This window comes from Providencia sp., from assembly GCF_052096715.1.
Taxonomy (GTDB): Bacteria; Pseudomonadota; Gammaproteobacteria; order Enterobacterales; family Enterobacteriaceae; genus Providencia.
On record NZ_JBQDNB010000015.1, the window covers coordinates 57,672 to 102,060 of the forward strand.

At 40.6% G+C, this 44,389-nt stretch carries 36 protein-coding genes and 1 pseudogene (1 of these 37 running past the window's edge); 31 read left to right on the forward strand and 6 right to left on the reverse strand.

All coding sequences use genetic code 11. From position 1 onward, the window contains the following. Positions 1-392, forward strand: partial view of a cytochrome c gene (locus ACTH6U_RS12805; RefSeq protein ID WP_441832340.1) — the final stretch only. The gene continues 949 nt to the left of window position 1, outside the view; the window shows 392 of its 1,341 coding nt (coding positions 950-1,341); the start codon falls outside the window, past its left edge; the stop codon is at positions 390-392. A gap of 134 nt (positions 393-526) precedes the next feature. On the opposite strand, the gene ACTH6U_RS12810 is transcribed toward ACTH6U_RS12805, so the two are convergent. After that, positions 527-919, reverse strand: a complete 393-nt coding sequence (locus tag ACTH6U_RS12810; RefSeq protein WP_441832341.1) for a nuclear transport factor 2 family protein — start codon at positions 917-919, stop codon at positions 527-529. Positions 920-963: 44 nt separating this feature from the next. On the opposite strand from ACTH6U_RS12810, the gene ACTH6U_RS12815 reads away from it, so the two are divergent. From ACTH6U_RS12815 to ACTH6U_RS12830, 4 genes are all read left to right on the forward strand, one after another. Then, positions 964-1,734 (forward strand): AraC family transcriptional regulator, encoded by a 771-nt coding sequence (locus ACTH6U_RS12815; protein WP_441832342.1) that lies wholly within the window; start codon positions 964-966, stop codon positions 1,732-1,734. 228 nt (positions 1,735-1,962) lie between these two features. Then, positions 1,963-2,754 (forward strand): inositol monophosphatase family protein, encoded by a 792-nt coding sequence (locus tag ACTH6U_RS12820; RefSeq protein ID WP_294109879.1) that lies wholly within the window; start codon positions 1,963-1,965, stop codon positions 2,752-2,754. A 558-nt stretch (positions 2,755-3,312) separates the two neighbouring features. Next, on the forward strand, positions 3,313-4,665 hold the full coding sequence (locus ACTH6U_RS12825) for an MFS transporter (protein ID WP_441832343.1): 1,353 nt from the start codon (positions 3,313-3,315) through the stop codon (positions 4,663-4,665). 80 nt (positions 4,666-4,745) lie between these two features. Then, positions 4,746-5,603, forward strand: coding sequence for a phosphatidylinositol-specific phospholipase C domain-containing protein (locus ACTH6U_RS12830; protein WP_294350975.1), 858 nt, complete (start codon positions 4,746-4,748; stop codon positions 5,601-5,603). A gap of 132 nt (positions 5,604-5,735) precedes the next feature. Here ACTH6U_RS12830 and ACTH6U_RS12835 read toward each other — a convergent pair whose 3' ends face one another. Further along, positions 5,736-6,635 (reverse strand): LysR family transcriptional regulator, encoded by a 900-nt coding sequence (locus tag ACTH6U_RS12835; protein ID WP_441832344.1) that lies wholly within the window; start codon positions 6,633-6,635, stop codon positions 5,736-5,738. 128 nt (positions 6,636-6,763) lie between these two features. On the opposite strand from ACTH6U_RS12835, the gene ACTH6U_RS12840 reads away from it, so the two are divergent. From ACTH6U_RS12840 to ACTH6U_RS12960, 25 genes are all read left to right on the forward strand, one after another. Beyond that, positions 6,764-7,627, forward strand: coding sequence for an SDR family NAD(P)-dependent oxidoreductase (locus ACTH6U_RS12840; RefSeq protein WP_441832345.1), 864 nt, complete (start codon positions 6,764-6,766; stop codon positions 7,625-7,627). Next, the gene (locus ACTH6U_RS12845; RefSeq protein ID WP_441832346.1) at positions 7,627-8,478 is read left to right on the forward strand and encodes an SMP-30/gluconolactonase/LRE family protein; all 852 of its coding nucleotides are present in this window, start codon (positions 7,627-7,629) and stop codon (positions 8,476-8,478) included. The genes ACTH6U_RS12840 and ACTH6U_RS12845 overlap by 1 nt, the downstream gene beginning before the upstream one ends. Before the next feature lie 666 nt (positions 8,479-9,144). Continuing rightward, positions 9,145-9,642 carry a type VI secretion system contractile sheath small subunit gene (gene tssB / locus ACTH6U_RS12850; RefSeq protein ID WP_441832347.1) on the forward strand — a complete coding sequence of 166 codons (498 nt, stop codon included), beginning with the start codon at positions 9,145-9,147 and terminating at the stop codon, positions 9,640-9,642. Between the two features lie 21 nt (positions 9,643-9,663). Continuing rightward, positions 9,664-11,211, forward strand: coding sequence for a type VI secretion system contractile sheath large subunit (gene tssC / locus ACTH6U_RS12855; RefSeq protein ID WP_441832348.1), 1,548 nt, complete (start codon positions 9,664-9,666; stop codon positions 11,209-11,211). A 12-nt stretch (positions 11,212-11,223) separates the two neighbouring features. Continuing rightward, complete coding sequence (gene tssK / locus ACTH6U_RS12860; protein WP_441832349.1) at positions 11,224-12,561, forward strand: type VI secretion system baseplate subunit TssK; 1,338 nt, start codon at positions 11,224-11,226, stop codon at positions 12,559-12,561. Then, the gene (gene tssL / locus ACTH6U_RS12865; protein WP_441832350.1) at positions 12,558-13,220 is read left to right on the forward strand and encodes a type VI secretion system protein TssL, short form; all 663 of its coding nucleotides are present in this window, start codon (positions 12,558-12,560) and stop codon (positions 13,218-13,220) included. Before tssK ends, tssL begins: the two co-directional genes overlap by 4 nt. After that, complete coding sequence (locus ACTH6U_RS12870; RefSeq protein ID WP_441832351.1) at positions 13,220-14,995, forward strand: OmpA family protein; 1,776 nt, start codon at positions 13,220-13,222, stop codon at positions 14,993-14,995. Before tssL ends, ACTH6U_RS12870 begins: the two co-directional genes overlap by 1 nt. A 2-nt stretch (positions 14,996-14,997) precedes the next feature. Then, positions 14,998-15,489 (forward strand): Hcp family type VI secretion system effector, encoded by a 492-nt coding sequence (locus ACTH6U_RS12875; protein ID WP_441832352.1) that lies wholly within the window; start codon positions 14,998-15,000, stop codon positions 15,487-15,489. 281 nt (positions 15,490-15,770) lie between these two features. After that, a complete protein-coding gene (gene tssH / locus ACTH6U_RS12880; protein ID WP_441832353.1) occupies positions 15,771-18,479 on the forward strand; it encodes a type VI secretion system ATPase TssH in 2,709 nt (902 codons plus the stop codon). Then, positions 18,476-21,001: a type VI secretion system Vgr family protein gene (locus ACTH6U_RS12885; RefSeq protein ID WP_441832354.1), complete on the forward strand. Its 2,526-nt coding sequence runs from the start codon at positions 18,476-18,478 to the stop codon at positions 20,999-21,001. Before tssH ends, ACTH6U_RS12885 begins: the two co-directional genes overlap by 4 nt. Before the next feature lie 35 nt (positions 21,002-21,036). After that, entirely contained in the window at positions 21,037-22,740 is a 1,704-nt protein-coding gene (locus tag ACTH6U_RS12890; RefSeq protein ID WP_441832355.1) for a lipase family alpha/beta hydrolase, read from the forward strand. 86 nt (positions 22,741-22,826) lie between these two features. After that, on the forward strand, positions 22,827-23,807 hold the full coding sequence (locus tag ACTH6U_RS12895; protein ID WP_441832356.1) for a T6SS immunity protein Tli4 family protein: 981 nt from the start codon (positions 22,827-22,829) through the stop codon (positions 23,805-23,807). Between the two features lie 101 nt (positions 23,808-23,908). Then, the gene (locus ACTH6U_RS12900; RefSeq protein WP_441832357.1) at positions 23,909-24,208 is read left to right on the forward strand and encodes a hypothetical protein; all 300 of its coding nucleotides are present in this window, start codon (positions 23,909-23,911) and stop codon (positions 24,206-24,208) included. Between the two features lie 45 nt (positions 24,209-24,253). After that, complete coding sequence (locus tag ACTH6U_RS12905; protein ID WP_441832358.1) at positions 24,254-24,511, forward strand: PAAR domain-containing protein; 258 nt, start codon at positions 24,254-24,256, stop codon at positions 24,509-24,511. Between the two features lie 23 nt (positions 24,512-24,534). Next, entirely contained in the window at positions 24,535-25,617 is a 1,083-nt protein-coding gene (locus ACTH6U_RS12910; RefSeq protein WP_441832359.1) for a hypothetical protein, read from the forward strand. Between the two features lies 1 nt (position 25,618). After that, positions 25,619-28,972 (forward strand): ImcF-related family protein, encoded by a 3,354-nt coding sequence (locus tag ACTH6U_RS12915; protein WP_441832360.1) that lies wholly within the window; start codon positions 25,619-25,621, stop codon positions 28,970-28,972. A gap of 21 nt (positions 28,973-28,993) precedes the next feature. Next, positions 28,994-30,610 carry a type VI secretion system protein TssA gene (gene tssA / locus ACTH6U_RS12920; protein ID WP_441832361.1) on the forward strand — a complete coding sequence of 539 codons (1,617 nt, stop codon included), beginning with the start codon at positions 28,994-28,996 and terminating at the stop codon, positions 30,608-30,610. A 23-nt stretch (positions 30,611-30,633) separates the two neighbouring features. Then, positions 30,634-32,397 carry a type VI secretion system baseplate subunit TssF gene (gene tssF / locus ACTH6U_RS12925; RefSeq protein ID WP_441832362.1) on the forward strand — a complete coding sequence of 588 codons (1,764 nt, stop codon included), beginning with the start codon at positions 30,634-30,636 and terminating at the stop codon, positions 32,395-32,397. Beyond that, a complete protein-coding gene (gene tssG, locus ACTH6U_RS12930; protein ID WP_441832363.1) occupies positions 32,361-33,464 on the forward strand; it encodes a type VI secretion system baseplate subunit TssG in 1,104 nt (367 codons plus the stop codon). The genes tssF and tssG overlap by 37 nt, the downstream gene beginning before the upstream one ends. Positions 33,465-33,480: 16 nt before the next feature. Further along, positions 33,481-34,023 carry a type VI secretion system lipoprotein TssJ gene (gene tssJ / locus ACTH6U_RS12935; protein ID WP_441832364.1) on the forward strand — a complete coding sequence of 181 codons (543 nt, stop codon included), beginning with the start codon at positions 33,481-33,483 and terminating at the stop codon, positions 34,021-34,023. Further along, positions 34,020-34,442 (forward strand): type VI secretion system baseplate subunit TssE, encoded by a 423-nt coding sequence (tssE, locus tag ACTH6U_RS12940; protein WP_441832365.1) that lies wholly within the window; start codon positions 34,020-34,022, stop codon positions 34,440-34,442. The genes tssJ and tssE overlap by 4 nt, the downstream gene beginning before the upstream one ends. A 32-nt stretch (positions 34,443-34,474) precedes the next feature. Continuing rightward, on the forward strand, positions 34,475-35,848 hold the full coding sequence (locus ACTH6U_RS12945; RefSeq protein WP_441832366.1) for a VasL domain-containing protein: 1,374 nt from the start codon (positions 34,475-34,477) through the stop codon (positions 35,846-35,848). 1,077 nt (positions 35,849-36,925) lie between these two features. Continuing rightward, a complete protein-coding gene (locus ACTH6U_RS12950) occupies positions 36,926-37,957 on the forward strand; it encodes a methyltransferase (RefSeq protein WP_441832367.1) in 1,032 nt (343 codons plus the stop codon). Positions 37,958-38,127: 170 nt separating this feature from the next. After that, the gene (locus ACTH6U_RS12955) at positions 38,128-38,868 is read left to right on the forward strand and encodes an SDR family oxidoreductase (RefSeq protein ID WP_441832368.1); all 741 of its coding nucleotides are present in this window, start codon (positions 38,128-38,130) and stop codon (positions 38,866-38,868) included. Positions 38,869-39,070: 202 nt separating this feature from the next. Next, a complete protein-coding gene (locus tag ACTH6U_RS12960) occupies positions 39,071-40,729 on the forward strand; it encodes an alpha-keto acid decarboxylase family protein (protein WP_441832369.1) in 1,659 nt (552 codons plus the stop codon). Positions 40,730-40,819: 90 nt separating this feature from the next. Here the strand turns inward: ACTH6U_RS12960 and ACTH6U_RS12965 are convergent, their stop codons facing one another. Then, on the reverse strand, positions 40,820-41,797 hold the full coding sequence (locus tag ACTH6U_RS12965; RefSeq protein WP_441832370.1) for a Gfo/Idh/MocA family protein: 978 nt from the start codon (positions 41,795-41,797) through the stop codon (positions 40,820-40,822). 112 nt (positions 41,798-41,909) lie between these two features. On the opposite strand from ACTH6U_RS12965, the pseudogene ACTH6U_RS12970 reads away from it, so the two are divergent. After that, a pseudogene (locus ACTH6U_RS12970) lies at positions 41,910-42,080 on the forward strand (cell filamentation protein Fic); the annotation flags it as partial. Here ACTH6U_RS12970 and ACTH6U_RS12975 read toward each other — a convergent pair. From ACTH6U_RS12975 to rlmF, 3 genes are all read right to left on the reverse strand, one after another. Beyond that, positions 42,077-42,241 carry a hypothetical protein gene (locus ACTH6U_RS12975; RefSeq protein ID WP_434720168.1) on the reverse strand — a complete coding sequence of 55 codons (165 nt, stop codon included), beginning with the start codon at positions 42,239-42,241 and terminating at the stop codon, positions 42,077-42,079. The pseudogene ACTH6U_RS12970 and the gene ACTH6U_RS12975 overlap by 4 nt on opposite strands. A 315-nt stretch (positions 42,242-42,556) precedes the next feature. Beyond that, positions 42,557-43,474: an arginase family protein gene (locus ACTH6U_RS12980; protein ID WP_441832371.1), complete on the reverse strand. Its 918-nt coding sequence runs from the start codon at positions 43,472-43,474 to the stop codon at positions 42,557-42,559. A 90-nt stretch (positions 43,475-43,564) separates the two neighbouring features. After that, positions 43,565-44,389 (reverse strand): 23S rRNA (adenine(1618)-N(6))-methyltransferase RlmF (gene rlmF / locus ACTH6U_RS12985; protein ID WP_441832372.1); only part of this gene is annotated, 825 nt, incomplete at its 5' end.

Genomic DNA, 44,389 nt, shown 5'->3' on the forward strand with positions numbered 1-44,389 from the left:
CAGAAGCGCAAACTCAACAATCAACGAGTACAATCGAACCTACTAGTACAATTGAAAATACTATGGAAACAGGTCGGATGATGTATATGTCAACTTGTGCAGGTTGTCATGGCATTACAGGTGAAGGTGTACCTAACGGCATCCCTGCGCTAAAAGGCAATGCAATATTAGCAATAGATAACCCTGAAACCTTTATTAACGTAGTGTTAACGGGTATTCCGACAACAACGTTTCCAAATGGCCAACGTATGTATGCTATGCCAAGTTTTGCCGATGATTTAAACTCACAAGAAATAGCAGATTTAATCACATGGGCACGTGCTCAATGGGGAGGACAAGCGACTCCTGTCACCGCAGATCAAGTTGATAAACTAAAAAAAGCATCACAATAAAAATATAGCGCCTCTTTAAGATAATTAAAGAGGCGTTGTTTTAGCTAGCTCAACGTTGAACAAATCGCCCAATAATTGAGTGAATAAGCGGATAAGCATTAGGGAACTTTTAAATAATCATAGATTGGAATAAATTATCGTCTACTCCCAAAATCTCTATCTCCAACCTCTCCACTAATCATCCGAGTTAATTCCTCACAGCGAATAATTCGCCCTAATGATAAAGTGAAACAAGCAAATACTTCAAACTCACTCTGTTCACCTCCACATTTCTCAACAGCCACACAGTGGTGCGTAAAAACGGTATTATTTTCAGCAACAATTGACTTAATTTCCACATTCATACGCTTTGTTTGTGATTTAAGTACAGCCATATGCATTAAAAAACCATCATAGTTCAATGAGTTACCATCAACTACTTGTTGGTAATCAGGCGAAAAATATTGAGAGATTTTATTTTCGTCATGCTCAGGACTACTGACAATAATGTTTAATGCATCAATAACTATCTGATTTAAACTTTTCATTTATTTCTCCGTTCTTAAAACATAAATTATAAATGAAAGCCTAGATGGTATATTATCCGTATCAAGACAATATATACGGTCAATCAGCCATTATGATGCAAACAAAAGCATTTGAGTATGAAAGTCAGCATTCAACCCCTTGGCATAAACATGAGCTAGGCCAACTATATTGGCTCAGTCAGGGCATTTTTGTCATTGAAACCGAATGTGCACAATGGACAGTGACACCAGGATCGATAGGTTGGTTTCCTGCTGGCTTGGATCACAGGGCATGGGTTCCTCGGAAAGTCAAAGGTAATAGCCTTTACATTAAGCCATCCGACTGTATTCAATATCCTTCTCAAGCCGGTATTTATGGCGGAAATTCTTTTATTTTAGCTATGTTAGAGCGAGTGTTGCGAAATAATCATGTATCTTCAAAAGATTACCAAAACAGTCTTTTAAAACTGTTAGGTTATGAAATTTCTCAATGTGCTGAATTACCACTTCAATTAACACTTCCCTTAGATCGCCGAGCACGCAATGTAGCCAATGAATTACTGAGAAATCCCGCATGTATACTCGATCAAAGCCAATTAGCCAACCAATGGGGAATTAGCGTCCGTAATCTTAGTCGCTTGTTTAGCCAACAAACAGGCCTTAGTTTTAGTCAGTGGCGACAACAAGCCAAAGTAGTCGCATCTCTTCAGTGGGTACTTGCAGGATTACCAATCAGTGAAGTTGCATCACTCAGCGGTTATAGTAACGTCAGCGCTTATATTGAAGTATTTCGGCAACGCTTTGGAAAGACACCAGGTCAATTCAAAGAGGATTAATATTTTAATAGCTTAATTGTTCATTTTTTGGATAAATAATTTAGCAGTTTGTATGCGGTGGGATAATTGATAAATAAAACCAAACGTTCCAAAAAAATTTAAAACGGCAACCCAATTACGTAATAAAAAATTAACATTAAAACACTATGCCATGGAACTGATCACAGAATAGACTAATCAATTAGTGTATTTTTTGAAATATTAATTTCATAAATTGAGGTTTTAAAAATGGACCAATTGGCAGAACGATACCGTTTAAGTAAAGCTATTGCGAAAGAAGCAGGAAAGTTAGCTGTTGATTTCTATCATAATAGAAAAAAGCTTAACATCGAAAAGAAAAAAGGAGATGGACAAGACCTTGTTACTATTGCAGATAAAACAACAGAAGAGTTTATCCGTAAACAAATTAATCACTATTACCCTCAAGATACAATTTTTGGTGAAGAATCAGGACTCACCGTAGGTCAGTCTAAATCAACATGGGTTATTGACCCAATAGATGGTACAAGCGCATTTATTTTTGGGCTACCTTCTTGGTGCATATCTATCGCATTGATAGATGAGCAACAAAATACTCAAATTGCCGTTATCTACGATCCCATTCATGATGAATTGTTTCATGCCCTTCGAGGCCATGGTGCTTATCTCAATGAAGACAAAATTTTTGTGAATCAAGTGAATTCACTCAATGAAGGATTGCTCGGTGTTGGCATTTCAACCCGACTTTCTCCAGATAAAATTATCCCATTTTTAGATAATTTATTACATGCGGGTGGAATGTTTGTTCGCAATGGCTCTGCCGCCTTAATGCTAGCCTACGTGGCTGCGGGAAAATTAATCGGTTATTACGAGCCACATTTAAATTCGTGGGATTGCCTTGCCGGGCTACTACTGATCCAAGAAGCAGGTGGTGTCACCAACAACTTTAAAAGTGATCCTAATTTTCTGCTAAATGGAAACTATGTACTTACTTCAAGCAGCGAGATTTACGATACATTAGCCTCTTTTCTTATGAAATAACCCCAACCTAATCTACCGCTATTAGGCGGTAGATTAACTCCCCTTTTAAGCATCACAAACTAAGTTTTCTTAGCACTCATTTCTAATTTTGAGAGCTAGAGCTCACTCTTATTAATAAGAATTTATTTTCTATATCTAATTGATATACACCATCAATAAAACCCGTGTAAGTAGTATTACTACGATAGAAAACCCACCAATAAAATCGATAAAAAAATCATAATTCAATGATATATAATAAATTATTGAAAATTCACGTTGTAATTTTTCCTTGTAATCATCAATGTTAACAATATGTGAAAACGCTCACGGAATATATTTTTTACAATGTGTATTTTTAGAATGTATAGTTCAATGTGAGAGTGAGAAATTTTGACCTCTAAAATAAATTAATAGTAACTCTTTTTGCTTTCAAGATGAGCTTATGACATTTAAAAACTAACAGCATAATTGAATAACCTAACCATAAATAATTTTTAAAATACTTTAATTTTAATCACCAAAAAGCTCTGACTTATAACCACGTATTATCTATATAATTATAACGGAAGATAGAATATGACTAATTTAATGCGTAAATTTGGGTTCTCAACCCATACTGTAATTCAACTCTTATTTATTACTGCCAATGCACAACTATTATATGCATTTTGGGATCTCAGAAATTCACTTCCCCTCGGGTTTCCTGTTGCAATGGGGATCTCCGATGCACAAGCGGGACAATTATATTCAATGCAAGGCCTAGTGATTCTACTTGGTACTGTCGGATTAGGATGGATAGGAGACCGTTTTAAAGTACGTAACATTATGTTTTTTACTACCTTAGGCGTCGGATTTATTTCTTTATTTATTGCACTAAACTCGCCAGGTCTAAGTATGGGTACCTTATTGCTGTGCTTCTTCTTCATGTTACTGTTAAGTGAAGTATTATTTAAACCTGCAAACTTTAAAGCCGTCAGTCTTTCGACAACTAAAGAACACCAAGGTGTTGCATTTGGTATGTTTGAGTTTGGTCGAGGCTTACTTGCATTTTTATTGAGTTTAGTATGGGCCGCGATGGTTTATTACGAAGCGGATAGCCGAACGATGATGGTAACAGCTTCCATTATTGTATTGGCTACAGCAATCTTAATTTTTCTTGCTGTTTCTAAAGATGCCAAAGTAGGTGATGACTCAGAAAGCGCGGCTTCTGTAAAAGAAGCGGTATCTGGTATTTTTAAAGTGATTAAACTTCCCGTTGTCTGGATCACTGGCTTAAACGTTTTTTGTATCTATGGCACATTCGTGGCGGCTGGCACCTACTTTGGTCGATTCCTTCAAGCCGGTTACGGTACTTCAGCAACCGTTGCCGCCATGTTCGCCTCTGTAGTTATCGCATTACGCATGCTTCCATTGCTATCAACACTATTAGTCACCTTAGCATTTAAATCAACTGCTCATTTCATGCGTTTTATGTCCTTTTTGCTTGCTATCTTGTTATTAACAATAAGTATTCTGTTCTATATGAACCCAACTGCTGTTTCTGACTTCCTGCCAGGACAAGTTCCTGAAGATGTCGTCACACCGACAGTCCGTAATACAATCATGATACTGATGCTATGTGCATCTGCATGTTGCTTTATGATCCGCGGTGTTTATTACGCACCTATTGGCGAGTCAAATATCGACAAAAAAAATGCCTCTGCGGCAATGTCACTCGCTATCACTATTGGCTACCTTCCCGCGCTTTTAGCACCGCTAATTCTAGGTAAAATCATTTATAGCCCACAACTAAATGAACAAGGTAAAATTATTCGAGAAATATTAACACCAACTGATATTATTGGTAGTGTATTCATAGGATTATCAATACTAACTATGATTGCCGCACTATTATCTTGGAAGTTAATTAAAATGAAAAAAGAAATATAATCAACTTGATACATCATCAATTCCCTAAAAGTATTACTTTTGGGGAATTCATTATAAAAATTAGATTTAGAGCGTATCTTATGGTGAATAATAAATTATCTTGTTGGCTAAAATATATTAGCAATAGCACCTCAATCACTGAGCTTAGTATTCCTGGTAGTCACGATGCAATGACAGCGTTGTGTGACAGCCCTCACTACAAAACACAATATTTATCACTTGATGAGCAACTCAATATTGGCGTTCGTTTCTTTGATTTACGAATAACACGTAACTTAGTTGCAGCACATCGAAAATGGATTAGTGATATTGAAGCAAAGACGATTTTTGACCAATTACGTCAATTTTTAATTCAATTTCCCTCGGAATTTATTATTGTTCGCCTACAAAATGCGAATGAAAAAAAAGATGATTTTGAACAATATAAACTCGCCATCCAAACATTTATTACTGGCTATCTCGACGATATTTATACCCCAAAATTAAATCCTGATAAAAATATGCCTAGCTATGATTGGCCAACTATTGGCGAAGTAAGAGGTAAAATTATCGTGATCGAATGTGCTCCTACCTCTTTAAAAGTTTCCTCACTAAATAACCAAAACTGGGCATATAATTGGCATGAAAATGAAAATATTGTGCTGCAAGATAATTGGAACGGCCCTGATATAGATGAAAAACTTAAAGATATTAAAACATTACTAAACCCATTACTAAATTACGATAATAAGTTAATACTCAATCATATTAGTGCGACAAATGGTAACTTAGCAGATCCAATTGCTTATGCTGAAATTATCAATCCAATTATTGCCAATAAACTCAAAAAAATGGAAAGAAGTTCAGGAAAAGGTGTTCTTATTTATGATTTTATTGATGATGAATTAGCTATTAATACGATTAAAGTTAATGTGTTTAACAATGTGTATATAGCTTAATTTTTCACCAAAAATATTTAATACCACAACCCAATTGATACATCAAATATTGAAAATAGTACTATTTTCTCTCTCCCTAAAAGAATTTGATAATGACTCTTAGGGAGAGCTTATTTTTAATAGCCACCATATTTAGTTAATACCATTTTCAGCCACACGTACAAAAGCTTGCCCCGATGGTGATAGCTGACAAAATCCTATAATTAATTCAAACTCAGCCGCAGAGCCGTTTATTTTACGATAACTTATTTTTTCTTCACAAAAACGACTCATACTTTGTGGCACAATTGAAATACCGACCCCCACCGCGACCAATGAAAGGACTGCATGCATGTTATGTGCTTCTTGTACCACTTTAGGAATAAAACCGGCTTGGGTACAGAGCTGAAAAACTTGCATATAAAAGCTGCGCCCCTCATCAATAGGCCAAAATACAAAAGGTAAATCAGCAAGTTGGCTCAACTCAAGAGTTGAATATTCATTTAACGGATGTGCCTTTGGTAATGCTATACACAGCCTATCAAAATCAAATGATTGTTGTTGGATATCATCTGTATTCATTAGTGGTGGAATAACAATACCAATATCTAACTCTTCATTTCTTAATGCGGTAATTTGTGCCGCTGTTGTCGCCTCACGTAATTCCAAATGAATATTGGGATGCAGTAATCTGAATTGATGAATAACATCAGGTAACCTGCCATAAAGTGCACTTCCCACATACCCCAAGCGTATGAATCCTGTACGTCCATTGGCAATATCTTGTGTTGTTGTTACCGCCAGCTTAGCTTGCTTTAATACTATACGAGCTTGGTCTAAAAAATGTTTTCCCGCCGCGGTTAACCCTATTATCCGACTATCACGTTCAATCAGAATCACATTAATATCTTCTTCTAATTTACGAATAGCACTGGTTAATGGAGGCTGCGACATATTTAATTTTTGTGCTGCACGGTGAAAATGCAGTTCCTCTGCAACTGCAACAAACTGTTCCATGACTCTCAGACTTACATTGTTACTATTATAATTCATTACCTTTCCACCTACTTAAAAACACAGTTGATATATTAAATATATCAAAACAAAATAAAATAAATATTATTTATATTAACAATTAGATGGCATGATTCCCTTTATGATATTAAACAAAAGGATATCCAATGATAAATTTTACAGATCAAGTCGTGTTGATAACTGGAGCGGCTCGCGGACTAGGATTATCCTATGCCGAATGCATTGGGCAATTAGGCGCAAAAGTCTATATTCAAGACATTGGTGCTGACACCAATGGCCAAGGTGAAGATATCAATATCGCAGAACAAGCTGCGCAATCATTACAGGCAAAAGGATTAGATATACATGCTATTTCTGGCTCTCTCAGTTCGAGGCAAGGTTGCCACCAACTCATTACTTCCATATTCAATGAATGTGGTCGTATAGATGCCGTCATTCACAATGCAGGCTGGGTAGCTTATCAACCTATTATGGAATTAAGTGAAGATGAATTTGACCGAATGTTATCTATCACGACAAAAGCACCTCTTTGGCTAGCCCAAGCCACTTGGCCATTCATGCAAGCAGCAAATTATGGTCGCATTATCATGACAACTTCATGTCGCGCATTATTTCCTGAATATGCCCAACTAGGTTTAACATCCTACGCCGCAGCAAAAATGGCGGTTGTGGGGATAGTCAATACACTCGCTTTAGAAGGTGAAATGAGTGGAATTTTAATCAACACCGTTTCCCCTGTTGCCAAAACCCGTATGTGGGGAGTGACAGATGAACCTGATGAACTACATCCCGCAGATGTCGCCTTTGGCGTGGCATTTCTTGCCTCTTCAGCTTGTACTGCAACGGGCTGGATTTTAAGAGCCGCTAATGGCCAATTTCATGCTACTAAAGCAAAGGAAGCAGATAATGTTAAATACCCTAGAGATATTCGTGCTGTACAAGCATCTAGCGTACAAGAGGTTTCAGATAACTGGCAAAAAATTGCCATTTTAAATCGAGAACCTCGCTAATGAACCCAATAATAATTGCATCTAATACGCAGGATATTCTTGGAGAGTCGCCAATTTGGAGTTCAACCCGCCAATCACTTGTTTGGGTCGATACCTTAACGGCATGTTTGCATTGTTATGATCCTAAAAATAAGACAACAATCCATCACCCTATGCCTGCTCCACTAAGCTTTATAGCTGAGGAACCGACAGGCGAGCTACTTTTAGGTATCGGCTGTAACCTTGCGCGTTGGCATGAACATTCACCAATACAACAAATTACAACAGCACCCCATAAACAAATGTCTTTTCGTTTAAATGATGGTAAAAAAGATGCAAAGGGCCGATTGTGGTGCGGAATAATTCATGAAAATCTAAATCAAGATTCGGGTTTTCTTTACTGCATAGAAACAGACGGCAGATGGAGAATAGCTGATAAAAATTTCACATTAATTAATGGAATAGCTTGGAGTTTAGATAACAAAACCCTGTTTGTAACCGATTCAATAAAAAGGGTAATTTATGCTTATGACTACATTCTGTCTAGCGGAGAAATTAGTCATAAACGCATTTTTAGCCATTTTCACCCCATTCAAGGTAAACCGGATGGATTAACGATTGGCTCTGATGACTACCTATTAAGCGTACTCTTTGATGGTAGTGCCATTGCTCGCATATCTCCAGATGGAAAACACTGCCAATTAATAAAATTACCGATCCCGCGCCCAACAAGCTGTTGTTTTGATGAAAATGAACAATATTTATACATCACATCTGCACGCTTAGGACTCACACCACAAATGCTACAACAGTTTCCTTTGTCAGGAGCATTATTGAGTATTGATTTAAGCGAATTTCCAATCAAGAGCTAATAAAGGCTATCTTATTAATATATTGATAATTATTATTACTTAGCATCAGAATTTATTTTTTATATAGATAGATATTATTTTTTATTATTCAATTCCTTCTACAACCTCTCCAATACACACACAAACAAATAATTTCGAATACTTATTCATATTTTCCGTTATATAACACTATCTTTATTGTAATAAAATTTAATACTCCCCCATTCACACTGCATTTATATATGAAATAATTATCCATTTAAGAATATTTATTCTTTTAAAGGCATACTTTTCTATTTTTTTCATCATTTTTATAACATAAATATTGTTACAATTCTTGTCACACCTACAACAAATATGAGTAGAAAAACTTATGTATTATATTTTTTTCAAGTAAAAAACTAACAAATCAAATTCCCTTAACAGAATTTTTATCTAAAACAAAACTAAATAACCAACCAAATATATTCAAATTACTCATTATTTATTAATTTTAAATACATTAAACTCTAAAACCCTATTTTTAGTAAGTTTTTCTCATTGATAAGATAAGTTGATTTATTCCCGCCATAGTTATATAAGTAAAATAGATCTCTAAGTTAAATATCACCAATTTTATAATAACTATTTACCAATACAACGATTCAATATCTATGAATATTTATGAATAGCCAAAGGACCCCTAACATGTCAGATAGCTTTCAAAACGAAGTGCCAAAAGCACGCGTTAATATCAAATTAGATTTGCACACAGGTGGTGCACAAAAAAAAGTGGAATTACCACTCAAATTATTATCTGTCGGTGACTACAGTAATGGACAAGATAATCGAGCGCTTTCCGAGCGTGAAAAAATCAACATTAACAAAAACAATTTTGACAGCGTATTAGCTGAATTTACCCCATCAATTAATCTCACGGTTAAAAATACACTTGCCGCCGATGGCACTGAAGAAAGTGTTGCCTTATCTTTCAAAGAGATGAAGGACTTTGAACCTGAGCAAGTTGCTCGCCAAATTCCTCAACTGCGCGCCATGCTCTCTATGCGTAATCTGCTGCGTGACCTTAAGTCAAATTTACTTGATAACGTTACATTTCGCCGTGAACTTGAAAACATCCTCAAAGATCCGGCGCTTAGCGATGAATTACGTGAAGAGTTAGCTCAGCTTGCTCCCAAAAAAGACTAATATTGGATACAACACAGGATTATGCTGATGTCTGTTAATAGTGAAAATACAAATAGTACGACAACAACAGTTCTTGATGACACAATCAATCAAGGCGTTTACGCATCTTTATTCGAAAAAATTAATCTAACACCTGTCGCTGAAATCAGCGATATCAATGCTTTTCAAGATAATGCAGCATTAGCTGATGCAACTACAGATGAACGTGTAACTGTTGCAGTTCAAGTGTTTCTTGACCGTCTAAAATCATCTGGACAAAAAGTTGAACGTTTAGATAGAAACCTACTTGACCATCATATTGCTGAATTAGATAAACAAATTAGTCAGCAACTCGACGAAGTTATGCACCATGCAGACTTCCAAAAAGTAGAATCTACTTGGCGTGGCCTGCGATTCTTAGTTGACCGAACTGATTTTCGTCAAAATGTCAAAATTGAACTGCTTGATATTGCAAAAGATGATTTGCGCCAAGATTTTGAAGATAGCCCTGAAATTATTCAAAGTGGCCTCTATCACCACACTTATATTGCGGAATATGACACCCCAGGTGGTGAACCAATTGCCTCAATGATTTCAAACTATGAGTTTGACCGTAGCCCTCAAGATATTGCTTTACTTAGAAATATTGCGAAAGTATCGGCTTCTGCACACATGCCATTTATTGGTTCTGTGGGACCAAAATTCTTCGGTAAAGATACCATGGAAGAAGTTGCTGCCATTAAAGACATTGGCAACTATTTTGATCGCGCAGAGTACATCAAATGGAAAGCCTTCAGAGATTCCGATGATGCACGCTACATTGGTTTAACCATGCCTCGCGTATTAGGTCGCCTACCTTATGGCCCTGATACCGTTCCTGTTCGCAGTTTTAATTATATCGAAGAAGTGAAAGGCCCTGACCACGAAAAATACCTGTGGACCAATGCGACCTTTGCTTTTGCTGCAAATATGGTAAAAAGTTTTATCAATAATGGTTGGTGCGTCCAAATTCGTGGACCACAGGCAGGCGGAGCAGTAAAAGATTTGCCTATCCATCTGTTTGACTTAGGTACAGGTAGTCAGGTCAAGATCCCATCTGAAGTGATGATCCCTGAAACACGTGAGTTTGAATTCGCAAACCTTGGTTTCATTCCACTGTCTTACTATAAAAATCGTGATTACTCATGCTTTTTCTCCGCTAACTCAGCTCAGAAACCTGCCCTGTACGACACGGCAGATGCAACGGCAAATAGCCGTATTAACTCACGTCTTCCTTACATTTTCTTGCTATCGCGCATCGCTCACTACTTGAAACTAATTCAACGTGAGAATATTGGTACAACCAAAGATAGACGTCTACTTGAGCTAGAATTAAATAATTGGGTTCGTGGCTTAGTAACAGAAATGACCGATCCAGGCGATGATTTACAAGCTTCTCATCCACTGCGTGATGCAAAAGTTGTCGTTGAAGATATCGAAGATAATCCAGGCTTTTTCCGCGTGAAGCTGTATGCCGTACCGCATTTCCAAGTTGAAGGTATGGATGTTGATTTATCCTTAGTTTCACAAATGCCGAAAGCTAAAGCATAAGGATATTCAGGGATGAAGATCTATCGTCCACTGTGGACTGACGGGGCCTTTTTGGCCCCACAACAGTTCCAGCAACAAGCCCGTTGGGATAGCCACGTTGCCGATGTTATCGCAGATATGGCAATGGCTTCTCCTTGGGGGGTTATCAGTACCGAATTTGATGAAAGCGCCCTGACTATTTCAAGGCTCAGTGCCCAAAAAATGGTCGTCCGTTTTCCAGATGGAACACTGATTGATTCCACTCTTGCTGATAACCTTCCTCCAGTCGTAGAGTTAAGCCAATACTCAGAGCACCAAATACTGGAGGTCGTTCTGGCACTTCCGTTACTGTTAGCTAACGGAGGGAACTTAATCCCTGAAGAAAGTACAGACAGACCTCGCCGTTTCTGCCAAGAGTGGGTCAAAGTACAAGACCTTGTCGGTCATGAACAGACCGACATTGCCGTATTACGCCATACCGTAAGCCTTCGTTTTGCTCAAGATGAAAACAGCGCTTACATCACTTGCCCTGTGGCTAGGCTCATCCGTAATACACATGGCGCGTGGATGTTCGACCCCTCGTTTATTCCGCCCTTATTGTCTTGTCATAGCAATTCAGCATTAATCACATTATTAACGGAGTTTATGCATCGATTGGTGGCCAAACGCCGTCGCTTAATGACTTTGCGCCGTGAAAGTAATGAAAAAATGGCTGACTTTGCCGTTGCAGATGTATCATTGTTTTGGCTGCTTAATGCGATCAACAGTGCAGAACCTGTATTAAATGAACTCATGTCTGCACTGAGTCGTCATCCTGAGCTTTTATATCGAGAACTCGCACGCCTTGCGGGAAGTTTGTTGACTTTCTCACTTAATCATCAAATGGAAGATATTCCAGCTTATCAGCATGATAAACCCGAGCGGGTTTTTCCGCCGTTGTTTACCTTACTGAACTCGCTACTGGAAGCCAGCCTACCATCACGTATCGTCACGATCGACTTGCTTAAAGAAGGGCCTTTTTGGAAAGGCGAACTTCATGACGGCCGCTTGCGTGAAGATGCCGATTTTTATTTATCAGTTCGTTCTTCACTGCCGACGCATCTGTTAGCAACGCAATTCCCACTACTTTGTAAAGCAGGAAGTGCAGATGATGTCGCTGACGTGGTGAATGTTGCTCTCAATGGTATTCCGCTGCGGGCTCTGACTCATGTCCCGACAGCACTCCCACTACGCTTGGAGAATCAATACTTTGCCCTTGATATGGATAACCCAGCAGGCAAGTCCATGCTAGATTCAGGGCACTGTGCATTTTATGTACCGGGCACATTAGGGGAGATTCAACTTGAACTCTTTGCGGTGCTTCGCTCATGAACAATACATCCTCTAGCCAACAAACAGTTGATATGATTTTTGCCGATACTTGGCTCATGGTCTGCCAACTGCATCAAGGCACCGCTATTTCCAATGGTGAAGCCTTTTATCGCAGAGTCTGTCAGCTCATTGACGAAACCCGCCAGCGCTTAGTTGAACAAGGCTACAATGAGTCCGCTATTGACCACATGCAATATGCTCAATGTGCCTTAATTGACGAAAGCGTGATGAATCGAGCAACATCCGATGACGGTTATCAAACGTGGATCCAATCACCACTTCAAGCACGCTATTTCAACACATTAGAAGCAGGTGACAAACTGTGGGATCGCTTACGTGGTCTATTAACTGAAACTGCGCCAAATAGAGATGTCCTGCTGTGTTTTCATCGTGTTCTCACACTAGGATTTGTCGGTAAATTTCGCCAAGCTAATGATCCTGAACGCGAACGTATTGTCGCTCAGCTCAATACACAACTGCCGGACTATGCGCTTTCATCAGAGTTACCCCTTGTTGTAAAACCTAAACTGCGCTTCAGTCGCCGTCGTCTATATTGGCTCGGCTGGGTTGGCGGAGTGCTATTTTTAGCGGCTCTCTGGTGGGGATTCTCTGCTTCATTAGAGCATTTATTGCAACAATGGATGACGCAAGGACAGTAATGCAAAATCCAATAAAACCCTTGATAACACTTTTTGCAACCGGATTGTTTCTTTGGCTATTGTGGGGATTTTGGTCGCTAGGACAAACTGTCTCGATATTTATCACAGTTCTGGTGCTAATTCTCACGTGTGGAGGATTGCTCTGGCGCTATAAACAACAATCTCTCACGACTGAAAAATATACCATTGAGGCGCTGCCTTCTGATGATTATCGAGGGGCGGTAGTGCTAGTCTGTGGGCAGTCTCAAGCACTATTTCCTGATGGTATAAACCATCGTGAAACGGCGCAGGGTTGGTATATTCACGTTGCAACGCCAGCTGAGCTTATTCGCTTAGTTGAAACCTTAGCTGAACATACCCCTTCCCTGCTAGAACAGCTATCTGTTTTATTTGCTGTTTTGCCAGAGCAAATCACCCAGCAAGAAGTTTTAACACAAACCATGCTTAATTGGCGTCGAGCAATGGGCGAGAGCCGTCAAAAAGCAGGGAAAAACTTACCACTTTGGATAACAATATATCTATCTGCGCCGAATAAACTATCTGTACTAAATAAACTATCTACACCGAATAAACAAAGTACCGAACTAATTACGGATAATGAAGCGGGTCCTTGGCTAACATTATTAAGCCATCAACGTGAATTTCAAGTTGAGCGAGAAGGTGTTGTTGCTGAACCACTTTCCTTATGGTTGTCTTCCCATGGCAGCAACGCCGAACAACAGCTGCAAACTGCACTATGGTTTGATCTTTTACTCGACTGGTTGCATCAAATTTTCACCCCCCAGCTCACGGCTGCACAAACAGGTACCCCGATACTGACCCCATCTGCATGGGCAGTACAATGGATTGCGGTAGATAGCCAACCCAATAATATCTGGCAACAGTTTATTCAAGAAAAAACAACGTTACCGCTTATCGATTCGACTCAATCTGTTGATTTGCTTCCGTTACCCGATGTCATGCTCCGCCGATTACATCACGATACAAGCCTAAGCCGAAGCGAGCGCTTAGTCGGTATTATTGGCCTAATTTGTGGGATATTTCTGGTTGGCGCTCTCAGTGGAAGTTATCAACATAACCGCCAGCTTATTCGCCATACTGGGGAAGATGCAACCCGTTTTCAGCAACTACCTGAGCTACCACTTACGCCAAAACTAACCGCATATCAGCAACTACAAAACGATGCGGCCCAACTTGCTCGTTGGGAGCGTGAAGGGATTCCTACTGCATATTCGCTAGCGCTATATCAAGGGGAACACTTACTGCCGTATTTGCATATGGTACTTGCCAGTTGGTCACCCCCTACACTTCCTGAACCTTCAGCACCAACAATTGTTCAAGCAGCCCCTGAAATGGTCTCTCTTGATAGCTTAGCTTTATTTGATGTCGGCCAATACACGCTTAAAACAAGTGCAACCAAAGTATTAGTCGATGCATTAATTAATATCCGAGCAAAACCAGGGTGGCTCATTGTGGTTTCAGGCTATACCGATAACACCGGCAGTGCAGAGCTAAATCAAAAATTATCCCTAAAACGGGCCGAATCAGTGCGTGATTGGATGATAGAGACTAGCGACATCAACCCGACCTGTTTTGCCGTACAAGGTTATGGGCACAACCACCCTATTGCTGATAACGACACACAAAAAGGACGCGCAAGCAACCGACGAGTCGAAATTCGTTTGATGCCACAAGCAGATGCATGTCAGGCATCAAACACACAAACCGTGCCATCGACGGAAGATGGCACACATTCCACTGTTAAGGAGAAGTAATTATGGCAATTCCAGTTTATTTATGGCTGAAGGATGATGGCGGAGCTGAAATTAAAGGTTCGGTGAATGTACAAGACCGCGAAGGCAGCATCGAGATCGTCGCACAGGACCATAGCCTATACATCCCTACGGATAACAATACCGGTAAATTAACCGGTACGCGTATCCATACACCATTTATTTTTGTGAAAGAAATCGATGCATCTAGCCCATACCTGTATAAGGCTGTGACTACTGGTCAAACTCTCAAAGAAGCTGAGTTCAAATGGTACCGCATCGATGACGCGGGTCAAGAAGTTGAATATTTCAACACTAAACTTGAGAACGTGAAAGTTGTGAAAGTCGCACCAAAAATGCACAACATCAAAGATCCAAGTAAAGAAAAACATAACCACCTTGAAGAAATCGAGCTGCGTTATGAAAAAATCACTTGGACTTACAAAGACGGCAACATCATTCATTCTGATTCTTGGAATGAACGCGCTACCGCTTAATGTATCCATGCAGGCGCTTGTCGCCTGCTTTTTTATTGTTAATACAACCGCTTAATCCATCTTCCCACAATAATTCAAATGACAGATGGGCAGCAAACAATGCTATCTCGATGAATATCAATAAGTTAAATCATTCGAGTAACACACGCAGCCAACACAGCGGTCATTTGAAATATAAAAGGGATAGCCTTATGAACCTCGGCAACGGTTAGGGGCGGTAGCGTGCCTAAACGACATCCCATCAAGCCGATACACCGTTTTTAAAATACGAGAGAGAGAATATGGACAATTCATCCGTTATGCTATTACGCCGCTTAAACCCTTACTGTGCCAGCGCATTAGAAGCCGCCGCCTCCTTGTGCCAGACTCGCGCTCATGCGGAAGTGACGATTGAACATTGGCTCCTCAAAATTTTGGAACTCGGTGAAAGCGATATTACCGTATTGGCAAGGCGCTATGAATGGGATATGAGCAGCCTTTGGCAAAGTCTACTCACTCACATAGACAACCTTCCTCGCTCAGTACGTAGTCGTCCACAATTATCAAAATCGCTACTTCATTTAATTCAGCAAGCTTGGGTTATTGCTTCACTGGATGAAGATATCGAACACATTCGCAGTGTTCATTTGTTATCCGCCATGGTTAAACAGCCCAACTTAGTACCAAACGATGCTATGTGGCCACTCATGACGCTAGGCACTACGCAACTTCAGCGTTTACGACCTCTCCTTGATGCACAATCGGATGAGCGCCCTGAAGTTCAGCAACTCGCCGCGCACAATAGTGCATCACATTCATCACATAGTGAAAGTGATGCGGCTTTAACGTCAGAAAATAGCGGCTCCAGTGATAATGCGATTATTGGCAATTCGCTCAACGACGCTCTGCTCGCCGTTCTAAATAAATTCACCATAGACGTTACGGAAAAAGCGCGTGAAGGAGCTATTGACCCCGTCTTTGGTCGCGATGACGAAATTCGTCAAATGGTCGATATTCTGTCTCGCCGTCGTAAAAACAACCCTATTTTAGTGGGTGAACCCGGAGTAGGAAAGACCGCGCTTGTGGAAGGATTAGCACTACGCATCGCCGAAGGCAATGTTCCTGCTAGTTTACAAACTACCTCATTGCGTACCTTAGATTTGGGCCTCTTACAGGCAGGTGCAGGCGTCAAAGGGGAGTTTGAACAACGTCTTAAAAATGTGATTGAAGCCGTACAACAATCACCCACTCCAATTCTTTTGTTTATCGATGAAGCCCATACCATTATCGGCGCAGGCAATCAGGCCGGCGGTGCTGATGCAGCAAACTTACTAAAACCGGCGCTGGCACGAGGTGAATTACGCACAATCGCCGCGACAACTTGGTCTGAATATAAACAATACTTCGAACGCGATGCGGCACTTGAGCGTCGTTTTCAGGTAGTCAAAGTTGATGAGCCTGATGATGAAAAAGCCTTTTTAATGCTACGTGGATTAAAATCACGCTATGCCAAATACCATGGTGTGCATATCACTGATGACGCAGTTAAAGCCGCGGTTACACTATCTCGTCGCTATCTCACAGGCCGCCAACTTCCTGATAAAGCAGTTGATTTATTAGATACTGCCAGTGCGCGGATTAGAATGAGCCTTGATACACTGCCAGAAGAGTTGACCCGCTTAAAAGCCAAACGCAACGCACTTGAATTAGAACAACAAGCCATACTTGATGATATTGCGATTGGCAATATAGACAACCAAAGCACACTAGCTGAATTAGTCACCCAAGACGCCCAAATTGCTAGCCAATTATTTCAACTCGAACAACGCTTCGAACAAGAAAAAACGCTTATTACTGAGTTATTAGCCCATCGTCGCGACGGATTAGACGTCTCAGAGATACAAACACAACTCGAAATATTGCAACAAACCGCGCCATTAATTAATCCTGATGTCGACGTTCGCACCGTGGCAACAGTGATTGCCGATTGGACTGGCGTGCCGCTTTCAAGTCTATTAAAAGATGAACAAACAGGATTATTGCAATTAGAATCGGCACTTAGCCAGCGCGTTGTTGGGCAAGAAAGCCCACTATTATCCCTTGCACAACGTTTACGTGCAGCGAGAACGGGCTTAGCCTCTGAAAATGGCCCGCAAGGCGTATTCTTGCTCGTCGGCCCAAGTGGTATCGGGAAAACCGAAACTGCTCTTGCCCTAGCTGATGAACTGTTTGGTGGTGAAAAAGCATTAATTACCATCAACATGTCAGAATACCAAGAAGCACATACCGTTAGCCAACTCAAAGGCTCTCCTCCGGGCTATGTCGGATATGGTCAAGGGGGAATTTTAACCGAAGCCGTTCGCAAACGCCCTTATAGCGTTGTTCTTCTTGATGAGGTCGAAAAAGCCCATCGCGATGTCCTCAACCTCTTTTATCAAGTCTTTGACCGCGGTTTTATGCGTGATGGTGAAGGCCGTGAAATTGATTTTCGTAATACCGTTATCTTGATGACAGCCAATCTAGGCAGTGATTTGTTAATGCAACAACTTGAAGAACAACCTGAAACCAGCGACAGTGAGCTTCATGAAGTGTTACGCCCAACGTTACGCGACCACTTCCAACCTGCACTACTCGCCCGTTTCCAAACGCTGATTTATCGCCCTCTTGGCCCTGTTGCTCTGCGCAAAATTGTCGAGATGAAACTCAGTAGCGTGATTAAGCGTCTCTATACTCACTACCGTCTCACAGGTGTCATTGAAGAAGCGCTATATGACACATTGGTGAGTGCTTGCCTACTTCCTGACAGTGGTGCTCGTAATATTGACAGCTTGCTTAATCAACAAATACTGCCGGTTCTCAGCCAGCAATTATTAATGCGTCAAGCCAATCAACAACAAGCCACCACTCTCACTTTAGATTATAGCGAAGAAGACGGGATCACGTTGAGTTTTACGGGTGAGATTGATGCGTTACCTGAATCAAATAATGGCATATTGGAGACTAATTCATGAGCTTAATTGATACCGCAAAATCCTTACTTCAGGGTCAAAACCGTTATCGTCTTGAAGTACAAGGTTGTAGCGAACTGTTAGATGTTGAACATTTCACTGGGCGCGAAGCCATCAGCGATACCTATCGTTACCAAATCACGTTTACCAGTACCGCTCAAGATTTATTACCACAGCAACTGTTGCGACGTAGTGCTAGCCTCACTTTCGCTCCTCCAGTTGATTCACTCATCGGGCTAGCCACACAACCTACGATAGCAAAGCGCGTTCACGGTACAGTTACCGACTTTCGACGTTTATCTGGCTCTGCGGATGAAGCCCGTTACCAGTTAGTGATTGAACCTTTTTTTGCATTACTTCGCCATGAAATGCGTTCTCATCGTTTCTTTATCAACCAATCTATTCCTGAAGTGGTTGAGCAGATCCTGCGAGAACACAATTTTAAAGGTTGGGAGTTTGAATTTAACTTAGATAAAACCTATCCCAAGCGCGAACAAATTAACCAAATCAATGAAAGTGACAAACAATTTATAGAGCGCTTGCTCAGTGAAATCGGTGTTTTTTACAGTTTCCGATTACAAGATGAAACCCAAACTGAAGTTATTCATTTTACCGACAGCCAGCGTGGCTATGTATATGATAAAACACTGCCGCTCAATAGCCCGTCAGGCTTGAATGATAACCATGCTGACAGTGTTTGGGGGTTATCGTTACGCCATCAGGTGGTCGAAAACAATGTCTTTGCCAAAGATTATAATCACCGTTTAGCGGAAGATACGCTTATCTCTGCGGTTGCAGACATGACGCGTGGTGATGGCCAAGAAATAAACTATGGTGACGTTTATCATTACCAAGCCCGTCACCTTACCCGTGGTGATAAACTGCACCCAGAAACAGAAACGGCCAACTTTTGGGCGCGCCTTGACCATGAGCGCTTCCTCACTCGTCAAACGCTTTTACGTGGGGAAAGTAGTGCGGCTGATTTGATGCCATTACTCGTACTTAGTATCAAAGACAACTCACTAACCTCAACATTACCTTCAGTCTATAAAACCCCTATTTTACTCACTCGACTACGTTTTACAGCAAGTCGCGACAAAGCCTTAACTGTACGTTTTGATGCAGTTCCCTACACAGAAGCGTTGTGTTGGCGTCCTGTGCTCAAGCCACGTCCAGTCATTGCGGGCACATTAATGGCCCGAGTCACGAGCGTCAAAGAAAATGATATCTACGCCCATCAAAATGAGCATGGTTTTTATTGGGTAAAATTCGATGCTGACCGTGATGACAAAGCAAAAGGCTACGAAAGTATGCCTGTGCGCCTCGCAAAACCTTATGCGGGCGATACCTACGGTATGCATTTCCCACTCATTCAAGGCACTGAAGTTGCCATTGCATTCCATGAAGGCGACCCAGACCGCCCCTATATTGCCCATGCCCTACATGATTCACGCCACCCTGATCACATCACTGATAAAAATAACACCCGCAATATTATTCGCACACCGGCGAATAACAAATTACGCATGGAAGATAAACGCGGCGAAGAACATATTAAGATCAGCACCGAGTATGGCGGTAAGACGCAACTCAACTTAGGGCATTTAGTTGATAGCTCAAGAGAAAAACGCGGTGATGGTTTTGAATTACGCACCGATAGCTGGGGTGCAATTCGTGCCGGTAAAGGGTTGTTTATCAGTACCGATAAGCAAGACAAGGCCGGCGGTGATGTGCTGGCGATGGAACAGGCGATTGCTCAGCTAAAACAAGCTCAGCAGCTCACCGAATCCCTTAAAGAAGCCGCCAATGTTGCAAAGGCTGAACTTGCTGATTTACAAACGCAAAATACGCTTTTATCTGAAACACTTAACGAACTCAAGCAATCTGCATTGCTTGTTTCCTCTCCAGAAGGCATTGCACATACCTCACCTAAAAGTATTCAAATTTCTTCTGGTGAAAATATTATCAGCACCGCACAAAATAGCGCTGACTTTAGTATTGCTAAAAAATTCACTGTTGCAGCAGGTGAGATTATTAGTTTATTCGCGCAAAAATTAGGAATTAAAATCTTTGCAAACCAAGGGAAAGTCGCTATCGAAGCTCAACATGATGAAATGTCATTAGATGCATTGAAAGATTTGAGCATCAGTAGCCATGATGGCAAAGTGATCATCAAAGCTAAAAAAGAAATTATTCTAACGAGTGGTGGCGGTTACATCCGAATTGCTGACGGTACGGTCGAGTGTGCTGCGCCTGATAAAATCATTGAACGCGGTGCGGTTTGGCAAAAATTTGGCGGTAAAAGCATGAATGAAGCGATGCAATCATGGGAAAGCTCTGAGTTTGCGATTAATCCACAGCTCGTTAATATCATAGACGATCAACCCGTTGATTTATCACACCCTGTTGGCATTATCGCAGAGGGAACTAAAAGCGCGAGTTCTAGCGATGCATCAGGGATTTTAGCTGAGCGAAAAGGTTTAGGGCTAGACGGATTAAAAATTGACCTTAACGATAAAAAATAACCATAGTAAAGTCCATTTAATCCAAAGGAATTTATATGACAGATAAATCAAATGACAAAATAATGCCTGAGGAATGCCAACATACAACATATCACCACCCTAAATGGCATGATGACGGAACCTGCAATTGGGATGACCTTAAACTCCAACCTAAAGCCTTCAATGCCCAAGCCAAGTGCGTGATGCCGCCGACTAAAGTTATTCCTGTCATTTTTTTACCGGGTGTCATGGGGAGTAATTTGAAGGCATTAGGCGGTGAATTTATAGACGATGAGCCAATTTGGCGTGGAGATAGTGATATTCAAGTTTATCTTGACTGGGCTAAGTTAAAAGGTCCTGAGCGTAAAAAACTATTAAACCCAGATACGACTGTCGTGGATGACCGAGGCGAAATTAGTACTAAAATTTATTCCCGTATCACCGATGACGGTCAAGGGGAATATGGCGCGTTATTGCCAACGCGAAAAGCGCGTGGCTGGGGGGAGGTGTTACATTTTAGCTATGGTAATACGCTGAGCGTACTGCAAGCCGCCTTATTAGATGATTGGCAAAAAGCGGTCAAACGATGTGCCGATGGTCAGCGTGGGCTGAGTGAAAATCCCAAAGAAAATGGTATTGTTCGTCAGTTATGCAATAAATTTTTAGGCACAGAAGATAAAAAAGAAGAGATGTTGACCGACGCGGAAGTGTCCCATTTCTTACAGTTTTTATATCCGTTACATGTTTTTGGCTATAACTGGTTGGAAGACAATGCGGTTTCGGCGGAAAAACTGGTGAATTACATTGATAAAATCCTTCAAGATTATCAATCTGATGAAAAACATGGTCACGGACTCGCGGTTAATAAAGTGATTTTAGTAACCCATTCGATGGGGGGGTTAGTCGCGCGTTATGCCTCTCAAATCCTCGGTGCAAAAGATAAGATTCTCGGGATTATTCATGGGGTGATACCGGATTTAGGGTCGCCTGCAGCCTATCGGCGAATGAAAGTCGGAGGAAAGCAGGAAGGTGCTGCGGGTATTGTCATGGGTAAATCGGCAGAAGAATTAATGCCTGTTCTTGCGCGCGCGCCAGCGCCAATGCAGTTATTGCCAGCACCTAATTATAAATACGGCGCACCATGGCTATGGATTGAAAAAGGACAACCGGATGGTAATTATCTACAATTACCGAAAAATGGCGATCCTTTTAATGAAATCTATTTAAATCAAACGCTTTGGTGGAAATTGTATGAGTCCGACATTATTGATAAAGATGAATTAGTTAGTCAGCAAAATTGGGAAGATTATAATGATCTTATGGACGGAACTGTCCGAAAGTTTATCTTTAAATTAGGAAAGGCTAATTATCATCCGACCACCTATGTGTTTTATGGTAATGAAATTCCCTCGGATGGATTTGTTAAATGGGATATTACGTCCAAAACACATCCCAAAAATATGCATGACAGTGATAAAACTTATCCCAATAATTTCCATGAAGTCCCTTTACCGTTCAATCGTTCTCGATTTTATGAGCTGAAACCATCCAACACGGCAGGCGATGGTACAGTACCGGTGGAATCGTTGAATGCTATTAAAGCTAAAAATGGTTACTCAATTAAGAGCGTATTAGCAACCAATGTTAGCCATCAAGGGGCTTATGATGTAAAAAATCTCGCCGATATTCATGAACGCCCTGCGTTGCAATTTACACTTCGTGCGATAGCTAAAATAGTGCAAGAGGTTCCGTTATCTTAATGAAAACAAGCTTATCTTTTTGGTTTGGAATGATGATTTTCATTCCCTCTTTTTATGCTGCCCCATTAATTCAGAAGGACTCGATAATGGTTGATGATTTATTTTCTAAAACAAAACCTCAATGTGTGGGTGTTTATGTTGTGGATGTGCCTGAATCATTAAGTAATGGTACAAACAAGGCGACGTATGATGATTTTAAAATAGAGAGCAAATTTATCTATCCGCCGGCGTTTAAACAACGGATAGAGTTGAGAGAAAAAGAGCTTAATGATGCAATGAACAGCCCAGAGAATGAACCTGAAAATGCGCCATTCATTAAGGAAATTATTCGATTACCGAATAATCAAGGTGTGATTTTTGATAGAAATAAGGAAGGCTCAGATGATATTTATCGTCAATTAGAAGCGCATGTATACCTTAATCATATTGCCTTTATTATTACGACTGAATTTAGGGATTTTTCGGATAAAAAACATGAAAAACGGAAAGCTCAATATTTAGCGAGAGGATTTACAGAGTTTCAATCAAACCAAAAACCCATCAAATTAGCGGCAATGCGTTCCTTAATTTCGCGGTTAAATGGGCGTTTAGACCATGAAATCCCGACTGCTAAAGGGTGGTGTATTCCGAATGGATTTATTACAGATGATGGTAATAAACATAAGATCGTTGTTGGGTTTAATTATAAAAATGATGATTTTCTTTTTGGCGCCAGTACAAACAATACTATGATTGCTGATGGTGATACCTTTTTTGGACGGAGTGAAGCGATTAATGAAGCCCTTGAAAATTCAGGAATGAGAACGCTTAAAAAATATAGTTTAATTCCGAATGGTATTCCTCTTGAAGCATGGCTTTTCGAAGGAGTTCAAAACTATGATAATAAACAGTTACAAATATATGATTTTACTCTCTATGCCAATGAAGCCGTCGCAACAGCCTCTAAACCATTAATAAAACTGGGTCTTAATAGTAAGTATAAACAAACTCGTTACAGCGAAGCGCAGATGGTTGAAATTTGGGATCGCATCGTGAATTCATTACGTTATCGACCAAATGCGTTTTAATATGTCTACTAACTAGAATATTTAGTATCCCCCAACACTGTAGTAATTATGTAATCTATTACTATATAAAAACTCACTCTTATAATCCAAAGAGATATTTAATGAAAAAATATAATAAAGCTCTATTTTTAACTATACCACTTATACTCACAAGTTTTATAACTGCTTGTAATACAAAACCCACGGTAGTAGAAAGAAATAAAAACATCACTATTGAAAATCCATTTTCGAATACAAGCTCAGATGGACAATGCTATAAAATAACCGCAGAAAATAAAGACTATTATGGACGTTTAGATAAAGATGGTCATCCGTTACTAATACCTGAGCTTGAAAATAAAGATATAAAAATCAATCTGAGTTTACTAAGTGATAATGACTGTAAAGCGAAAGGACTCTAAATTAAATTAATAATCTATTAACATCATTAATAAAATAGGTACAAGATGAAAGGATTTGTTTGTTTAGGTGATAAAAACACACATGGGGGGAATGTAATTTCAGCCTCGTCAACAATGTATATCAATGGTAAACAGGTAGCACTTGTTGGCGATGTAATTTCGTGCCCTAAACATGGAAAAAATACTATTGTTGAAGGTTCTAATTCTGCCTTTGAAGATGGTAAAGCCATTGTAGTTGATCAGTGCTTATGTGCTTGTGGTTGTCATGTAATAAGCTCAGAACCTACAGTCAGTGTAATGTAAGTGATGAAAAGGATATCAATGCCATGAATTGGGAAATTCCAACCATTCCAGATAAGCACCTTTTAACCAAGCCTAAGTATAAAATTATAATTTCATTTTTAATCACTATCATTACAGTAAGTTATATTTATAGTTTAAGCTTAGAGAATGAGAGTAAATTTATTTTTTTGCTATACACAATCCCAGCCATTACTATAATATTTTTTTTACTCGGTGGTTTTTTATTTTTACGTTATCAAAACTCAGTTGTTTCATATAATAATTGGGAGAACGAAAAAAAAATCACTAAAAATGACTGGCAAGCTTGGTGTCAATCATCCATAACCATTCTCGCCAATGTTATTTATACCCCAGACAAAGATGGAGCAGATGTTTTTCTAACAGATGCGGAATCAATACCTATGTATCCTGACAAGTCTCGCCCACTATTTAATAACCAAGAGTTTAATGAATCATTACTATCTAACATTGATAATGATTTAGAAACCAAACATCCTTATTATAAAAATCACTTATCTAATATATATTTAATAAATGAAAGCAACCATTTACATTTAGACGAAATGATATTTAATCAGTGGGATATATTTCCAATTAAAAAAAATAAAAATCAAGAAATATTTTCTGAACATAATGAAAATGATTTTTTCTTAATCATTACCGCTCAATCAAAAAAAGATCATAGTGAATTTATATCCGCACAATTATTTTCATCTAAAAATAATTTAATTACTTCATCAATCGAAAACATAAAAATAGAAAGAGTTATGCCTATTGTACTAACTGATTTTGATAATGAAATTAATAAATATATCGAATACAGTGGGATATCTAGAGGACATAAGTTTCAAACATGGGTATCAAATACAAAACAAGAGCTGATTGAAAAATTAATTATTGCATATTCTGATAAAACAATAAAGTATGATAAAAATCACCCTGTCTATATTTTAGATACCTTCTACTCAACACCACATAAAGAAGCATTTTTCACCTATATATCCCTATTGACCGATATATCAAAAAAGACACAAGAAGATCAAGTTCTCATTCACTTTAACCAAGATGATTCAGGCTACGCTGTCTACATCAGTAACAGGTCATAGTATGAAAAAATCATTAACAACTTACCCACGTTGGAAATTATTTATTTTCCTATTAGTTGCTCTTATTTTAGTTTCAATAATTGCGTTTATATTCTATCAACGCAATCCATTTGATTTAACTAATCTAATTATTTCAGTTACATCCATTTCATTTATATCCATCTTAGCTATCATATTCTATCCAAGCTTAAACAGATTAAAACAGAAAATACAGCAAGCTACCTATAAGCCGACTAAGCAAAATCAATCTAATAGCGAAATTTCATTACAAAATACAAAAAAACTGAGCGATGAAATCATTCAGTCTATGAATTCGTTATACGGCACTTTCTGGCGTAAAAAAGTCACCATCAATCTCCTCATCGGCCCCGCTTCTGCCGTTGAAAAACTAGCGCCTAAACTCACAAGTGAACAATGGCAAGAATCCGATGGTACTGTATTAATCTACGGGGGTGATGTTGGTAGAGAAATCAATCAACAGCAAATTGATACCTTAAAACACCTGCGCCGTCGTCGCCCTCTGGATGGCGTGATTTGGGTCAATGAAAACAGCCTTTCTTTGCAGCCACTAGAAGCTTCTTTATCCTTTAATCACCTCAATACCGCTACTGCTGATATGGCAGGGCGTTATCTGCATAACTTATTTCAAGCGTTGGGTTGGCGCGCTCCTGTGTGGCTATGGAGTGTCAGCGATGGTCCGCATATTAGTGCCGCAGAAACGCCATCAGTGTTGTGTTTAACGGAACCCGGTGGAACGCCAGAAACATTATCGCCCGCGCTGTTAAGCTTATTGCCAGCACTGACTCAACAAGGCACGCTTGCCCTATTAAAGCAGCAAACGCATACCTATTTACTCACCTTAGCGCAATCGTTGCGTACGGGTGGAAGCCAAAAACTCGCAACATCAATAGCGCCGCTGTTATCCGGTTTTCGTGCACTACCTTTTGCAGGCGTGGCTTTTAGTACCCCCGCGACAGCAGCGCCGGTACAATTACTGCCCCACAGTTGGCAGCCCGATAGTCGTTGGCAAAGTTGGCTTGCCGTGCAGTCCGAATTAGCCAATTCACTTAAACCGACTGCACTCGGTATTAATTCACAACGCGTCGTCCAATATACCGCCGCGACGGCAATGGTACTCTGGGGCATCGGTATGGTGGCCTCTTATTTAACGAATCGTCAGCTGATTAATACCAGCCAATATAATGCTGCTGCCGCCGCTGATCCCAAACTGACGGAAACGGTACGTCTTAAAGCCCAGTATGATTTTCAACAAACACTAGGTGTACTCAGTCATCGTGAAAAAACTTCAGTGCCGTTATGGCTTCGATTTGGTTTAAACACTAATGATGCACTCTTAGCACAATTATGGCCTGTTTATCAGCAGTCTTTACTACCGTTATTGAGTAATACAGTCAACCAACAGTTAACTCAGCAATTACAAGCCTTTGCTCAACTTCCACCAGACAGTACTGAGCGCGCCGAAGCCTCTCAAAGTGCCTATCAGGTGTTAAAAGCTTATTTGATGATGAGTGCGCCAGAACGCATGGAACCGACCTTTTTTACAGATACCGTTTTATCGACTCTACCCCATCAATCCGGCATCGATGATGGCGAATGGCAAACGCTGGGTAAAGAACTGTTGATGTTCTACGCAGAACAGTTACCTCAGCACCCTGACTGGGCTATTCGTCCTAATCGGTCGTTAATCAGCAATAGTCGTACGCTACTTATTCGTCAAATTGGCCAACGCAGTGGTGAATCCGCGCTTTATCAAAAGATTCTTCAACAGGCTAAAAATAGCTTTTCTGATATGACGCTAGACGACATGGTCGCTGAAACAGATGTGAGTTTTCTGTTCACAACCGATGAATTTATACCGGGGATCTTCACTCGCAAAGCATGGGAAGAGTCAATTGAGCCGGCGATTAAACGTGTTGTCGAGGAACGCCGTGAAGAAATTGATTGGGTGCTCAGTGACAATCAACATACGCTCGATAGCGAGATTTCCCCTGAACAATTAAAACAGCGTCTAACTGACCGTTATTTCTCTGATTTTGCCGGAAGTTGGTTGAATTTCCTCAACAGTCTTCAATGGCGTCATACCGACAGTTTATCAGATACTATCGACCAACTAACATTGATGAGTGACATTCGTCAATCGCCAATTATTGCGTTGATGAATACACTATCTTACCAAGGCAAAACCGGCCGCCAGCAACAAAAACTGGCCGATTCATTCATGAGTTCAGCAAAAGACTTATTGAATAAAGAACAACAACCGGTAATTAGTCAAAAGGCGGAGTTTACGGGACCGCTAGAGCCAGTATTTGGTCCCATTCTCAATTTTACTGACCCACAAGCCAGTACAGCAAATAACGATAATTTGAGTTTACAAGCTTATTTAACTCGAGTAACTCGTGTTCGTTTGAAGTTACAACAAGTTGTCAGCGCTCCCGATCCACAAGCGATGTCTCAAGCGCTAGCACAAAGTGTTTTTGAAGGTAAAAGTGTCGATTTATCGGAAACTCGCGACTACGGCAGTTTAATTGCCGCCAGCTTAGGGCAAGAGTGGAACAGCTTTGGGGATACCTTGTTAGTTCAACCGATGACCCAAGCTTGGCAACAGCTTTTAGCACCAACGGCACAAGGTATTAATAGTGAATGGCAAAGTGCGATTGTGAATGATTGGAATACCGCTTTTGGTGGTCGTTATCCTTTCAAAGACACGCAAAGCGAGGTTTCTCTTCCTCTCATGGCGCAATATCTACGACCAGATAATGGACGAATTCAACGATTCTTAGAAACTCGTTTAAAAGGTGTGTTACGTAAAGAAGGCAATCATTGGGTGCCAAACAGCAGCAATGCGCAAGGATTGCGTTTTAATCCTGAATTTATCAAAGCGTTAGACACCTTAAGTTATCTGGGAGATGTAGCGTTTGCCAATGGTGAGGCACGTCTCTATTTTGAAATGCGCCCAGGCACCAGTAAACACGTTATGCAAACAAAACTAGTTATTGATAAGCAAACGCTCACTTACGATAACCAATTCCCTGAATGGCAGCGATTTGCTTGGCCTGCTGATACCATTGCCTCGGGGGCATCGCTCAGCTGGATGACCACAACGACTGGCACACGATTATATGGTGATTACCGCGGCGTCTGGGGCATTATTCGGTTATTAGAAACCGCTACCATCACGCCTTATGCAGGGAGCACTAGCAGTTACACCGTTTCATGGAAAACTTTAGGTGATACTAACTTATCTTATACCTTACGTACTGAAATGGGTGATGGCCCTCTTGCCCTTCTGAAATTACGTAATTTTGTGCTTCCTGAACAAATCTTCTTAGATTAACGGCTCCGAGGAAAACCAGTTATGCCAGTATTAACGTCATTACGGACAATGTGTTTCGCCGAAAATCCCCAAGATGAAAAGCCCCTTGCAGAGCAACAAATTGCCTTATGGGAACGTTGGTTATTACCGATTACACCAGAGTCTCCTGTCGGTGAAGACCCCGGTTATGATGATGATTTTGAACGGATGCGGGAAGAAGTTAACAAGCTTTCTGGCGCCGATACTGACCTTATTTGTACATTAGCTGAAAAGTTGCTGACCACAACGTGCAAAGATGTGCGTGTTGTCACCTATTACATCTGGGCTCGCTTGCACAAAGAAGGCGAAACGGGTCTTGCCGATTCACTCGGCTTATTAGCAGGTTTAGTCACTCGCTATCATGATACCTTGCTACCAGCACGGCCAAATAGTCGTAAATCTGCACTCGAATGGCTAGCCGGCCAGCGTGTTTTAGACAGCTTATCCCTCTACCCTGAAGTAGATCAAAACGAGTTTTCACGCATTGTGGCGTTATTTGGTGTGTTACTCGATGAATTTACCACTTGGGATGAAGCAAGCCGTCCGCAGTTATCTTCACTATTAAGAGCATTAGAAAAACGCTTAGCGCTATCGGGTGGTGCAAATAGTGTTGTTCCACAAAATATGCGTGCTTCAGAAAGTTCTCGGCCAACACAAGTGCTCTCCTCCAATACACAAACTAATTTGATGGCGCCAATACAGTCTGGTCGAGAACTATTAGATCAAGCTAAAGTCCTTGCTGGCTATTTACGTAATCAGCCTGACGGCTGGCTTGCGGGTCATCGCCTAATGAAATCTGTTCGTTGGGATACCTTGCACCAAGCCCCGCCACAAAATCAACAAGGTTGTACGCGACTCGCACCACCTCGTTCTGATGCTAAATCCCAACTTAAACGCCTCTATTTACAACAAAGTTGGTTAGAATTAATCGAACAGGCCGACCGATTATTTGCGGAAGGTGTTAACCATTTTTGGTTAGATGTGCAATGGTATTTACATCAAGCCTTGAGTAAGTCCCCCGCACCTTGGGATGGATGGGCCGCGGTTATTGCATCAGATTTAAAACAGTTTCTAACACGTTTACCCGGTTTAGAAACCTTAGCATGGGAAGATGGCACACCATTTTCTGATGAAGTCACGCTCAATTGGATTAAACAACACATTCTTGAAGAGAACGCCACCTCATTACACAACTTCCCTGCACATCAATCTCTACAAACAGATGATGCGTCAGTGTTAGCACTTGAGCAAGAAGCTCTTACCCAAGCCGATAACGAAGGTATTGAAGCTGCATTAGTTTGGCTAATGCACCGTCCCGATATCCGCACACCTCGGCAAAAATGGTTATTACAGTTGATTATGGCACGTGTTGCCGAACAATTTTCACGTCATGACCTAGCACTCAATTTGCTGTGTGAATTGGATAGCGAAGCTAGTCATATGTCACTATCTGGCTGGGAGCCTCAATATATTTTTGAAGTTAAGGCACGCCAACTGCATTTATTGCGCAATAAAGCGCAACGTAATACCGATAAAACAAGCTTACAACCACAAATGGCGAGTTTATTAGCCGAATTAACCCGAATAGATCCTGTGCGAGCCCTTGTTTTATATCCTTAATATTAAAAAATAGAGAATGAAGAATGGATGATTTAACTCTCCGTTACTATGATGCGGAAATGCGTTATCTGCGTGAAGCAGCGAAAGAATTCGCACAGGCACACCCAGATAGAGCAGCGATGCTTGATTTAGATAAGGCCGGTACCCCTGATCCCTTTGTTGAACGCCTATTTGAAGGTTTTGCTTTTTCAATGGGGCAATTACGGCAAAAAATTGATGATGACCTTCCTGAACTCACAGAAGGACTGGTGAGTTTATTATGGCCACATTACCTGCAAACTATTCCGTCTTTATCCATTGTTGAGCTAGCGCCAAGCATTAACCTTATGAAGATAAGCGGTGCTGTTCCCGCTCATTTTGAGGTATTGTCACGTCCGATTGGCACAAAAAAAACCGTCTGCCGCTATCGAACTACCCGTGACCTTCCGCTCAATCCAGTAAAACTGACAACGGTTAATTTAGCAACAGAGCCCGATGGGCGCTCAGTTATTCGTCTATCCTTTCAATGTAGTGAAATGATAGATTGGTCACAAACCTCATTAAACGCCCTATCTCTCTACTTAGCAGGGGATATTCCAACAACCTACGCGCTTCATTTGGCATTAACCAAACAGGTTGCGGCAACTTGGTTGAAATTACCCTCAGCCTCAGATCGCATTGCTTTACCGCTCTGGTTTTCACCGGGTGGATTTGCAGAAAATGACAGTTTATGGCCTAAAGGAGACACCACGTTTAGTGGTTATCAATTACTTCTTGAATATTTTACTTTTCGTGAAAAATTCCTGTTTGTGAATTTAAATGGATTAGGGGATATTCACTTTCCGGAAAATACACGTCAATTTGAACTGGATATTGTACTAAATACACCGTGGGATAATGATTTAGCGCTAACCACTGAAAACATTAAACTTCACTGTGTTCCTGTTATTAATTTATTCAATGTTGAAGCGGATCCACTCACCGTAAATGGACTTGAGAGTGAGTACCTGCTTCGCCCACGCCGCTTACAAGATGGTCATACCGAAATTTATTCTGTCGATAACGTCCATGGGACGCGGCGAAATGAGCATATCAATTATGTTCCCTTCACCAGTTTTCGACATCGTGGTGGGATGCTGCGCCATAATGCACCAGAACATTATTATCATACAAGAGTAAAACGCGGTGTCTCTGGCTTGCACGATACTTGGCTGATTTTAGGTGGCGAAGATCGCACTGTCGCCAGCGCACTAGAAAGCGAAACCCTATCACTTCAACTGACGGGCACCAACGGACAACTACCGCGTAAATCCCTGCAAAGTACCTTACTCGATAGAACAGAACAAACAATGCAAGTGCCGCTCACCGTTCGCAATTTATGCAAACCGACATTGCCTAGCTATCCCCCCGTAGAAGACCGATTTCACTGGCGCGTTCTCAGTCATTTAGGCGCGAGCTTCCTTAATATGATGGATAATGCTGAGGTATTACGTGGCACGCTGGCACTGTATGACTGGCGTGAAGATGACATGAATAAACGCCAACTTGAAGCCATTATTCAAGTTGAACATCACTTAATTGAACGTTTTGAAAAGGGATTTTTGCAACGCGGTATCGCAATTGAAATCACACTGGACAGCAACGGTTTCAACGGCGAAGGTGATATCCATTTGTTTGGCGAAATGTTAAACCGCTTTTTTGAGCTGTATACGGATGTTCACCTGTTTAACCAACTGACTTTACATATTTTACCTACAGGAAAACGTCTGCAATGGACAGAAAACCACAATCTTCAGCGACTCCGGTAATTGAAGCACTTGGTGAAAAACTGCCTTCAATTAATTTTTATCGCTTTTGCCAATTAATTGAACAAACCAATGCAACCTTACCACCTTTAGGCAGCACTCAAGATCCAAAAGAAGATCCAATTCGTTTCCGTCCTCATCGAGGGATGGGTTTCCCGGTTACTGAAATAAAAGGAACGGATAAAGAAGATCGTTATCGAGGCAATTCAACGCCGAGCATCCGCACTACCTTTTTAGGGCTTTATGGTGTAACTTCCCCATTGCCCACCTCTTACTTAGATGATGTTGCTCAGCATCGTGATGGCACAGAAGCCCTAACCGATTTTCTTGATATTTTTAACCACCGACTAACGACCCAATTTTATCGAATTTGGCGTAAATACTCTTATCCCGCCACCTTCGAGGCCGGGGGAGCGGATGAAACATCACAATACCTATATGGATTGATTGGATTAGGTATCCCAGGAAGTGCCAGCCGTGTACAAGCCCCACTTTCACGTTTTTTAGCCCTGCTCGGGACAATGCGTTTACCGACTCGTACAGCTGAAGGCGTGGGCTCATTAGTCGCTTTATTAGCGCCCAATACTACTGTTCGTATAAAGCCCCATGATGCAAGACGAATTGAGCAAAAAAGTATTACAGCGCTGTCATGCAAGCAGCCGCTAAACTTAACCAACAAACCGGTATTGGGCCAATACGCTATTGATGTAAACAGCCAAATTCTCATTCAACTTCATACCCATAATGTTGAAGAAGCGCGAGGCTGGCTGCCGGATGGACAACTGTATCAAGATTTAATGGCATTGCTGCATGTATACCTTGGGGCAAGAGTCAATGCACGGCTCAGTTTAACGCTGCCGAGATCTTTACTGCCGAATGCAGCGTTAAATGCAAAATCACACCAAGGTGTTCAGCTAGGTCGGACTGCCGCCATGCGTGTTCAATCAACACACAGTCAATTAACGGATACCGATATCACGATTGGTCTGGGACTTTATCAGCGTCTGCAACCTCATCTGCGACACGATCAACATTCTGACAATGCTAACTACGCCAATTATCGATTCTAACCATGAGACCCACCCGATGAAAGCAACCTATTTTCCTTATGCGCCTTTTTCGTTACTTTTAATTGCAGCCCTAAACTTAACAGGATGTGGACTCACCCAAATGATCGGGGATGGTACTAGCGATGTGGCAAAGTCAATTTTTTACAAACAAATCAAAGTAGTACATTTAGATTTTGTCGCACGTGAAGCCCTAAATAATGATGATAATGGCACCTCGTTATCGACCATCATTCGAGTTTATCAATTAAAAAATGCCGATAGTTTTAATAATAGCGATTACGCCACGTTGTTTGCTAAAGACAGTGAAGTACTAAAATCATCACTCCTCATACAAAAAGATATTCGCATCCGCCCAGGTGAATCAATATCTTTAGATATGCCATTAGAAGAAGGCGCTGAATTTGTGGCTATTGCGGTCATGTTCAATAATCCAGACCTCATTACTGATGATTGGCGTGTGGTTATTCCGAAAAAACGCTTACTACCTGATGAACCTCGTAAATTAGTACTTTTAGAACAAACAATGACGCTTAATCCATTAGGAAGTGACAAATTATGACCCAACCCTCTCTCTATGAGATGCTCACTGGATATTTTTCAGGAGGATTGCCCCTTGATGCCATAAGTGAAGAAGAGCAATTAATTTTATCTGTTATGGATAACATTCGTCGTATCCTAAACTCACGAGCAGGGAGCATTGCGCATTTACCAGACTACGGTTTACCCGATATGAGCAAGATGATCCAAGGGCTTCCTGGTACCGCTCACAACATGATGAATATTCTATCTACAACATTAATTAAATACGAACCTCGAATAAAAACAGTCTCCCTCGTTTTACTGCCACAAGATACCTTTGGCACATTGCGATACTCCCTTGATGTAGAGCTTCATCAACGAGGGCTTATTCGTTACGGTACCGAGTTTGTACCTGATGGGCGCGTTTTACTTCATCATTTGAAAAAACAATTCGATTAATTTCAGGTTAACTTCCCCCTTTCGAGATGACTATGAATTCTGATTTAAACACCTTACGCCCAGGCGGCGACCCACGTACATTCAGTGATTTTTCAGCATTAAAAGAAGAGCTGAATAAACGTTTTCACCCCGCTCGCCCAGATATTGATTGGGCTAGAGCACATGGATTATGCCTTTCGATATTTAATCAAAACGGTGCAGATCTTCAAACAACTACTTGGTTTATATTGATCCGCCAACACCAAGCAGGAATTGATGGGCTAAATGAAGGACTATCATTACTGCATACTTTACTTAATCAACATTGGCAAACAATTTGGCCGTTACAAACCCATGCTAGAGTTGAGATTTTATCAACACTCAGTCAGCAGCTGATTGCGGGATTACGTGGAATGACGCCTGTTTATAGCGATTTAGCTGCGCTCTATCAAGCAGAATCAACCTTAGCAAAAATAGGCCAACAACTACAAACATTAGAATTAAAACACCTAACACAGCTTGAGCGATTACAAAATTTACTCACCACACAAGCGCGACAGTTAGAAAATACCGATGTCCCAGATAATGGTTTTATTCCTTCAACCCCATTACAAATTCCTAAAACTTCCCCTTCCACATTTCATGCTCGAACTGCCGCAGCACCAATTTCTATCAAGGCAAATGCTACATTAACCCCAAATATTGATAATCTGAAAACACCAAACCCGCAAGAAATAAAAAATAAACGGTCATTTCGCCAAGGAATGGGATTTGGATTATCATTAGGAATTTTGATCACTGGTATTGCTTGCGCTGCAACATTTTATACATTATCGCCATGGGAAAAAACAACTGAATTAGGGCAAGTGCTACCCAAGCTTCCTGAATTTACGCCAAATATTGTTGCTCTCCTAGATCAGCAATTACAACCTAATAAAACACAACTAAGCTCTTTCTCAGTTGAAAAATTAGCCATGGTGGACAACTATCTACTTGAATTAGAATCACTCTCACCGATTTGGACACAACAATATGGCCTCAATATGGTCAATTATCTAGAGCAACAATATGGCGATCATGCTGACGTCAGTACCTTTACTGAAAAATGGCAACAAAATATACAAACTAATGCATTTGCTGAAAATCGGCTTAATCAATGGTCAGAAGGTATGGAGCAGTTGAATAAACTAAGTGTGCGATTAGATAGCCTTGATGGTAAACCCCGCAGCTACATTACTGGCTCTGAATTAAAAACAATCATTTTCAATGCACGACAACATTTTAATCAAGGTTTACCATTAGAAGAGGAATTACGACGTTTAGAAACGCAAAAAGCACAAGGGACCGTTGCAGAGTCTGAATATCAACGTATTGACAATCACTTTAAGCAACTTCTTAATCGCTATGCCTTAATGCGCCAAAATTAGTAACAGTTATTCTCAATATATCTCAGTACTAAATATTTATTGTATAGCTATTACCAATAATAAAAAATAATACTGAGGTCTCATTATCTATATAGATTTTTGATATCATTGAATTTGAAAGCTGTAGAAGAATACTAAATTAAATCGTTTTTTAATCTAATATTCTTCTACATATTCGTTTTGATAACAAAACAGCCTATTCTTATACAGCTATTACCTCACAATAAGAATTAATTTAGCCAACGCTCCCTCCTCTAATAACGTACTTATTGAAGCATTCCTAAATATCAATTCCATACAAATTAAACCATCAACACTACTATTCTAACTTCTATTTTCTAATATTTAAATTTACCCCACTTAATAAAAACCTCAATAAATTATAATTCATGTAAATATAAACCAAGATTATCATCACCCAATAAATTAATTTTAAAATGATCAAAAAATTCAGTGTTAATATTTTAATTTCCAGTAAGTTTAAATCTAATTTCATTGTAAATTTATAACTCAATAATATTATTTCTATGGAAACAATATCATTGTAGACCCCCCCCTAAACCACCTCGATCAGCCAACCAAATTATTACATTAAAATCAATTATTTACGATTGATTTTATTTATTTTAAAATTATTAACTAAAAAATAATTAAAAATAATTTAATATCATTTTTCCTTTTTATTTAAATAGTTAGCAAGTAAAAACACTTATTCCATGATAACTCCACCTTGACTTTATAATAAAAAACACCAGAATTGAATTCATATGAAATATAATAATACTTATTTAATTTTATATCATATTATACTTATCAGCATTTATTAATACTGCAATTATTTTTGATGCATTAATTTCATGGAGATATTAAACCCTCAAATTTAACCATATTCACACATAAATAATTTTATATTTAAAATATATAACTATAAGTGAGTACATCTACACAATATATACTTAACAATAAGTTACGTATTATTGATAACCAAATTACGGCCATTAATACAGCGAAAAATTAATCTAATTATTTTACTACTAAATGTGTTTTCCATAAATAATTCAACGAGGAACTAATATCATGGTAAATAATAGTATTGATATATCTAAAAATGATGCAGCGGCAGTCTATGTATTAGAGCAAGCGATGGGGTTTACTTTTCAAGCTTCGCTACGCGCGGCAGCAGTATTAGGTATAGCCGATTATCTTAAAGATGGAGAAAAAACAGTAGATTACCTCGCAAAAGAAGTGAATGTGGATAGTAAAAAATTATTTCGTGTCATGAGAATGTTAGCCTCTAAAAGGATCTTTAAAGAAACTAGTGATAACAAATTTGCATTAACACCAGAGGCTGAGTTTCTTCGTTCAGATGCACCTCAATCTTTATGCTCCGCAATATTAATGCTCACCGATGAGACCTTTTGGTCCCCATTAGGGGATCTTGTCGATAGTCTACGTAGCGAATCTTCTTTTAAAAATTTATACGGCATGTCGTTCTATGAATATTGGTCGAAAAAAGAAAATCAAAGAGATGGATATGACTTTCATACTGGCATGTCCTCCATGTCTGCGGTAGAAAATTATTTTTTAGTCCAAGCCTACGATTTCCCAAAAAATGCAACAGTAGTCGATATTGCAGGTGGTATGGGAGGATTGCTATTAAATGTACTTCGTAATAACCCAACTTTACAGGGTATTTTATTTGATCAACCCGAGATATTAACCCGAAACCGTCTTAAAGAATTAGGTGATGACTCGCGCTGGAAAACACAACCCGGTAGCTTCTTTGAGTCTTGCCCTACCGCAGATATTTATCTATTGAAATACATCACGATGGATTGGCCCGAAGAGCAAGCCAGAGCCATATTACGCTGCTGCCGAAACGCTATGCATGAAAACTCCAAATTACTCATCATGGAGCCCGTTATACCAAAAGGAAATACTTGGCATGGCGGTAACGAAATCGATCTGTTGCTATTAGCTAGTTTTGACGGCGGACAAACACGCAGTGAAGATGAGCTCAAAGTTTTGTTAAAAAGTGCGGGATTGAAATTGAATCGCATCATTAATACAGGCTGCTACGTCTCCATTGTTGAAGCCGTTATTGATTAAGTAAATATTAACCAGCCTATATATCAACTGGCTAGTGTGAATTCTGGCGTTGACAATCAATGGCATCGCCAGCCTCTTACTTAAAATAAGCGAAAAAAATTCACTCTAAATTTATCATGTTGATTAAATTGAAAAATAATTCAATTTCGCTAAATTAACAGGAAAAAACAATGGGACAGATTTCAGGTAAAATCATCATTATTACCGGCGCTAGTAGTGGGCTAGGTGCTGCAACAGCACGCTATCTTGCCACTCTCGGAGCAACCCTAGTACTTGCGGCTCGTCGTAAAGAACATCTTGATATACTCGCGAAAGACTGTATCGCCGCTGGCGGCAAAGCCCTCGTCGTACAAACTGATGTTACTCAACATGCTGATGTGAAAAATATGGTCAATCAAACTCTCACTCAGTTTGGTCGAATCGATGTGTTAATTAATAATGCAGGATTGATGGCGATAGCTCCCATGCACAAAGCAAAAGTTGATGAGTGGGAACGAATGATTGATGTCAATGTAAAAGGACTGCTATACGGTATCGCTGAAGTACTACCGGTATTTGAAAAGCAAAATGAAGGCCATTTTATTAATATTTCTTCGGTAGCTGGCGTCAAAGTTTTCAGTCCCGGCGGTACAGTTTATAGCGGAACAAAATATGCTGTACGGGCAATATCAGAAGGGTTACGCCATGAGGTTGGTGGAAAAATTAGAACGACAACAATTTGCCCAGGTGTCGTCGAGTCAGAATTAAAATTCGGCAGCTCAGACCCCGAAAGCGCATCATTTTTACAAGAATTTTATAAACAAGCTATCCCTGCAGATTCAGTTGCACGCGCTATTGCTTATGCGCTTGAACAACCACCCAATGTCGATATCAATGAAATCGTCTTACGCCCTACGCAACAAGATTTTTGACCAGCGTTTTCTGTGATGCGCCAAAATTTCTTCTCACATTCTTATTCTCACCATGCTTTTCGGATCTTTAGCCATGCATATCGCTCTAAATTTAATATCCGAGTAATTGTGAGTATTTAAAAATATTGGCCGCCGCAAAGATCACATCAATCACGTTCTTGTTCAATGTTAAGCAATTCACGTTTATTGACAGGTTATGACCATGAGCAAAAATTATGCAGTAGCAGATTACCTTCTCGATCGTTTGGCTGAAATTGGCATTCATCATTTCTTTGGCGTACCGGGAGATTACAATCTACAGTTTCTCGATCATGTTATTGACCACCCCAAAATAACTTGGGTTGGCTGTGCTAACGAACTCAATGCAGCCTATGCTGCGGATGGTTATGCACGCTGCAAACCAGCAGCAGCGCTACTTACCACCTTTGGTGTCGGGGAATTAAGCGCTATAAATGGCATAGCCGGCTCCTATGCTGAATATCTCCCTATCATTCATATTGTTGGCGCACCTGCACTACGCGCTCAGCGGGTAGGCTGTTTATTACATCATTCGTTAGGAGATGGGGATTTCGGCCATTTTACCCGTATGGCACAAGAGGTCACTGTAGCCCAAGCTTGTCTTACTTTTGATAACGCCGCGACAGAAATTGATCGTCTCATCACGATTGCATTAACGGAGCATCGCCCTGTACACCTAGTTCTTCCTTGTGATGTTGCCGAAATGCCTTTGATCTCCAAACCTGCACCAATGAAGTTACCTCAAATCAATTTATCAAAAAAATCACTGGAAAACTTTATCAATGCAGCGCGTGAAAAATTACAATCAGCACATAAAGTCTCACTACTTGCGGGTTTTCTCGTCGAACGCTTTAACGCTAACGAAGTGCTAGATCAATGGATGAAAGAAGTTCCAATTCCCCATTCTACTTTGCTATTTGGTAAAGGTGCAGTCGATGAAACTCGAGCCAGTTTTACCGGAACATGCATCGGTGCGGCTAGCGAACCACAAGTGAAACGATGGATAGAAGATACCGACGTTATAATCAATGTCGGTGTGCTGTTCATTGATACCGCTACAGCGGGATTTAGCCATCAATTACCCGAAAATGGATGCATCAATATCCACCCCCATGAAGCAAGAATTGGGCAACAGGTCTTTACTCAGATCCCAATGCAAGAAGCCATTAAAGCACTCCACCAGCTGAGCTTATCTCTAATAAAACAGTGGCAATTACCCACTATTAATCGCCCAAAACAAGCAAATATTAATGGAAGTAAACTCACTCAACGCCTTTTCTGGCATCAAATTCAGGGTTTCTTACGTCCAGATGATATTGTGATTGTCGAGCAAGGAACGTCTTGTTTTGGTGCCGCGACACTCACTTTGCCGCAAGGTTGTAAATTTATCGTTCAATCCTTGTGGGCTTCAATTGGTTTTTCCTTAGCCGCTACATTTGGCACTCAAACAGCGGAGCCTGATCGCCGAGTTATCCTTTTAGTCGGTGATGGTGCGGCACAATTTTCAGTTCAAGAATTGGGAACAATGCTACGTGACGGACTAAAACCAATCATATTTTTATTAAATAATGAGGGGTATACCGTTGAACGTGCAATTCATGGCCCTGAGCAACGTTACAATGATATTACCTTGTGGAATTGGACATTATTATTACAAGCTTTAGCGAATGAAAATCCGGCACTGATAAGAAAGGTGACTGAGTCAGAACAGTTACAACAAGTGTTGAAAGAAGCCGAAAATTGCAATCAACTTGCCTTTATCGAAGTCATACTACCAAAGATGGATGTGCCTGAATTACTAAACTCTATCTCAAGAGCACTTCAAAAAAGTAACGCGGCTTAATAAGCTAAAGTCCTTAAATAGATTGCGACGATTAAAAAGTCGCAATCATCAAAGTCTTTCAAATTACTATATTATTTCAAACTAACATCATTATTCAAAAGATATACCGACATCGTTTCTCGATTTATTGAGTACTTTTGATACCGCTATCGCCAGATCAAGATGTTCATGGCATATTGCAAATTCTTTAGATGCAATTTGATCACGAAAGAATGCAAACTCAAATATCATATGGTTTGTTGATGCATCTTGAGACATCGAAGTTACTTTGCCTTCGATATTCGCTTCAACTGATTGGCAAATACTTGGAGCACCCTCAACGCGAATATAACCGTTAGTGCCCTGAATAATAAAATAACCAGGACTTCCTGAATCTTTTGCGCCTGTACAAACTGCAATTGTCTTATCAAAATGTAATGTTAAAATTCCCGAGGTATCTATGCCGTTATGTCCTTTATTACAAATATAACGACTTTCATCAGGCACTCCCATAAGAGCAAGCAATACATAAATATTATAAAGATTAATATCATACAAAGCTCCACCCGCTTGCTGTGGGTCAAAAGCCGCATGAACGTTACCAAGTAAATAATCATCATACCGGCTTGAATACTGCGAGTAATTACCCTGAATTATCTTTATATCCCCTATTTTACTGATATTTTGCTTAATGAAATTAAATCCAGGAGTATGAATAGCGGTGATCGCTTCAAATAAATACAAGCCTCTTTCATGAGACAATAAAACTAATTCTTGCAATTGTTCCCATTCAGGTGTGAAAGGCTTTTCACAAATAACATGTTTATCAGCCATTAACGCTTTATGCGTATAACTATAATGCAAGTGATTTGGCAAACCGATATACACTACATCTATTTGTGTATCTTGCAGTAATTTGTCGTAATCGGTATAGAGCTTATTAATTCCAAACTGCTGGCAAATTGATTCGCCCTTTTCAATACTCGATGCACGCACACATAACGCAACAACATCAATCCCTTGTACATGCATTAATGCATCAAGAGCTGACATGATTATTTTTCCTGAACCAATAAGCGCAATTTTCATTTATTTATCCATTAGTAAGGTTAGCGATGACTAATATAACGAATAAAACACAAAGATGTCATTCTTATCCCCAACCTCTCGAAGCACTCGAGTCAGAAGGTTCCAGTCTGGTTTACTACGCTTACTAGCTGATATGATAGCGGTACAAGCTGATTTCTAGCCGTTAGACTACGAAAATTGAACTCATCACCCCGAGCAGTATATTGCAGCAATCCACACAGGGTTAAATCTTAACTATGAACCAATGAAATATTGGGTTAATGAAGCCTCGAAAGCGAACTAGATAGCCAGTTTCAAGTGCCCGAATTTCTCACGCTTAGATTTCATCTCTTCTTCAAGACGACGAGGTTCCTGCCCTGTTTCAATCGCCGTAGAGGTTATCACCGCACGAATGAGTTGAGTACGAGTGGGTTTTGTTGCTTGAGTTAATTCACTCTTGTTCATAGTAACCTCGCTTCAAAGTGACGATAGTGCATTTTTATCGTTAATTTATATGGCAATACAGCTCACATCGTACAAGCTAAATATATTTATATCTCCAAGCTCTAAGGAAATTAAGTATTTGAATTAACCGAGCTGAATACCAATAAACAAGAGAGCAATGCTACCTTGTGCTCTCCAAGTAATACTACTAAACAAGATTCTGTCACTCAACGAAATAGAGATTGCGCACCTAATTCGGAACTTTTTCAAAAAAATATAACTTTAGTCTGCTTTGAGCGAGGAGCAGAAGTCATTGCCGTAATAACTGTAAGGGGATCAGATATCGTGAGTTATGTTTCTGAGCATGCCCAAAACGAGCTTTGCTGCGGCCCCTTCATGATCTAAATCAGGATCATAGATGGTCACAGTGATCCCACAGCAGCGCATATTCATAAAAAGTTCACGACAGAGATTAACAAGTTTTTTGGAAGAAAAGCCGGGGGCGCCGGGACAATCAACTGCCGACATTTCAGCGCTATCCAGTACATCCACATCGAGATGAATCCAGTATGGTATTTCAGGAAAGAGATTAAGCCGCCCATATATCGTATCCATGAGTTGGTTATCCGATAGTTCAAGCGCATCAAAAACAGTTATACTCAGGATATCAGTGTCCGCTATATCCGGCCATTCATAATCTTCAAGGTGCGACTCTCGCTCTCCCAGTTGAATGACCGCATTATCCTGAACTAGAGGTCCTTCTATTCCAGGCCACACAGTCAGCAATGATTCTCCCCGCCCGGTGACAAGCGCCAGATCCATTCCGGCTGCCGCGCCGGGTTGGGCTCCTGGCTCCCGCGTCCAGTTTCCGGGATGACGGAAATCGCTGTGGCCGTCAATATGTACAAGTGCAAGTTGCCCTAAATTACGCCTACTGCCGAGCAAGGCTCCGGGCAGTATGGCGCAATCGCCTCCGATCACAACAGGCTTTAAATTACGACGATGGGCCGCCTCTACTTCGTCAGCCAGCAGCAGGTTAAGCTTTCTGAGCTTGTGACCGTTCAGAATATCTGTCCCAGGCTCATCTTCAGGGCTGTATTCTGGGCATGGAACAGTAACGAACTCACAGTGGGAGAAAATTTTATCGAGCCCATACTGCATGAGAACCGATGGCGCGCGGAAAGTCCCTGGGGTGTGCCCTTTATAAAGAGGATTGAGGCCAAGATTAGACGGGACAAGAATTATTTTTTTCATCATTATCCTGCTGTTGGTAGCATTATCCTGCTGTTGGTAGGTTGATGCGAAGTTTTATTGGTGCCGGTTAAATAACCGGCGCCGGGAGAATTAACGCCAGCGTTCTGTCGCCCAGGCGACCTGCTGTTGTGCGTCGTGGAAAGTCCAGGCCACGAAGCGACTGATTTTTTGCCCCTGCGCCATTTCAATGGTACGGACTTCGGCCGCACCCACCTGCTTCAACGCGTGATAAATCGAAGGTAAGGTCGTATTTTTAGAAATCAACGAGGTGAACCACAGGCAGTTTTGCGCCAGGCTAACGCTCTCCTCTACCATTTTACGCACAAAGGCTTCTTCACCGCCTTCACACCATAGCTCTTTATTTTTGCCGCCAAAGTTCTGTACCGGCTTGTCGGCTACCTCGCCTTTACCCAGCTTGTGCAGTTTGCGGCGGGTGCTGGCTTGCGCTTCCTGTTCAGAGCTGTGAAACGGTGGATTACACAGTGTGGCATCAAATTTCTCCGCCACGCCGATGATGCCGTTCAAAATAAATTCGGGTTGTTTTTGTAAACGCAGGCGCACGCCGTTTCTCAGTGTCGGATTCATCTCCACGATCATTTTGGCCGTATTGAGCGATACCGGATCAATCTCCGAACCGGTAAAACGCCAGCCGTATTCACACAGGCCAATAATCGGATAAATACAGTTGGCGCCAACACCCACATCAAGGATCGCCACGCCTTTACCACGAGGGATCTCACCGCCGTTGCTGGTCGCCAGCAGGTCGGCCAAATGGTGTAAATAGTCGGCACGCCCGGGGATCGGCGGGCACAGATAATCGGCAGGAATATCCCAGTGTTCGATGCCATAAAAATGTTGCAGCAACGCACGGTTGAGCATTTTAACCGCCGCAGGATCGGCAAAATCTACCGAGAT

Excerpts from the sequence above, each read along its gene's own strand:
- ACTH6U_RS12810 (WP_441832341.1), bottom strand. The coding sequence starts at position 919 with ATGAAAAGTTTAAATCAGATAGTTATTGATGCATTAAACATTATTGTC.
- tssH (WP_441832353.1), top strand. The coding sequence starts at position 15,771 with ATGGACAATTCATCCGTTATGCTATTACGCCGCTTAAACCCTTACTGT.
- ACTH6U_RS12980 (WP_441832371.1), bottom strand. The coding sequence starts at position 43,474 with ATGAAAAAAATAATTCTTGTCCCGTCTAATCTTGGCCTCAATCCTCTT.
- ACTH6U_RS12965 (WP_441832370.1), bottom strand. The coding sequence starts at position 41,797 with ATGAAAATTGCGCTTATTGGTTCAGGAAAAATAATCATGTCAGCTCTT.
- ACTH6U_RS12915 (WP_441832360.1), top strand. The coding sequence starts at position 25,619 with ATGAAAAAATCATTAACAACTTACCCACGTTGGAAATTATTTATTTTC.
- ACTH6U_RS12835 (WP_441832344.1), bottom strand. The coding sequence starts at position 6,635 with ATGAATTATAATAGTAACAATGTAAGTCTGAGAGTCATGGAACAGTTT.
- ACTH6U_RS12895 (WP_441832356.1), top strand. The coding sequence starts at position 22,827 with ATGGTTGATGATTTATTTTCTAAAACAAAACCTCAATGTGTGGGTGTT.
- ACTH6U_RS12885 (WP_441832354.1), top strand. The coding sequence starts at position 18,476 with ATGAGCTTAATTGATACCGCAAAATCCTTACTTCAGGGTCAAAACCGT.
- tssC (WP_441832348.1), top strand. The coding sequence starts at position 9,664 with ATGCTGATGTCTGTTAATAGTGAAAATACAAATAGTACGACAACAACA.
- ACTH6U_RS12960 (WP_441832369.1), top strand. The coding sequence starts at position 39,071 with ATGAGCAAAAATTATGCAGTAGCAGATTACCTTCTCGATCGTTTGGCT.
- ACTH6U_RS12910 (WP_441832359.1), top strand. The coding sequence starts at position 24,535 with ATGAATTGGGAAATTCCAACCATTCCAGATAAGCACCTTTTAACCAAG.
- ACTH6U_RS12890 (WP_441832355.1), top strand. The coding sequence starts at position 21,037 with ATGACAGATAAATCAAATGACAAAATAATGCCTGAGGAATGCCAACAT.
- ACTH6U_RS12905 (WP_441832358.1), top strand. The coding sequence starts at position 24,254 with ATGAAAGGATTTGTTTGTTTAGGTGATAAAAACACACATGGGGGGAAT.
- tssE (WP_441832365.1), top strand. The coding sequence starts at position 34,020 with ATGACCCAACCCTCTCTCTATGAGATGCTCACTGGATATTTTTCAGGA.
- ACTH6U_RS12820 (WP_294109879.1), top strand. The coding sequence starts at position 1,963 with ATGGACCAATTGGCAGAACGATACCGTTTAAGTAAAGCTATTGCGAAA.
- ACTH6U_RS12900 (WP_441832357.1), top strand. The coding sequence starts at position 23,909 with ATGAAAAAATATAATAAAGCTCTATTTTTAACTATACCACTTATACTC.
- ACTH6U_RS12815 (WP_441832342.1), top strand. The coding sequence starts at position 964 with ATGGTATATTATCCGTATCAAGACAATATATACGGTCAATCAGCCATT.
- ACTH6U_RS12825 (WP_441832343.1), top strand. The coding sequence starts at position 3,313 with ATGACTAATTTAATGCGTAAATTTGGGTTCTCAACCCATACTGTAATT.
- ACTH6U_RS12950 (WP_441832367.1), top strand. The coding sequence starts at position 36,926 with ATGGTAAATAATAGTATTGATATATCTAAAAATGATGCAGCGGCAGTC.
- ACTH6U_RS12845 (WP_441832346.1), top strand. The coding sequence starts at position 7,627 with ATGAACCCAATAATAATTGCATCTAATACGCAGGATATTCTTGGAGAG.
- tssB (WP_441832347.1), top strand. The coding sequence starts at position 9,145 with ATGTCAGATAGCTTTCAAAACGAAGTGCCAAAAGCACGCGTTAATATC.
- ACTH6U_RS12945 (WP_441832366.1), top strand. The coding sequence starts at position 34,475 with ATGAATTCTGATTTAAACACCTTACGCCCAGGCGGCGACCCACGTACA.
- tssL (WP_441832350.1), top strand. The coding sequence starts at position 12,558 with ATGAACAATACATCCTCTAGCCAACAAACAGTTGATATGATTTTTGCC.
- tssK (WP_441832349.1), top strand. The coding sequence starts at position 11,224 with ATGAAGATCTATCGTCCACTGTGGACTGACGGGGCCTTTTTGGCCCCA.
- tssJ (WP_441832364.1), top strand. The coding sequence starts at position 33,481 with ATGAAAGCAACCTATTTTCCTTATGCGCCTTTTTCGTTACTTTTAATT.
- ACTH6U_RS12830 (WP_294350975.1), top strand. The coding sequence starts at position 4,746 with ATGGTGAATAATAAATTATCTTGTTGGCTAAAATATATTAGCAATAGC.
- ACTH6U_RS12875 (WP_441832352.1), top strand. The coding sequence starts at position 14,998 with ATGGCAATTCCAGTTTATTTATGGCTGAAGGATGATGGCGGAGCTGAA.
- tssF (WP_441832362.1), top strand. The coding sequence starts at position 30,634 with ATGGATGATTTAACTCTCCGTTACTATGATGCGGAAATGCGTTATCTG.
- tssG (WP_441832363.1), top strand. The coding sequence starts at position 32,361 with ATGGACAGAAAACCACAATCTTCAGCGACTCCGGTAATTGAAGCACTT.
- ACTH6U_RS12870 (WP_441832351.1), top strand. The coding sequence starts at position 13,220 with ATGCAAAATCCAATAAAACCCTTGATAACACTTTTTGCAACCGGATTG.
- tssA (WP_441832361.1), top strand. The coding sequence starts at position 28,994 with ATGCCAGTATTAACGTCATTACGGACAATGTGTTTCGCCGAAAATCCC.
- ACTH6U_RS12840 (WP_441832345.1), top strand. The coding sequence starts at position 6,764 with ATGATAAATTTTACAGATCAAGTCGTGTTGATAACTGGAGCGGCTCGC.
- ACTH6U_RS12955 (WP_441832368.1), top strand. The coding sequence starts at position 38,128 with ATGGGACAGATTTCAGGTAAAATCATCATTATTACCGGCGCTAGTAGT.
- ACTH6U_RS12975 (WP_434720168.1), bottom strand. The coding sequence starts at position 42,241 with ATGAACAAGAGTGAATTAACTCAAGCAACAAAACCCACTCGTACTCAA.